A 55,280-nucleotide genomic window follows, 5' to 3' on the forward strand; every position below is an offset into this window, starting at 1 on the left:
GAAACCTCGTCTGCACATGCCCCCCAATGGACGCATACGCAGACGCCGCGGAATAACAGCAACAACCCCGCCGAGTTTCGGCGGGGTTTTTCGCCAATCGGAAACTCATGTTCTGATTTGTGCCCTCTTTGGATGTCGTTTTTACCCAGCAAAGCGTCTTTTTCGCTTGCTGCGGGTGCGAAGGGCCCATAGCTCTGTGCGTGGGACACCCCTCCCCAACGAGGGGCGTGTATCTGGAAGGGTAATACAGATGAGCACTCAAAAACCGGCGACGCGGCCGGCCAATCCGCGTTTTTCCTCGGGCCCTTGCGCCAAACCCCCCACATTTGATCTGACCAAACTGGCCGATGCCGCCTTGGGACGCTCGCACCGTGCCGCCGTTGGCAAGGACAAGCTGAAAGCGGCCATCGAAGGCACGCGCGAGGTGCTTGGCATTCCGGCAGATTACAGGATCGGCATTGTTCCCGCCTCGGACACGGGCGCGGTTGAGATGGCTCTTTGGTCGCTATTGGGCGAACGCAAGGTCGAGATGCTGGCGTGGGAAAGCTTTGGGTCCGGTTGGGTGACCGATGTGGTCAAGCAGCTTAAGATCGACGCCGAGGTGAAGACCGCCGATTACGGACAGATCGTGGATCTGGCATCGGTCGATTTCGCCAATGACGTGGTCTTTACGTGGAATGGCACCACCTCGGGCGTGCGCGTGCCGAATGGCGACTGGATCGCCGATGATCGTCAGGGTCTGACGATCTGCGACGCAACCTCGGCTGCCTTTGCGATGGACCTGCCCTGGGACAAGCTGGATGTGACCACCTTCAGCTGGCAGAAGGTTCTGGGCGGTGAGGCCGCGCATGGGATGCTGATCCTGTCGCCGCGCGCCGTTGAACGTCTGGAGAGCTACACCCCTGCATGGCCGCTGCCCAAGATTTTCCGCCTGACCAAGGGTGGCAAGCTGATCGAAGGCATCTTTACCGGGGCGACGATCAACACGCCGTCGATGCTGGCGGTTGAGGATTATCTGTTTGCACTGGATTGGGCGCGCTCGGTGGGCGGTCTGAAGGGCCTTACAGCCCGCGCGAACGCCAATGCCGATGCAGTGCATGCGTTCTGCGACCGGAACGACTGGATCGAAAACCTGGCCGCAGACGCTGCGACGCGGTCGAACACATCCGTCTGTCTGAAATTCACCGACGCCCGAATTCAGGACGGCGCAAGCTTTGCCAAGGCTGTGGCCAAGCGGCTGGAGTCCGAGAATATCGCGCTGGACATCGGTGCCTATCGCGACGCGCCTGCGGGCTTGCGGATCTGGTGCGGCGGTACGGTCGAGACCTCGGACATCGAAGCGATGCTGCCTTGGCTAGCATGGGCCTTTGAGGCCGAAATCGCGGCGCAGACAGAAGCCGCCTGATCGCATCCCATCTCCACCGGGCCGCATCGGCCCGGACCTCTCAATACATTCAAGGACCACAAACATGGCTCCCAAAGTACTCGTTTCCGACAAACTCAGCGAAACCGCCGTTCAGATTTTCCGTGATCGCGGCATCGACGTGGATTTCATGCCCGATCTGGGCAAGGACAAGGACAAGTTGGCCGAGGTGATCGGCCAGTATGATGGTCTTGCCATCCGCTCGGCCACCAAGGTCACGCCGACCATTCTCGAAAAAGCCGACAAGCTGAAGGTGATCGGCCGCGCTGGAATTGGCACTGACAATATCGACAAGGAAGCGGCGTCGAAAAAAGGTGTGATCGTGATGAACACGCCATTCGGCAACATGATCACCACTGCCGAACACGCCATTGCGATGATGTTTGCCGTGGCGCGGCAGATCCCCGAGGCCTCGACTTCGACCCATGCGGGCAAGTGGGAAAAGTCCAAGTTCATGGGGATCGAGCTGACCAACAAGACGCTCGGCGTCATTGGTGCGGGGAACATCGGTGGCATCGTGTGCGAGCGCGCGCTTGGCCTGAAGATGAAAGTCATCGCCTATGATCCCTATCTGGGCGAAGAGAAAGCCGCCAAGATGGGCGTGGAAAAGGTAGAGCTGGACGAGTTGCTGTCCCGCGCCGACTTCATCACCCTGCACGTGCCGCTGACGGATCAGACCCGCAATATTCTGAGCCGTGAGAACCTTGCCAAGACCAAGAAAGGCGTGCGCATCATCAACTGTGCTCGGGGTGGTCTGGTCGATGAGGAGGCCTTGGCCGAGGCGCTGCAATCCGGTCACGTTGCGGGCGCCGCGTTTGACGTGTTCGGTGAGGAACCCGCCAAGGACAACCCCCTGTTCAATCTGCCCAACGTGGTCTGCACGCCGCATCTTGGTGCAGCAACGACCGAAGCGCAGGAGAATGTGGCGCTGCAAGTGGCCGAGCAGATCTCGAACTATCTGCTGACAGGTGCGGTCGAGAACGCTTTGAACATGCCCAGTGTAACGGCGGAAGAAGCCAAGGTGATGGGGCCGTGGATCAAGCTGGCCGGCCATCTGGGCAGCTTCATCGGCCAGATGACGGATGAGCCGGTCAAGGCGATCAATATCCTGTATGATGGTGTGGCCGCTGAAATGAATCTGGCGGCGTTGAACTGCTCGGTGGTTGCCGGGATCATGAAAAAGTTCAACCCCGAGGTGAACATGGTGTCGGCCCCGGTTGTCGCCAAGGAACGTGGGATCAAGATCTCGACCACCAATCAGGACAAATCGGGTGCGTTTGAGGGCTATATCAAAGTCACCGTTGTGACCGACAAGCGCGAGCGTTCTATCGGCGGCACTGTGTTCAGCGACGGCAAACCGCGGTTCATCCAGATCAAGGGCATCAATATCGACGCCGAGGTCGGTGCCCATATGCTCTACACCACCAACGAAGACGTGCCGGGCATCATCGGTGCTTTGGGGCAGACCATGGGCGAGAACAACGTCAACATCGCGAACTTTACCCTAGGTCGATCCGAGGCCGGAGGAGAAGCGATTGCGTTGCTTTATGTCGACGAACCCGTTCCGGCCGAGGCACGCGCCAAGCTGGCGGAAACGGGTCTGTTCACGCAGATCAAGCCGCTGGAATTTGATGTCACCTGACGAGGCCTGTTGAGTTTGAGAAACAGTTCAGGACCCGGTTGACCGAAGGCCCGGGTCCTTTGTTTTCTCGGGCTGCAATCTGCGGCACAAGCAAGCTGAACCTTACCGTCGGAGGATCTATGACACAGCCTGTCTACGTTGTTGGTGATCTGCACGGGCAGGTGGCCGAGCTGGAACGCGCGCTGTCTCTGATCCGGGGTGATGGCGGCCCGGACGCCCAGATCGTGTTTCTGGGTGATTACGTGGATCGCGGCCCTGACAGCCGCGGGCTGATCGAGCGTCTGATTGCCGGGCGCGATGCGGGCCTGAACTGGATCACTCTGCTGGGCAACCATGATCGCATGTTCGCCTGGTTCATGGAGGATACGCCGCGTCACGATCCGCATTTGCTTGTCGGGTATCATTGGCTGCATGAAAGGCTGGGTGGGGTCGAGACCCTGCGCAGTTATGGCGTGGAATTCGAAGGCCAGATTCGCCTGGAAGATCTGCATCAGATGGCGCAGGCGGCGGTGCCGAAATCGCACCTGACTTTTCTGCGAGATCTGGTTCTGATGCATCAGACGCCAGAGCTTGCCTTTGTTCACGCAGGTATTCGCCCGGGCGTGCCGCTCAACGCGCAGGGGGACAACGACCTGGTCTGGATCAGGCAGGATTTTCATGCTCATCGGGGTCCGCATCCCAAGCTGATCGTGCATGGTCATACTCCGGTGGACCGGGCAACGCATTATGGAAATCGCGTCAATCTGGACACAGGTGCCGGATATGGGCGCCCGGTGGGTGTCGCGGTGTTCGAAGGGCAGACTTGCTGGGAATTGACCGATCAGGGCCGTTTGTCGTTGACCCCCTAGATCACCTCGCCCGGCCAAGAAATTTGGAGATTGAAGATGTATGTCGCCACTTTGCTGACCAATCCGGCAGCGCCTTCGCTGGACAGCGCATTACCCGAGTCACTGCGCAATGCGTGGGGTGGCGGGGACATCTTCTGGCTCAACCCGGATGAGGCGGCAGAATTCGAGTTGAACGCCATCCCCGACAATCGCTGGGACGTTTGGGCAGACTTGCAGGGTATGGGCGTGGACCTGATTTTGCAGCCTGCGCAGGGGCGGCGCAAACAGATGCTGCTGGCCGATATGGACAGCACCATGATCCAGCAGGAATGCATTGACGAACTGGCGGATGAGGCTGGCGTCGGCGAAAGGGTCAAGGACATCACCGCCCGCGCCATGAACGGAGAGCTGGATTTCGAAGGTGCCCTGATCGAGCGGGTTGGTTTGCTGAAGGATCTGGATGAAAGCGTCATCGGCAAAGTCCTGCGCGAACGGATCACCCTGATGCCCGGAGGCAGGGAATTGCTGGCGACGATGCGGGCCAACGGGGCCTATACAGCATTGGTATCCGGTGGCTTTACGGCCTTTACCGCGCGGGTGGCAGAGCTTTTGGGGTTCGATGAAAACCGTGCCAACACTTTGCTGGCGGAAGATGGCAAGCTGACCGGAGACGTCGCGCGTCCTATTCTGGGGCGTCAGGCCAAGGTCGAAGCGCTGGCGCAGATTTCAACGCGTCGGGGCCTGTCGGAAAGTGATGTGATTGCCGTGGGTGACGGGGCCAATGACCTTGGAATGCTTGGCCGGGCCGGGACCGGGGTTGCCCTTCATGCCAAACCGTCGGTGGCCGCACAATGTGATGTGCGGGTGAATCACGGCGACCTGACGGCACTGCTTTATCTACAAGGGTACAGTCGCGCGGATTTTGCCGAATCCTGACAGGGCTTTTCATTATTTAACATTTGTGTTAAATAGAAGTCATGAGCACGCTTCTGACCACCTTTTCCGCTTTGTCTGATGCCACCCGGTTCTCGATTGTCGAGCAACTGATGGAGCAGGGCGAACTGCCCGCTGGTGAACTGATCGAAGGGCGCGGCATGTCCGGCGCCGCGATTTCGCGCCACCTCAAGGTGCTGCGTGAGGCCGGGTTGGTGCAGCAGCGTGTGCGGGGCACCCAACGGATGTACTCCATCCGGTCCGACGGGCTGCGTATGATTGCCGACTGGACGATCTCCAAACGGCAATTCTGGGAAAGCAGCCTTGATCGCCTCAGTGATATCATCGAAAGGGAGAATTCATGGCCGACCTGAAACTGGAACGGGATTTCCCCGTCAGCCCAGAGGACCTGTTTGCATGGATCAGTGACGGCAGCCGGTTGTTGCAATGGTGGGGCCCCGAAGGGATGCACGTGCCTAAACACAATCTGGATTTCTCGCGCACCGGCCCGTGGTATTCGGTCATGGAAAACGGCGAGGGCCAGCAATACAAGGTCTCGGGCCACGTCACGCATGTCGACCCTCCAAACTCGGTGGGGTTTACCTGGGGCTGGCATGACGATCAGGATCAGCGCGGGGCCGAAAGCCACGTCACCTTCACAGTCAAAGCGACAGGCACGGGGTCGCGCCTGGTTTTGGACCACCGCGAACTGGCCGATGCCGAAGCAGCCGCGAACCACAATCAGGGCTGGACGTCTTCGCTGCGCAAACTCGAAGCGAAGTGCAAATAAGGTTTCATCAGGGAGGAGCGATATGCCCCAATATTTGTTTGTTTATCACGGGGGACACACCCCGACCGACCCCGCCGAGATCGAGGCGACCATGGCCGCCTGGGGCGCCTGGTTTCAGGATATGGGAGACGCCCTCGATATCCCCGGAAACCCGGTGGGGCAGTCTTACACCGTCAGCAACAACGGAGTGGTCGATAACGGCGGCGCAAACCCGGCCTCGGGCTTTACGGTGATCAAAGCTGACAGTATCGATGCTGCGACCGAGATGGCCAAGGGCTGTCCGATGGTCGTCAACGGCACAGGCTCGGTTGAAGTGGCCGAGGTGCACGAGATCGAGATGTAGTGGCCTTAGCCGGGGAAACCCGGCGCAGGTTTGATCACGCCGCATTCCAGCCCCCGGCGGCTGTATTGCGTGGCGTTCATGAATTTGCGGGTGGCCGGGTGATCGGCCTCCAGCACACCAAGGCTCACCAGAATAGCGGCGATGGCGCATTCGCTGGCCCGTGTGGTGCCATCGGTGATCTTCAGCGCAACGCCCATGCGTTTTTCCGGGATGATGGCCACAAACACCGCCTCGGCCCCGGTCTTGATGGCGACGCGCCCGTTCATGGCGCGCATCAGTTCGGTGCAGGCCCGGGTCTCACCGGCAACCAGTTCCGGGTGTTTCACCATCGCGGCCACCAGCTGCATCGCTGCATCGCTGGAGCGGTCGGACCGGTCTGCGGCTGAAGCAAACCAAGCCATCGAACGTGCTAAACCGAAAAGCGATGTGGCGAAATTCGGGGCGGAACAGCCATCGATGCCGTATGCCGGGCTGGTCTCGGCCGTTGTTTCTTCGACGGCAGATAGGCAGGCTTGTTGCACCGGATGATCAATTTCAAGGTATTCCGGCCCGGCGCCCATATGCTGTGCCAGAGTCAGAAAGCCGCAATGTTTGCCGGAACAATTGTTGTGGATCTGGCAAGGCGTGTCGTCCGCCAAAATCAGCCGGTCGCGCGCGGCGGTGTCGGCGGGCTCCTGTGGGCCGCACCGCAGATCGTGCTCGTTCAACCCCAGATGGTCCAGCCACGCCGTCACGCGATCCGTGTGGATCGCCGCCCCGTTATGCGAGGCGCAGGCCAACGCGAGGTGTTCGCTGGTCAGACCGTATTTCGCCGCCGCCCCTGATGTGACCAACGGAAGCGCTTGAATCATCTTGGCGGATGACCGCGGGTATATGACGGATTGCGGGTCGCCCCAACTGCGCACGATCTGGCCCGTGTCATCGCAAATAACCGCATGACCCAGATGCAGACTTTCCAGCAGAGGGCCGCGCCAAAGTTCTGTCATGGGTACGGGCTGCGTCATCTGGACCTCCGAAATTTATGCGCAAAATTCTGCCAATCGCCCTTTCGCCTGTGGCGAAACCTGCGTTAGTGTGTGTATGTCGGCAATCATCGGAAGACGCAAACGAATAGACGAACCGGCAGGGTTCGCAGACGTGTCCGATGGGTATGAGGTAAGGGTCGAGCTAGGAGGCTGGACAAATGGGATCAATGCTCGTTCGCACGATAGCGGGCCTGTGTATGGCAGGCATCGCAGCAACATCTGCAATCGCCCAACAGGCGACAAGCACCAACCGCGTTGCTGCAAAAACGGATTGGAGCGTTTTTGTCGAAGACGATCCCACCGAATGCTGGAGCGTCTCGGCACCCAAGGAAACCGTAAACACCCGCGGTGGACGTGTGGTTTCCGTACGGCGCAGCGATATCCTGCTGTTTGTGTTCTATCGCCCGAATGCCGAGGTCAAAGGCCAATTGACCTTTACTGGCGGCTACCCGTTTGCCGCGGGTTCGACGGTGAACCTGAATGTGGACGGGACCGAGTTCGAACTGTTCACAGAAGGCGAATGGGCCTGGGCCGCGTCGGATGCGGATGATGCCAAGATCATCACCGCCCTGAAGCGCGGAACCGAGGCTGTTCTGACCGCCCGGTCCGAGCGTGGGACGCAGACGAAAGACACCTTCTCGCTGCTGGGCTTTACCGCAGCGATTGAAGACGCTGAGAAGCGCTGCACCAACTGATCTTATCGCGCCGATTGTTGAAAAGGCCCCGCCTGGTCGCGGGGCTTTTGACGTATGGTCATCTGCCAGTTTTGATCCGCATCAAAGTTTCGCGTTGGGCAATGTGAACTAAGTGGTTTAGCCACTTAGAGAGGACATCGTGATGAAACAGAAAACTTGGATCACTCTGGTTCTGGTCGCATCCGCCGCTGTGCTGAGCGCTTGCGAGAAGAATGCTGAAACCTACCCGATATCGGGCGAGCAATGTGGCCCGGAAGATCCGGTTCAGACCCTGGACGCCAGTGATTGCTACACACCGCCGCCGGTAAACTGATCAAAAAGGCCCGGTATGTTCATCGTGCCGGGCCTGTTGGCTTAGGAAACCTTTTGATCTTTGCACAGGTTCCTATATAGAGGCGCATCCCAAGCCCGATTCCTTTGAGATACGCCAATGTCGCCTAAAGCGCCGATCACCCAAGACGTCATGACCATCCCGCGCAAACTGCCCGACGGGAAGATCAACCTCGTCGGCCTTACGCGCGACCGTTTGCGCGAAACCTTGATTGAACACGGCACGCCCGAGAAACAGGCCAAGATGCGCACCGGTCAGATCTGGCAATGGATCTACCAATGGGGCGTGCGCGACTTTGCCCAGATGACCAATCTGGCAAAGGCTTATCGCGCTCAACTGGCCGAGCACTTCGTGATCGAAATCCCCGAGGTGGTCACACGTCAGGTGTCCGAGGACGGCACCCGCAAATACCTGTGCCGTATCGCCGGCGGGCATGAGGTCGAGGTGGTCTACATCCCCGAGGAAGATCGCGGCACGTTGTGTATCTCGTCTCAGGTGGGCTGTACGCTGACCTGTTCGTTTTGTCATACCGGCACTCAAAAACTTGTACGAAACCTGACATCCGCCGAAATCGTTGGCCAGATCATGATGGCGCGCGACGATCTTGAAGAATGGCCAACCCCCGGCGCACCTAAGGACGAAACCCGCCTGCTGTCGAACATCGTTCTGATGGGAATGGGCGAGCCGCTTTACAATTTCGAAAACGTGCGCGACGCGATGAAGATCGCCATGGACCCCGAGGGCATTTCTCTGTCGCGCCGGCGGATTACTCTGTCGACCTCGGGCGTGGTGCCCGAGATCGCGCGCACCGCCGAAGAAATCGGCTGTTTGCTGGCGATCTCGTTCCACGCCACTACGGACGAAACTCGCGACGTTCTTGTGCCCATCAACAAACGTTGGAATATCGAGGAACTGCTGACCGCTTTGGCCAGCTATCCGAATGCTTCGAACTCTGAACGGATCACGTTTGAATATGTGATGCTGGATGGTGTGAATGACAGTGACGAAGATGCGCATCGTTTGATCAATCACATCAAGCGACACAACATTCCGGCCAAGATCAACCTGATCCCGTTCAACGAATGGCCCGGCGCACCGTACAAGCGCAGCTCGAACAACCGCATCCGCGCCTTCGCAAACATCATCTATCAGGCCGGCTATGCCTCGCCCATCCGCAAGACACGCGGTGAGGACATCATGGCGGCTTGCGGTCAGTTGAAGTCGGCGACCGAACGGGCGCGCAAATCACGCAAACAAATCGAGGCCGAAACGGGTCTGAGCCGATAGGGTTTGGTCCATCTGGGCCAGGCTTGATTGGATCGCGCCTTAAGTGTTTTCTGGCTTTGTCTGCACGTCACAATTGTTTTGTTCAAACTTAATGTTTCAGATGCTGAAACCACATGCATAATTTGCTATATTTCTCGTGCCCGTCGCTGAATTTGCCTCTTCAATTCGATGCACAAGCCGGTGAGGTGTCCGGGTCAGAGATGGCAAGTTTTTGCGATTCCGCTAGACTGTTCCAAGTGGTGCAGAAAGCGCTCAGGTGAACTGAATTTCAGGTGGGCCACGATTATGAATGCAAGTTCTTTTTCGATCATCCGTTTTGGTGCCGCTGCGCTTGCTATCGTCTCGGGTTCAAGCTTGGCCTTTGCTGACGGCCAGGACGCTCATATTGCAATCGAAAACCCTGCCGAGTTGAGCAAAAAAGAGGCTTTGGAACACTACCGATCCCTCAATCGCCGCATGGCGCGTGGCTACGCCGTGGCGCAACTGGACCTGATCCTCAACTACCAAAGCTGGCCGATTTTCAACGATGCGCCCTATATTTCGGCAACCCACGGGCAAAGGTATGTGAACAGCTATGCCAATCGCATGGCGCATAACTACGCGACGTTGCAGGAAGGTGAAGAACTTCCCATGGGGTCGGTTCTTGCCAAGGACAGCATGACCGTGACGGATGAAGGCCACGTGCATCCTGGTGCCATGTTCGTAATGGAGAAACTGGCAGAAAGTGCCAGCCCGGACACGGCGGATTGGCGTTACATCATGGTCTTGCCGGACGGCTCGGTCTTTGGGGACACTATGGGCGACCGCGCCGGTGCCGTGGCCTATTGCCATGTCTGCCACGAACAGGTGGCAGATCGGGACTATACGTTTTACGTGCCGGAAGAGTATCGAACACGCGACTGAGCCGGCTCAGGCTTGTTGTGCGCCCGGCAGCTTCAGTTCCGTCGCCTCACGGCGGCTGAGTTGTTCGCCCTGCTTGCGCTTTGACAAAACTTCACGGGCCAGCGCGTATTTGTCGTCCTGCCAGAAAATCAAGCAGCCGTTGCAACCTTTGCCACAGCAACCCTCGGTGCCGATGCGGTTGGTTTTGAAACGGCGTTCGTTGCCGTCTTCGCCGATCTTTTCAACCAAGGCGTCGCGACGGCGGGCATAGGCGCCAGGGTTGTCACGGCCCGAGGTTTCCAAACCCTGCACCAGCTTGTCAAAGCGGATGCGGCTCCAGTGTTCGTCAGTCAGGGCGCGTTCCTTGCGCAGAACGGAATAGGCGGGGAACCGGGCGCGCAGATCGTCGATATCCTCGTGGTCGAACAGGGTGAAGGGCAGGCGGATCACTGTTTTGGTGCTGCCATGCACTGCGTTCATCCGCGCACCATCGGATGCGCGTTCGAAATCATAGACCCGCAGCAGAACCGTCTCGCGCGAGATGGGCGAGACGAAATCTAGCACATCGCCCGGTTCCAGCTTGTTCTTTACCTCGACCAGAAAGGCATCCTGGGCCACTTCGGTGACGATCCCGGCATATTCCCATTGCGCGATGGACGCCGTGTGCTCGTAATCATGGGCGTAGTTGGTCAGACGCCCCTCGTGGAAGGCCAGCGTATAGCCGCGGTTTCCCACGGTCTCCAACTCGCGCATATAGGGTTTCGGGTCCCAGTTCTGGGGGTCGGCATAGTAATCGTCGATGGCCATGCGATAGGCGCGCGCGACGATGGCGGCGTAGTATTCCGACTTGCCGCGCCCCTCGACCTTGAGGCTGTCGACCCCGATCTTCAGGTATTCGTCCAGCTTGGGCATGATGCACAGATCGCGCGAATTGAGGATGTAGGAACCGCGGTCGTCTTCCTCGATCGGCATCAGATCGCCGGGGCGGCAGCCTTCTTCCAGCAGGAATTCGAACAGGTCGGCGTTTTCCTCGGTGATGCGCAACTCCTGATGGGTGCCGTCCTTCAGGCGCAGTTTCAGCGCATAGTTCCAGCGGCAGGAGTTGGCGCAGTTGCCCTGGTTGGCGCCACGTTCCGCCATGAAATTCGACAGCAGGCAGCGGCCCGAATAGGTCATGCACATGGCACCGTGGACGAAGGCCTCGAGCTTGATGTCGGGGCATTTTTCACGGATCTCCACCAGTTCGGGGTAGGAAACCTCGCGCGCCAGAACCACCAGTTCCGCGCCCTGATCCTGCCAGAACTTCACCGACAGCCATGAACAGATATTGGCCTGGGTCGAGATGTGCACTGGCAGTTCCGGCGCGCGGTCCCGCACGTACTGGAACACGCCGGGGTCGGCGATGATCAACCCGTCCGGCTGCACTTTGCGGACCGTGTCGATATATTCGTCCAGCTTCGGGATGTCCTTGTTGTGCGAGAACAGGTTCAGCGTCAGATAGGCGCGCCGGCCATGGCTGTGGCAGAACTCGACGCCCTCGATCACCTCTTCCAGCGAAAACTCGGATTTCGTGCGCAGCGACATATCGGGCGTGCCCAGATACACCGCATCCGCCCCGTAAAGGACAGCGAGTTTCAGCTTGCGCAGATTGCCCGCAGGCATCAGCAATTCGGATCTGGACTGGGTCATGGCGCCACCTGTCAAAGGATCAAGCCGGCCTTCTAATCCAAATGTTTCGAGTCCAAAACCCCGTTATCTGCGACGGAATCGCGCTGTACCGATGACCTTGACCAGTTGCTGCCGCACAGGTTCGGGTTGCGCCTCGATCGCGTTCAGAACTTCGCGCAGTTCGGCCCGCAGCCCATGCAGCTGGTCGATCAGTGAGATCATCATCGACAGCGCATCCGCCTCCATGTCGTACTGTTCGTGCAACTCACAGGCCAGTTCCAGACGGGCGACGTCGATATTTTGATAAACCAGCCCTTGATCCGACTGTTCCGGAATCACGATTTCCGCCGCCAGGTATTCGGTCAGGCGGTCCGAGGTCAGGCGGGTGACCGTTTCGATCAGTTCCTTTTCGGTCAGGATCATAGCTGCATTCCTTTCCGCGGATCATAGCGGTGCTTTTGACGCCAGATTTCCATGAACTGCTTCAGTTCATCATCGATCTTGTCGGGTGTCGCAATGGTCAGCTCAATCAGCTGATCACCACGGGCGGACGAGCCGCGCTTTTTCACGCCTTTTCCGCGCAACCGAAGCGTTTTGCCGCTGCTGGTGCCTGCCGGGACGTTGACATTCACACCGCCGTCTATGGTAGGGGCCGGGACTTTTCCGCCCAGAATGGCCTCGTCGATTGTGATCGGCAGCGTGATGTGGATGTCGTCGCCCTGACGTTCAAAAACCGGGTGCTTGGCGACCGAAACCGTCACCAGTGCGTCACCCGGAGGGCCTTCGCCATATCCCGGCGCGCCTTTGCCGCGCAACCGGATGGTCTGGCCGTCGGTGATCCCGGCCGGGATTTTGACCTCGATCCGGTCTCCATCCGGCAAGGTCAATTTCTGACTGGCGCCGAACACGGCATCCAGAAAGCTGATTTGCAGTGAATAGTTCAGATTGTGACCCGGTGCGTGAAACTGGTGGCCGCGCTGGCCACCAAAACCGCCGCGACCACGCATGAACTCGGCAAAGATGTCTGACATGTCGTCGGGATCCGCCTGACGCCCGCGATAGGGGTTTCCAGCAGCCTCGGCATAGTCCCGGTAATACTGCTGTTGCGGGCGTTCCTGACCCGAGGCGTCTATTTCCCCGTTGTCGAAACGCGCACGTGTTTCAGGATCTTTCAACAGATCATAAGCAGCGGCGGCGGCCTTGAATTTGGCCTCGGCCGTGGCATCGCCGGGTTTCAGATCCGGATGGCAATCCTTGGCGATACGCCGGTAGGCTTTTTTGATCTCGGCTGCACTGGCGTCCTTCGAGACACCAAGAACGGTGTAGGGGTCGTCGCTCATCTCACTCTCACAGGTCAGGGGCGGGTCTGATCACGATGAAGGTGTTCTACCATTTGATTTCAATGGTTGAAACGGAAGAGGCGATTGAATTGTCTCGTAAAATCCCGAAGACCTGATAGTATATGCATATTTATACTTGTCGAATGACGGAGACCGCCGCATGTCACGCAGAATAAAATCCGCCCTGGCCCTGATGGCCGGGAATGCCATTGGGTTGTTGCTTGCCGCGCTGATATTGTCGGGATTTGCGATCAAGCCGATCTCGTTCATCGTGGTGGTGATTGTCTTCACCGTCGTACAGGTCGTGGCTGAACCCCTGATCCTGAAACTGGGCGAAAAGAAAGCGCCCGCCCTGAAAGGTGGGATCGCCCTGATCGTAACCTTCGTGGGCCTTTTCGTGACCGACCTGATTGCAGCCGGGCTGACCGTTGGCGGGGTTTCGAACCTGCTGGCGGCAACATTGCTGGTCTGGCTGGGGGCGTTGATCGCCAGCGTTGTGCTGCCGATCTACGTGTTCAAAGAACTGCGTGAGCCCAAAAAGTAATCACACGACGTTCAGGCTGGCTTCGATAGCTTGCCACAATTCTTCCACGGGTTCGCATCCGACGGACAGGCGGATGAAGGCCGGATCAACGTCGTCGCCCCAGCGCGCGCGCCGCTCGGCCGAGCTGTGGACGCCTCCGAATGACGTGGCTGGGCGCAGAAGCGAGCAATTGTTGATGAAGGCTTCGGCCCGGTCTTCGCTGTTCAGCGTCAGGGACAGCAGAAATCCGAAACGTGTGGTCTGTTCTTGCGCCAGTTTATGCGACGGGTCGTTGGCCAGCCCGGGATAGCGCACCTGTTTCACTGCGGGATGTGCCGTCAGGCGTTCGGCCAATACTTCGGCCGAGCTGCACATCCGGTCGAACCGAACGTCCAGCGTTTCAAGTCCGCGATGAAGCAGCCATGCTTCATGTGGCCCCGGAATCGAGCCGGAGACTTTCCGCCATTCCTCGACCCGTTCCATGATGTCGCCGTTGCGGCTGGCCACATGGCCCATCAGCATGTCGGAATGCCCGCCCATCGCCTTGGTATCGGACGAGACGACCACATCGATGCCCAGATCGAGAGGACGCTGACCCAGCGGAGTCATCGTCGTATTGTCGGCAATGGTTATGCCCCCGGCAGCGCGCACCCGATCCGCCACCTCGGTCAGATCGATCATGTCCAACCCCGGATTCGAGGGGCTTTCGGCAAAGACCACATCGAACCCGTCAAAACCGCCGTCGGCAAAGGCGGTGGTGGGGCGTTCCTCAACGATCACGCCCAGCCGCGACAGGAAACGATCGGCCAATAGGCGCGTCACGTAATAGCCGTCGGAGGGGATCAGCAGGCGTGATCCGGCCTTTACGGTGGCAAACAGTGCTGCGGAAATCGCTGCCATGCCCGAGGGAAAGCTGAGGCAGGGCGCGTCTTCCAAATGCGACAGAACATGCTCCAGATGCACCCAGGTCGGGTTGTCCACCCGGCCGTAACTCGCCTGCCCGTCCGGGGTGCCCGGCAGGTGGTACATGCTGCTTTGGGTCAGTGGCAGCGCTACGGGTTCGCCCTTGCTCAGGGCATTTCCGCGCAGATGCAGCATCTCTCCGGTCTTGGGCGCCATGGTTCAGCGCCCCGGAATTTCGTCGCGGGGCGGGGCGGGCTCCCAGTTTTCAATGATCTCGACCGCTTCCTGCGCCGTGTCCACAAAGCGAAACAGGTCAAGATCCTCGTCCGAGATGGTTCCGGCATCGGCCAGCGCTTTCCAGTTGATGACCTTTTCCCAGAATTCGCGACCAAACAGCAGGAAGGGCACGCGGTCCATCCGGCCGGTCTGAATCAGGGTCAGGGATTCGAACAGCTCGTCCAATGTGCCGAAACCACCGGGGAAAATCGTGATGGCGCGGGCGCGCATCAGGAAATGCATCTTGCGGATGGCGAAATAGTGGAAGTTGAAGCTGAGATCCGGCGTCACATAAAGGTTCGGGGCCTGCTCGTGCGGCAGAACGATATTCAACCCGATCGAGCATCCGCCCGCGTCCTGTGCCCCACGGTTGCCTGCCTCCATCACACCGGGGCCGCCGCCCGTGACGATCACGTTTTCACGGCAGCCGGTCTCGTTCGATTTCACGGTCATCAGCCGCGCGAACTCGCGCGCCTCGTCGTAATAGGCCGACAGACCAGCCAGCGTTTCCGTTCGTGCGGTGTGTTTCTGCGATGGTTCAGGGATGCGCGCGCCGCCGAACATCACGATGGTCGAGGTGATCTCGCGCTCACTCATGATCATCTCGGGTTTCAGCAGTTCCAGTTGCAGACGTACCGGGCGCAGCTCGTCGCGGCACAGGAATTCCTCATCGGCAAAGGCAAGGCGATAGGCGGACGATCGCGTTTGCGGCGTGTCCGGCACTTCGCTCGCGGTCGAACGATCTGTCTGCGCATCGCGAAACGGATTGTGGCGGTCTTCTCTCATGGGTGATCGATCCCTGCTTGCGTGTTTTCCAAACAGCTATAGGGTTCGCGGGCAGAGTGCCAGTCACGGAAAGACAAGAATGAATTGGAAGAGCGAAATATCAGCGGCGCGGGATCGTATCGCCGGGCATACGCAGGTGACGCCGGTGATCGAGAGCCGAGTTCCGGGCCATCACATTGAGCTGAAGCTGGAGCACATGCAGCACACGGGCAGTTTCAAGGCGCGCGGTGCGTTCAATACGTTGCTGAGCCTCGACGTGCCCGATGCAGGTGTCGTGGCTGCATCCGGTGGCAATCATGGTGCAGCGGCGGCCTTTGCGGCGCAGGCGCTTGGTTATCCGGCCAAGATTTTCGTGCCCGAACTGGCGGGGCCATCCAAGATTGCATTGATCCGGCAAACCGGCGCGGATCTGAGCGTTGTGCCCGGCGAATACGCCAATGCGCTGACACAGGCGCAGGCGCATGAAGCGGAGACCGGCGCGATGCAGATTCACGCCTATGATGCGCCGGCTACCGTGGCGGGGCAGGGGACCTGCTTTGCGGAATGGGATGCGCAGGGCCTACAGGCAGATACGGTGTTGGTCGCCGTGGGCGGGGGTGGGCTGATCGCCGGGGCGTTGGCCTGGTTTGACGGAGCGCGCAAGGTCGTGGCGGTCGAACCCCAGACCTCTTGTGCATTGAATGCGGCGTTGCAGGCCGGTGAGCCGGTGGATGTTTCCGTATCCGGCATCGCGGCAAATGCGCTTGGCGCGCGCCGGATTGGGCAGATCTGTTTCGACCTGGCACAGGGGATGACGTCGGTCCTGGTGTCGGATGATGCCATCGCGGCGGCTCAGAAGACGTTGTGGCAGGCGCATCGTATTCTGGTGGAGCCGGCGGGCGCCACGGCGTTGGCAGCCTTGACCTCGGGCGTGTATCGGCCCGAACCGGGCGAGCGCGTGGCCGTTCTGGTGTGTGGTGCGAATGTCGCGCCGGACCCGCTTGCGGGGTGAATTATCTGGTTGAGGATAGCTGTCGTAGATTTTATCTATAATTTATGACCGCTACGATCTCGGACACGATTTACCAGAACCTCAGCCAGCAAATCATAACCGGAGAGCTGAGCGCCGGGGAAAAGCTGCGGCAGGATCATATTGCCCGCACCTTCGACACCAGCCATGTTCCGGTGCGGGAAGCCCTGTTGCGGCTTGAGGCGCATGGACTGGCCCGGCACGAGCCGCGCCGGGGCATGCGGGTCACGGCGCTGGACCCGGCAGAGGTGCGAGAGGTCATCGAAATGCGCGTGGCGCTGGAAACACTGGCGTTGCAGCAATCGGTGCAGAACATGTCTCCGGTCGCGTTGGACAAGATCGACCGCGCACGCATCGCCTGTGACGAGGCGCAGACGATGCCCCAATGGGAGGCGTTGAACAGAGCATTCCATCGCGCCATCCTGACACCTTGCGGGCTGCCCCGTCTGTTGCACACCATCGACGATCTGCATATCGCAAGCGCACGCCACTTGTTTGCGCACTGGCGGTCGAAATGGGTGCAGCAAACTGACAAGGATCACGCCGCACTTGTTCAGGCACTCAGGCGGAAGGACCTGAGCACGGCAAAAGGTATTCTGACCCGACATATACGCCGCGCCAGCTGATTGCGGGCCTTTCAGACGCAAAACGGCCCGTGTTCGTCGCATTGCGCCATGGGCCCGGCTTGCGTATAGGCCAAACCAACATGAACAGATTCTGTAGGGAGACGCCCCATGTCCAACGCGCAACTGGAAGCCGCCATCGAAGCCGCCTGGGAGGCGCGCGACACGATCACACCTGCCACGGCAGGTGAACAACGCGAAGCGATCGAAGACACGCTGAACGCGCTGGACAGCGGGTCGCTGCGTGTTGCCGAAAAGCTGGAAAACGGCGACTGGCACGTGAACCAGTGGGCCAAAAAGGCGGTTCTGCTGGGCTTTCGCATCAAGGACATGGAAATTCAGACAGGCGGTCCGCAGGACGGCGGCTGGTGGGACAAGGTGGACAGCAAGTTCGCTGGTTGGGGTGAAGATCAATGGCGCTCGGCCGGGTTCCGCGCGGTTCCCAACTGCGTTGTCCGCAAATCGGCCTATATCGCGCCGGGCGTGGTGCTGATGCCATCCTTTGTCAACCTTGGCGCCTATGTGGATGAAGGCACCATGGTCGACACCTGGGCGACCGTCGGCTCATGCGCGCAGATCGGCAAAAATGTCCACCTGTCGGGCGGCGTAGGTATCGGTGGCGTGCTGGAGCCGATGCAGGCCGGCCCGACCATCATCGAGGACAACTGCTTTATCGGCGCGCGCTCCGAGGTGGTCGAAGGTTGCATCGTCCGCGAAGGCTCGGTTCTGGGGATGGGCGTGTTCATCGGCAAATCCACCAAGATCGTGGATCGGGAAACCGGCGAAGTGACATATGGCGAAGTCCCGCCCTATTCCGTGGTCGTCGCGGGTTCGATGCCGTCAAAGAACAACATCAGCCTGTATTGCGCGGTGATCGTGAAGCGGGTGGATGAAAAGACCCGGTCGAAAACCGGCATCAACGAATTGCTGCGGGACTGATCGCCCCGGTTGTACAGAAAGGCCGGAGCTGACCCGCTCCGGCCTTTCCAGTTTTTGGGGTGTTACGCGTATGTGACCGCACCTTGGTCAGAGCCTGTCCTGAGATTGTGTCCTGGCTCAGACGAACGCTCTGTGTGGGTCAGCGATTTTCACCCTGCATAGCGTCAACTTCTGAGTTTCCTGCGTTGGTTTCCGTGCCTTCGCTTTCGTTATCGCCGCCGCTTTCGTTATCGCCGCCGCTTTCGTTATCGTCGCCGCTTTCGTTATCGCCGCCGCCTTCGTTGTCGCCGCCGCTTTCGTTATCGCCGCCGCTTTCGTTATCGCCGCCGCTTTCGTTATCGCCGCCGCCTTCGTTGTCGCCGCCGCTTTCGTTATCGCCGCCGCCTTCGTTGTCGCCGCCGCTTTCGTTATCGCCGCCGCTTTCGTTATCGTCGCCGCCTTCGTTGTCGCCGCCGCTTTCGTTATCGCCGCCGCCTTCGTTATCGTCGCCGCCTTCGTTATCGTCGCCGCCTTCGTTGTCGCCGCCGCTTTCGTTGTCGCCGCCGCTTTCGTTATCGCCGCCGCCTTCGTTATCGTCGCCGCCTTCGTTATCGTCGCCGCCTTCGTTGTCGCCGCCGCTTTCGTTGTCGCCGCCGCTTTCGTTATCGCCGCCGCCTTCGTTATCGTCGCCGCCTTCGTTATCGTCGCCGCCTTCGTTGTCGCCGCCGCTTTCGTTGTCGCCGCCGCCTTCGTTGTCGCCACCGCCGTCTTGGGCGTAAGCTGCACTTGGCGTCACAAAAGACAGCACGGCGACAGCAGGTACCCCGGAAAGCACAATCACACTTGCAGTTGTCATCATTAACTTGGACAGAACACTCATTTTAATTCTCCTGTAAAAAAATGACTTACGCAGTGGCACCATCCTAGGGTTGGCTTCTCTTCACCGTTGTGAAAGGCAGGAAACGCGTCGAACTCAGCAGGAAATGGCTAAAATTGAGGTCAAAATGTGGCAAAAATGTGCCCGATTCAACTTAAGGAATGGAGTTGAAGCGCGGCTCAATTTTTGGGCGAAAATGGGGAAGGGGCTTTGCTGAGTCGCATTCCTTCAAATCCTCTAGGCTTGTGGGCCGGGCAGGGGGCTGCGGAAGATTCCACGCTCAAAGCCTGGATCGATGGAAGCAGTTGACCCTCCAAAACACCGCGCGTAATGCAGGGCCCATGGAAAAGCAAAAGAAGCCCTCTCGTCAGCAAGTCTATACCCTTCTGGTCCAGATCGGCCGCAAGGACGGCGACGGGCTGCCGGACGGTGCGACGGGGGCGGCACTGATCTGCTACGCCAGCGGCGTGGACGAAGCCGAGGCCGTGCGCGAGACGGTGGCTATTCTGAAGCAGGCCGACACCGCGCCTTTGGATGTCACCGGCTACGGGACCCTGGCCGAGCGTGAGGCACAGGGACATGACATCGAACCTGACGAACGTGCCCTGATGCAGCGTGCCCTGGATGAAAACGCCGTGATCGTCGCGCAGATGACACCGTTCTTCGGGGACGAGGCGCCGGCCTAGTTCCGCATACCGAACCACTTGCGATAGATTTCGTCATAAGTACCGTCTTCACGCAACGAAAGCAGGGCCTGGTTGACATCCTCGACCAGAGGCGACCCGGTCGGGAAAGCGATGCCATAGTTCTCGCGCAGGAAGACGCCGCCTGTCATCGACGCCGTTCGCCGGCCTTCATGGGCCGCATAGTAAGACAGGATCGGCGCGTCGAATACGACAGCATCCAGTTGTTTGGACTGGAACGCATCCAGCATCTGCTCCAGCCCGGGATAGCCGGTGAATTCAATATCACGCCGGTTCAGAAAACTTGCCGCGGTCGAGTCCGAGATTGTCCCGACATTTTTGCCATACAGGTCATTCACCGAATTCACGCTGCCCGAGATCGCATCCACCGTCATGACCGAGGTGATGCGGGCCGTGAAAACGGACACGATGAACAGTGACGAAACAACCAGAATGACACCCAGAAGCCGGCCGAAAGGCGTGCGCGGCATCCTCTCTTCGAACCCGCCGTTCACGACAAGGTTCAGCGCCCACCAGAACGAGGGAAACCATGCCTCGTTCAGCTTGCGGTCGAAATAGGGTTGAGCACTGCGCTCAAAGCTCCACATCAACATGCCGCCGCCCAACAGAATGGCGAAGGCCAGGCCGATGGCGATAAAAAGCTCTTTTGAGAGCAGCGCATGCAGCAGCGAAGGCTGGCGCGCGGCTTCCGATGGCACCATGATCTGTAGGCCCGCCTCAAAGATCGGCTGGCTGAAGTCCATTTGCGTTTCCCGCAGCGCAGTGATCGAGATATTGGCGACTGCAAGATCGGCGGACCCATTCTGAACCGCCTCCAGCATATCCGAGAATGAATCCACCCGATTGATGGAATAGTCCCAGTTCAGCGCTTCTGCCAGCGCGGCGAGCAGATCCATCGAAAAGCCGGTTTCCGCACCGTCTTCGACATAGGAAAACGGGGGGCGGGTCACCGTCGTGACCGTGAGGGACTGTGCCATGCTCTGCTGCGCTAGGACGGCGAAAGTCAGGCAGATCAGTGCGTAGAATGCGCGCTTCATTTTCATTCACCTGTTTCGCGGCCCTGTAACGCGATTGCGCGGCTGGCGGCAAGATGGTCGCCGGGTAAACCGCCATGATTTGTCAGGGTATCGCTTTGATATCTGCTCAGTCGGGTGAAATGATATTTTTGCGAATTGGGGTTGGAAAACCGGCCAATTCGTTGAATCTGTGCGCGAACCCGCGAAAGACACCGTTCCAGAGGCCATTGCATGACCGACCCCGTCCAATTGACAGCCGATCTGATCCGTTGCCCATCGGTCACACCAGCCGAGGGCGGCGCGCTCGTTCTGCTGGGATCGAAGCTGGCGGATGCGGGGTTTGAATGCACGCGTGTCGACCGTGGTGGCGTCAGCAACCTGTTCGCACGATGGGGCCAGAAAGGCCATCCGCGCAGTTTCGGGTTCAACGGCCATACTGATGTTGTGCCGGTCGGCGACGAAGCCGCATGGACGATGCCGCCTTTCGGGGCCGAAATACGCGATGGTGTGATGTATGGGCGTGGGGCAACGGATATGAAATCCGGCGTTGCGGCGTTTGCGGCGGCGGCAATCGATTTCGTGCGCGACACCCCGCCTGACGGAGCCATCATCCTGACGATCACCGGCGACGAGGAAGGCGACGCGCTGGATGGCACGACCGCCTTGCTGGATTACATGGACGGCGCCGATGAACATATGTCTGTCTGTGTGGTGGGTGAGCCCACTTGCCCGAACAAGATGGGTGAAATGATGAAGATCGGCCGTCGGGGGTCGATGACCGCATGGTTTACGATCACCGGTGTTCAGGGGCATTCGGCCTATCCGCATCGTGCCAAAAACCCGTTGCCAGCCATGGCGCGGCTGATGGATCGGCTGGCGGGGCACGAACTGGATCAGGGCACGGACCACTTCGATGCTTCGACATTGGCAGTGGTGACAATCGACGCCGGGAATGCGGCCACTAACGTAATCCCGGCGCAGTGCAAGGGAACGGTGAATATTCGATTCAATGATCTGCATTCCGGGGCCAGCCTGAGCGACTGGCTGAAGTCGGAAGCAGATCAGGTGGCCGCTCGGTTCGGCGTTGAAATAGATGTCGCAATCAAGATTTCAGGCGAAAGCTTTCTGACCCCGCCGGGGCCCTTGTCGGATCTGGTGGCCAAGGCGGTAGAGGCGGAAACAGGCGCAACGCCCGAGCTTTCGACGACCGGTGGTACGTCGGATGCGCGTTTCATCAAGAACCATTGCCCGGTTGTAGAGTTCGGTCTGGTCGGTCGCACGATGCATCAGGTTGACGAGTGCGTCGAGGTGGCCCAGATCCAGCAACTCAAATCGATTTATAGCCGCATCCTGACCGATTATTTCGCCTGATCCATGCAGCGCACATTGGTGATCATGGTGAAGGAACCTCAACCGGGCCGCGTTAAAACGCGGCTTGGACGAGAAATCGGCATGGTCGCGGCGGCGTGGTGGTTTCGGCACCAGACCCGGTCCCTGATCCGGCGGCTGCGTGATCCCCGTTGGCGAATCGTTTTGGCCGTCTCACCCGATCAGCAGGGTCTGAACAGCCGGGTATGGCCCGCTGACCTGCCGCGCGCCGCGCAGGGGCGTGGGGACCTGGGGGATCGTATGGGGCGGATGCTGCGCGGGATGCCCAAGGGCCCGGTTTGCCTGATCGGTGCGGACATTCCGGGCATTTCGCGCCGCCATATTGCCCGTGCTTTCAACGCATTGGGGTGTTCTCAAATGGTGTTTGGGCCAGCCCCGGATGGTGGCTATTGGCTGGTCGGCGCGCAACGATATGCAGCCTTGCCGGCAAGTCTGTTCCAAAACGTGCGCTGGTCGACAGAACACGCATTGGCTGACACGCTGGCCTCGATTTCTGGCGGTCGGGTGTCATTGCTTGATCAACTGCGCGATGTGGATACGGTTGCCGATCTTGACCCCTGAGGCTTTTTGGTCATGACGCGGTCGCAAACGCGTGCTAGGCCGGACGTATGACTCGCATCCCTACCAAGCAGGAGGTCCTGGACTGGATCTCGGCGAACCCCACCCTGACCTCAAAACGCGATATCGCCAAAGCCTTTGGCATCAAGGGCGCGGATCGGATTGATCTGAAACGTATCCTCAAAGAGCTTGAGGCCGAAGGCCATCTTGAGAAGCGCAAGCGCAGTTACCGCGACCCGGATCGCCTGCCGCCGGTCAGCGTGTTGCAGGTAAAGGCGCCGAATGCCGATGGCGACCTGTTCGCGCGGCCGCTGGAATGGCATGGCGAGGGGGTCGAGCCCATCGTTCTGATCATTGCTCGCGCCAGCGACCCGGCGCTGGGCGAAGGTGATCGCATTCTGGCTCGTCTGACCGTGGTGCATGAGGAAGATCACAATTACGAAGCCCGCCTGATCCGCCGTATCGGAACGAACCCTCGGAAAATCGTGGGTATCTTCCGCAAAGGGGCCGAAGGCGGGCGGATCGTGCCGATCGACAAGGCCGGATCGACCGAATGGCTGGTGGCCGAAGGCGCTGCGCTGGGCGCCAGGGATGGCGAACTGGTCGAGGCCGAGCAAGCCGGGCCGAAAAACCGCATGGGGCTGCCACGCGCGCGTATCGTGGAACGGCTGGGCGACCCTACTGCGCCCAAGGCCGTTTCGTTGATCGCGATCCATCAGCACGGCATCCCGGATGATTTCTCCGACAAGGTGATTGCCGAGGCCGACAAGGCCAAACCTGTCGGCCTGAAAGGCCGCGAGGATCTGCGGGATATGCCTTTACTGACGATCGATCCCTCGGACGCGCGCGATCATGACGACGCCTGTTATGCCCATGCTGATGACGACCCGAAAAACCCGGGCGGTCATGTGATCTGGGTCGCCATTGCTGATGTCGCCGCCTATGTGCGGCCCGGCACCGCGCTGGACCGCGAGGCGCGCAAGCGCGGCAATTCCAGCTATTTCCCCGACCGCGTCGTGCCGATGCTGCCCGACCGTCTGTCGGGTGATCTGTGTTCGCTGCACGAAGGCGTGCCGCGCGCCTGTATCGCGGTGCGGATGCAGATCGACGCGGATGGCAACAAGATCGGTCACCGGTTCGTGCGCGGTCTGATGCGCTCGGCAGCCTCGTTGAACTATGCCGAGGTGCAAGAGGCCATCGACGGTCATCCGAACGACCGCACTGGGCCGTTGCTGGAGAGCGTTCTGAAACCGCTTTATGCTGCATATGCCGCGCTGAAAAAGGCCCGTGCTGATCGCCAGCCGCTGGAGCTGGACCTGCCGGAGCGCAAGATCGTTCTGAACGACAAGGGCGAGGTCGAAAGCGTGGCCTTCCGTGACCGGCTGGACGCGCACCGGCTGATCGAGGAATTCATGATCCTGGCCAACGTGGCCGCCGCCGAGACGCTGATCGCCAAGCGCAGCCCGCTGCTGTTCCGGGTGCACGAAGAACCCGCGCCCGAAAAACTGGAAAGCCTGCGCGAGACGGCGCAGGCCGCCGGGCTGAATCTGGCCAAGGGGCAGGTGCTCCAGACCCGTCACCTGAACGCGCTGCTGAATGCCGCCGCCGGCACCGAGGATGCCGAGCTGATCAATCTCAGCACCTTACGGTCGATGGCGCAGGCCTATTACAGCCCGGAAAACTTCGGCCATTTCGGGCTGGCGCTGCGTAATTACGCGCATTTCACCTCGCCCATCCGGCGCTATGCAGACCTGATCGTGCACCGGGCGCTGATCTCGGCCCATGGCTGGGGCAAGGACGGGCTGACCGAGGATGAAATTGCCCGGCTCGAAGAAACGGCCACGCATATTTCGGATACCGAACGCCGCTCGATGATGGCCGAGCGCGATACGACCGACCGCTATCTGGCGGCCTATCTCAGCGAACGTGTGGGCAACGAATTCACCGGGCGGATCAGTGGCATTGCCCGGTTCGGGGCCTTCGTGAAAATGGACGAAACGGGCGCGGATGGCCTGGTGCCGGTGCGGTCTTTGGGGCGCGAATTCTTCCATTTTGATCGAGAGGCCGGAACGCTGATGGGCTCGGATTCCGGGCTGATCATCGCCATCGGCCAGCGGGTCACGGTGAGGCTGACCGAGGCGACACCTGTGACCGGCGGGTTGGAGCTGGAACTGCTGTCCATCGACGATCAGGCCCTGCCGCGCGGGCGCGGGCCCGCCAAGCGGTCGACGCGACGCAAGGCAGCCAGCACCAAGCGCAAGAAGGACAAGATCAAGCGCAAGGTCGAACGCAAGCGCCGTCAAAGGTGATAGGTCAGCGCCCGGGCAATCAGCCAGCCATGGCGGGTTTCATCGATCTGGCTCGGGTCATCGAACAGAATGGCCCGGTTCCCGTCAATTCGGTCCTCGCCCGGAAAGGCCGTGGTGAAATCACCGATCAATCGGCTTTGGCAGTGCACGAACAGTGCGAAATCCGCGGATTTGTGAGCCCCCAGCCGGATCGTTGACCCTTTGGGGGCAAGATAGGCGGGCTGGCCCCAGCGCAGCTCTTCTCGCAATGGATTGGCGGTGGGCAGAGACTCTGCTGTATTCAGTATCAGATCGCGAAGCGCCAGGGCCCCCGCGCGTGCTTGCGGGGGCATGGCTTCAAAGGCCGAGGCGACTGTGGGGTCATCAAAAGGTTTCATGCAATCGGTATCGCCTGTTCCATCCGGTCTACGTAACTGTTCAACAGATTATCTTGTTTGATCCTTCGGGTCAGTGGGGTATCGGCAGGCGTTGCGCGCATGGCGGCGAGCATTGGGCCGACGCTCATATCTGCTGAAGTCGGTTGATCCGCCAGCAGGAAGCGGGATTGCCACAGATGGGCCGAGATCGCCTCGAGATCGCGTTCGACCCGGTCCAGGCGCTCAGGCAACGAGAACCGGCCGATCCCTTGTGACCTGATTCCTTTCAGAACGGATTTTCGGATCGCATTGGACGCCGGCTTTCGGATCAGGGTCGGAATTCCGGTGAAAAAGGTTTCGCGAAGGATTGGCCAGACCTCGTCATTGCCCCAGCGGTCCAGAACGATGTGGAAATACAGATGCTCTTCGGCCATTCGTACCAGCGCGCGGGATTGCGCTTTTTCCACATCCGAAAGCCCCTGATCGAACTCCGCCCCCTTCCGTTCCAGCCAATCGCGGATCAGATCGCTGTCCGGTATCAACCGCTCTGGCGTGCGCAGCACTGGCAGTTTTTGATGCGGCATCCTGCGCGGGTCAAGCATGTCCGAACGCTGCCAGACCTGACCGGAGTGCTGAAGCATCAAGGCTGTCTTGACGCAGAACGGACTGGCGCTGAACAGTCCGAAGGCGGAAGGATAGGTGAGAAGGGTCAGCATCGCGTGGCTCCGTATATTTGACGTGCCGGATGAGTAAACCGAGCTGATGACAGTTTTTGTCATTAGGGATAGGCTAGGGTTCATCATGTCCCGCACCGCCCGATTGTTCCAACTGATGCAAGCCCTGCGTTCTGGCCCATCGCCCAGAACGTCTGAACAACTGGCGCAGGATCTGGGTGTTTCTGCCAGAACGATACACAGGGATATTGACGCGCTGCGTGGTCTGGGGGCCGTTATCGACGGTGAGGCAGGGTTTGGATTCACCCTGATTGAAGATGCCACTTTGCCGCCATTGGGTTTCACCGATGACGAGCTTGAGGCCCTGGTTCTTGGCCTGCGCGAAGTTCAGGTGATTGGTGACCCGGCCTTGTCAGATGCAGCCAGCGCCGCCCTGCGGAAATTGCAGGGGCGATTGCCACAGCGTCAGTCTCATCGGCTGAGCCACGCGGTTCTGGCGGCAACGCGGTTCAATCGCCCGCCCGCGCCGACAATCGACGTGGCCATTTTACGGCAGGCGACGTGGGACGAACGCGCGATCGAGTTCTCGTATACGGATGCAAAGGGCGATGCCACACAAAGACGGGTCAACCCGCTGAGCATCGTCTATATGGATCGATCAAATGTGTTGCTCGGCTGGTGCCACCTGAGACAGGATTTTCGCGTCTTCCGGTTGGATCGCATGCAGGACATGTCCGTGACAGATCAAAGCTTTAGACCTTACCGGGTGCCCATGCTGCGCGAAGTTTTGGCGCAAATCCGCGCAGCGCGCGACGCGCAAGAACGCGATGAGGACGCCTGAGACTTTGTGATTCGCCGATTTTGCGCTACCCTGAGGTCGAGCAGTAATCAGGAAAAATCGGAATGCAAAAATGCGTAGGCGGCGTCATGACCGTCGCATTGTGGGCATCCATGGTGCAGGCGGACATATCAGAAAATACGACTTGGCCAGACAGTGCAGTGTCCGGCAAAACGATACAGCTGGCCTCGGCGGATGTGGCGGTTTCGATCCGTCCGGTCCCGCGCCCGACGGTTGAGGCTTTGCGGGTGTCCGCGGCCGTGACCGCACGGTTTCAGGCCTGGCTCGGCGCGTTTCACGAGCGCGCGAAGCTGCAGGGTATATCGGAAAGAACATTGAACAGGGTGTTCCCGGACATGATCTTTGACGAGGACATCCTGAAACGAGACCGCAATCAGGCCGAATTTTCGAAACCGATCTGGGCGTATCTGGATTCCGCCGTCTCGGACACGCGCGTTTCCAATGGTCGTGCCGCGATGCAACGACATCGGCAGGTGTTGCAGCAAATCGAGGCGGTATATGGCGTAGAAAAGGAAGTGGTCACGGCGATCTGGGGGTTGGAAACATCATTCGGCTCTTATCGTGGCAGCAACCGGACGCTGAGTTCCTTGGCGACGCTGGCCTTTGATGCACGGCGGGCGCAGTTCTTTGAAACGCAGTTGATCGCCGCGCTGAGGATCGTGCAGGCAGGCGATGTCAGCGCCAAAAACATGCTGGGCAGCTGGGCAGGTGCGATGGGGCACACGCAATTCATGCCAACTTCGTATCTGGATCACGCAGTTGATTTCGATGGCGATGGTCGGCGAGACATCTGGTCGGATGATCCGACGGATGCGCTGGCCTCGGCCGCGTCCTATCTGGCGCGACACGGTTGGAAAAAGGGGCAGCCCTGGGGCGTCGAGGTGCGCTTGCCCGAAGAGTTCGACTATGCCACCGCCAAACGGGACTTCACCCTGCTGCCGTCAGATTGGGCGGCGCGTGGCGTGGTGGGGCGTGACGGCAAACCGGTCCTGGATCACGGGCAAGCCGCAATCCTTTTGCCCGCCGGGAGGCATGGCGTGGCGCTGATGATTTTCGACAATTTCAGCGTGATCGAGGCCTATAACGGGGCCGATGCTTATGTGATCGGTATCGGACACCTGTCCGACCGGCTTGCGGGTGGCGCACCGTTTCAGTCCGACTGGCCCCGAGGGGAGCGGGCGCTAAGCTTCACCGAGAAGAAAGAACTGCAAACCCGCCTGACCAATGCGGGGTTCGATACAAAGGGTATCGATGGGCGTACAGGGCCGAATACCATCAATGCGGTTCGCGCCTACCAACTGGCGCAGGGCTTGGTGCCGGACGGCTATCCAACTGCGACACTTTTGGAGCGGTTGCGGTGAACGATAAGAGGCGACCCAGACGGGCCGCCCCTTAATAGAACCTTTTTCTGATCTCAGGATGCGGCTTTCATCAGTCCCTGAGCGATGATTTCCGCCTGTGCTTCGTCCAGAGATTTGTAAATCCGCACGAACATCTCGTCGATATCTGCCGGGGTCAGGATCAGCGGCGGCGAGATGATCATGCGGTCGCCCACATGACGCATGATCAGATTGTTGGCAAAGCAACGGTCACGGCAGATATAGCCGACCGTTCCGGGCTCGGACGCGAATTTGGCGCGGCTGGCTTTGTCGGGTGTCAGAGCGATGGAGGCCATCATTCCGACGATCTTCGCCTCACCCACAAGCGGGTGATCGACCAGGGCCTCCCATTTCTGTTTCAGATAGGGGGCTGCAACGTCGCGCACATGCTCGACGATCTTCTCTTCTTCCAAAATGCGTAGGTTTTCAAGCGCCACGGCGGCAGCGACGGGGTGGCCGGAATAGGTGTACCCGTGGTTAAATTCCGTCCCGCCGATCACTTCGGCGATCTCATCATTCACGATGGACCCGCCGATCGGCGCATAGCCCGAGCTGAGCCCCTTGGCGATGGTCATGATATGCGGTTTGATGCCCACGGTTTGCGATCCGAACCAGTTGCCGGTTCGGCCGAACCCACAGATCACCTCGTCTGCAATCAACAGGATATCGTATTTGTCGCAGATGCGCTGAATTTCCGGCCAGTAGGTATCGGGCGCCACAATCACGCCGCCTGCACCCTGAACCGGCTCGGCGATAAAGCCCGCGACACGGTCCTCGCCCAGCTCCTGTATGGCCTCTTCCAGCTCGCGCGCGCGGGCCAGGCCGAATTCCTCGGGCGACATGTCGCCGCCTTCCGCCCACCAGTTCGGTTGGTTGATGTGGTGAATGTTCGGGATCGGAATGCCGCCCTGCGCATGCATACCTGCCATGCCGCCCAGCGAAGCCGACCCGACAGAAGACCCGTGATACGCGTTTTTCCTGCTGATGATGATATTTTTGTCCGGCTGCCCCTTCTCGGCCCAGTATGTGCGCACGAGGCGGATGTTGGTGTCGTTTGCCTCGGACCCGCCAGCTGCGAAAAAGACATGGTTCAGATCACCTGGTGCCAGTTCGGCGATTTTGGCCGCCAGTGCGATTGCGGGCACATGGGTCGTCTTGAAGAAGGTGTTGTAGTAGGGCAGTTCGCGCATCTGACGCGCCGCGACATCGGCCAGCTCATCGCGGCCATAACCGATATTGACGCACCAAAGTCCTGCCATTGCGTCCAGGATTTCCTCACCTTCGCTGTCGGTCAGGTAAACCCCGCTGGCGCGTGTAATCACGCGGGCCCCTTCCTGCCCCAGCGCACCATTGGCCGAGAAAGGATGGATGTGATGCGCCGCATCCAGCGCCTGCAATTCGGCGGTCGGCATATGGTTGGTTATGGTGGACATCGGAGAATCTCCTACAAGAACGCGGTTGCGGATCACAATATGATCAAATTCATCGCTGTCAATCGAATCAGGCTGAGTTAAGCGGAAGTCAGGGCGTCCGACATCAATTCCATGCCTTGTTCGATGTCCTGAGCCGTTGCCTTTGCCGCTTTTTCGGCGTCGCCTTCGCGCAAAGCGGAAATGATATCCTTGTGTCGATCCGGCAGGCTTTGAGTCCCGAATCGACCACACACGACACGCAGCGAAGGGCCGAACCGCAACCAAAGCCTTTCGGCGAGATCACTGAGAATCGGTGCGTTTGCATGAGAGTACAGCGTTTCGTGGAACGCCTGGTTCAGACGCAGATATCCGCCCACATCCCCGTCGGCGATCATACGGTCCAAATGCGTATCAAGCCGCTCAAGATGATCGATATCCTCGGCCTGCAAATTCGACGTCGCGCGCCTTGAAAGCTCTGATTCTATTGAGGTTCTTGCAAAGATCATTTCCTGGATATCGCCCGGGGACAGCAGCGGCACACTTACACGCCGATTGCCTTGGAACACCAATGCCCCGTCCGAGATCAACCGGCGGATGGCTTCGCGCACCGGTGTCATGCCAACACCCAGCGAATCAGTTAGGCCCTGGATCGTGACAGGCTGGCCCGGAACCAATTCGCCGAACAGGATCTGTGATCTGAGCGTTTGATAAACCTGCTCATGCGCGGGCTGTTTCCCTTTGTCGACTATCGACGCAGATGCCTTATTTTTGATCAAATCCAATCGGTTCTTCCCATTTCGACTAACCCTGACTTGTCAGGTGACAGACCTCGTGAAACCATACGCTGGATCGAGGGAAAACGCAAAACTTGATCAAATCCAAAAAAACGGGAAAATAGCCGTACACTTGCAGGGAGAAGAATATGACAATCAAAACGCTGACCATGACAGCGGTCATCGCATTGGGGACTTCGGCGGCATTCGCCGAAGAGGTGCGTGTTTATAACTGGTCCGACTATATCGACGAAGAATTGCTAAGCAAATTCGAGGAAGAAACCGGTCTGACCCTGATTTACGATGTGTTCGACAGCAATGAGGTTTTGGAAACCAAGATGCTGGCCGGTGGTTCGGGATACGATGTGGTGGTGCCGTCGGGCACATTCCTGCAACGCCAGATTCAGGCGGGCGCGTTTCAGGAACTGGACATGGCCAAGTTGCCGAATGCGGAAAATTTGTGGGACGTGATTCAGAAGCGTACCGCAGGATATGATCCGAACAATGCCTACTCGATCAACTACATGTGGGGAACGACGGGCATCGGCGTGAACGTCGACAAGGTCAGGGAAGTCTTGGGTGACGACGTGGCCCTGAACAGCATGGATTTGGTTCTGAAGCCAGAAAATATGGAAAAGTTGGCCTCGTGTGGCGTTCACTTACTTGATGCGCCAGCCGAAATGATACCGATGACCTTGCAGTACATCGGTGAAGACCCCGACAGCCATGACCCGGAAGTGATCAAGAAGGTCGAAGACGTTCTGACAAGCGTTCGCCCCTACATCCAGAAGTTTCACAGTTCGGAATACATCAACGCGCTGGCCAATGGCGATATTTGCGTAGCCGTGGGTTGGTCCGGTGATATTTTGCAGGCGCGGGACCGCGCGGCCGAAGCCGACAACGGTGTGAACATCGAATACCACCCGTTCGCAGAAGGGTCGTTGATGTGGTTCGACCAGATGGCAATTCCTGCCGACGCGCCGAATCCGGAAGGTGCGCACAAGTTCCTGAATTTCATTCTGGATGCCAACAACATGGCTGCTGCGTCCAACTACGTATACTACGCCAACGGCAACAAGGCGTCTCAGGAGTTTCTTGAGGAAGACGTGATCGGCGATCCGGCAATTTATCCGGATGAAGCCACGATGCAGAACCTGTACATCACGACTCCGTACCCCGCGAAAACACAGCGGGTCGTGACCCGTCTTTGGACCAAGATCAAGTCAGGCACCTGATCCGGTCAAAAGCGCGGGGCGGTCTGGCGATCGCCCCGCCGCACTATTGTCCAAACTGACCATGCGGGGGCTGCTTTGAGTTCTGACGTTTTTGCGCCGTGGAATGACCCACAGGCGAAACCCTTGATCCAGTTCCAGAACGTGACCAAGCGCTTTGGCGAGTTCACGGCGATCGACAACCTGTCTCTGGATATTTTCGAACGTGAGTTTTTTGCCCTGCTAGGCCCTTCTGGGTGCGGCAAAACAACGATGATGCGGATGCTGGCCGGGTTCGAGACCCCGACCGAAGGCCATATCCTGCTGGGCGGGCAGGATATTGACCCCATCCCGCCGAACAAACGGGCCGTGAACATGATGTTCCAGTCCTATGCCCTGTTCCCGCATCTGAGTGTCTGGGAAAACATCGCTTTCGGTCTGCGCCGAGACAACATGCCCAAGCACGATCTGGAAGATCGGGTCGAAGAGATGCTGCGCCTGACCCGGCTGGAACAGTTCGCCCGTCGCAAACCGCATCAGATCTCGGGCGGTCAGAGGCAGCGCGTCGCACTGGCGCGCTCGTTGGCCAAAGCGCCCAAGCTTCTGCTGCTGGATGAACCGCTGGGCGCGTTGGACAAGAAGCTGCGTCAGGATACCCAGTTCGAATTGATGGATATCCAGGAAAAGACCGGCACCACCTTTGTCATCGTCACTCATGATCAGGAAGAGGCGATGACAGTCGCCACCCGCGTCGCGGTGATGGATCAAGGCCAGTTAAAGCAAGTGGCCACCCCGGATCGCATCTATGAAAACCCTGAATCTGTTTATGTCGCTGACTTCATCGGAGATGTGAACATAATCGAAGGCCGCGCGACTCCATCCGGAGAGGACGCCTATCAGATCGATTGGGCCGAAGGTCAGGCCCCGTTCACGGCATCTTCGCCTGCCGGTTTCTCAGACGGCCAGCCCTGCCATCTGGCGATCCGCCCCGAGAAAGTGACAATCTCTGCCGAACGGCCCGTCGATGCGGTCAACGCCGTGCAGGGCAAGGTTCACGACATTGCCTATCTGGGCAATCTGTCCACCTATCACGTTGAATTGGCAAACGGCACAATCATCAAGGCGCAGACGGCCAACACCCGCCGCATCTCGCGCCGTTCTTTCACCTGGGAAGACCCGGTCTGGCTGTCCTGGACAGCCACGGCTGCGGTTCTGTTGGCCAACTGATGCGCCGCGCCGTTCTGATCGCCATTCCTTACGTCTGGCTGTTGGCACTGTTTCTGGTGCCGTTCTTCATCGTTCTGAAGATTTCGCTGTCGGATACCGCGCTTGCCATCCCGCCTTATGCTCCGACTTTGGACCTGTCTGCCGGTTGGGCGGGGATAAAGGAGTTTTTCAGCCAGCTTGATCTGGAGAATTATGTCTGGCTGACCGAGGACGACCTGTATTGGAAAGCCTACCTGTCCAGCGTCAAGATCGCTTTGATTTCGACCTTCCTGACACTGCTGGTGGGCTATCCCATTGCCTACGGCATGGCCCGCGCGCCTCAGGAATGGCGACCGACACTGATGATGCTGGTCATCCTGCCCTTCTGGACTTCGTTCCTGATCCGGGTTTACGCTTGGATGGGCATTCTGTCGAACGAAGGGTACCTCAACCAGATCTTGCTGTGGACCGGTATCATCTCGACGCCGCTGACGATCCTGAACACGTCAACTGCCGTCTATATCGGCATCGTCTACACCTATCTGCCTTTCATGATCCTGCCGATCTATTCTGCGTTGGAGCGGTTGGACGGATCATTGATCGAAGCGGCCGAGGATCTGGGGTGTTCGCGTTTGCAGGCCTTCTGGCTGGTAACCATCCCGCTATCCAAGCCCGGCATCATTGCAGGGTGTTTCCTGGTGATGATCCCTGTGATCGGTGAATTCGTGATCCCATCCCTTCTGGGTGGTTCCGGTACGCTGATGATCGGCAAGGTTCTGTGGGAAGAGTTCTTTTCGAACCGTGACTGGCCGGTGGCAAGTGCGGTGGCCATTGTGCTGCTGCTGATCCTTGTCATTCCCATCGTGCTGTTCCAGCGCAACCAGCAGAAACAGGCGGAGGCCGAGGGATGAACAGATTGAGCTGGTTCAACACGGTTTCGCTGACGCTGGGTTTTGCGTTTCTGTACATCCCGATGATCATCCTGATCGTCTTCAGCTTCAACGAAAGCAAGCTGGTCACGGTCTGGGCCGGGTTTTCGACGAAATGGTACGGAGAGCTGCTGCGGAACGAAGCGTTCCTTGATGCCGCCTGGGTCACGATCCGGGTCGCGGTCTTTTCGTCGACGCTGGCGACAATTCTTGGAACGGCCGCCGCTTATGTGCTGGTCCGCAGCGGGCGTTTCTTTGGTCGGACACTGTTTTCCGGCATGATCTATGCACCGCTGGTCATGCCCGAAGTGATCACCGGCCTGTCGCTGCTTTTGCTGTTTATCGGCATCGGCCTGGATCGGGGTATTCTGACCATCGTTCTGGCGCATACGACCTTTTCGATGTGTTTCGTTTCCGTTGTCGTATCCTCGCGCCTCATCACCTTTGACCGGTCGCTGGAAGAGGCTGCGCTGGACCTTGGGTGTTCGCCCGCGCAAGCCTTCCGTCTTGTTACCCTGCCGATCATCGCACCTGCGGTAATCTCGGGCTGGTTGCTGGCCTTCACCTTGTCACTTGATGATCTGGTGATTGCATCCTTCACTTCGGGGCCGTCGGCGACGACATTGCCGATCAAGATATTCTCGGCTGTGCGCCTTGGTGTCAGCCCGGAAATCAACGCGTTGTCGACGATCATGATCGCTGTGGTGACGGTCGGGGTAATCACGGCCTCGCTTGTGACCAAACGCGCGATGGTACGTCAGCAGCAGGACGAAATGGCCGCAGCGCGCACCGAATGAAGCGGATTTTTCCAGACTACGCCTATGGCAGCGAACCTCGCGACGGCTGTTGGTGGGACGAAACTGTTGCCAGCCCGGATTGGCCGAACTTCCAGGGCGACATGCATGTGGATGTGGCCATTATTGGCGGTGGATTTACAGGCGTTTCGGCTGCTCTGCATTTGGCTGAAGATGCTTCGGTTGCGGTGTTCGAAGCCGGCGCACCGGGGTGGGGTGCCTCGGGCCGAAATGGCGGGTTTTGCTGTCTTGGCGGCTCAAAACTTGGCCACGCATCCATGCAGCGCCGATTTGGCCGCGATGCTGCTTTGGACTATGCGGCAGCGGAACAGGAAGCGGTCCGACTGGTCGCTGATCTGTTGGCACAGCATCAGATCGATGCGGATACCCACTCCAACGGGGAAACCCAGCTGGCGCATTCCAGGCGGGCGATGGACATGCTGCGCCGCAATGCCGACGAGGCGGGAACCCTGCACGAAGCCAGAGACCTGCCCGCGAAGGGCATGGGTGGCGCGTTTCATGGTGGATACACTTCGCCGGTTGGTTTCGGGTTGAATCCCCGCAAATACCTGTTCGGGATTGCCCGAGCTGCCGAAGCAATGGGCGCGCATCTGTTCCGGAATTCCCCAGTTCTGAGCGTTGAAAAAACGGCGTCCGGCTTTGTGTTGCAAACGCAGAGCGGGCCAGTCAAAGCGCAGGCGGTGTTGGTGTGTACCAACGGCTACTCCAGCGAGGATATCCCGGCCTGGATGTGCGGACGATACATGCCTGCCCAGTCGACCGTCATGGTAACGCGACCCCTTGGCCAAACCGAACAGATGGCACAGGGATGGACATCGGATCAGATGTGCTATGACACGCGCAATCTGTTGCACTATTTCCGCCTGATGCCGGACGGGCGCTTTCTGTTTGGTATGAGGGGCGGCCTGCGGTCATCGGCCGAGGCTGAAGCAGCCATTCGGCGAAAGGTTCAGCAGGATTTCAAACATATGTTTCCTGCTTGGTCGACGGTCGAGGTCACTCATATCTGGTCCGGTTTGGTGTGCCTGTCGCGGGCCCTGACACCTTTTGTCGGCCCCGTTCCAGATCAACCGGGGATGTTCGCCGGTTTTGCATATCACGGCAACGGCGTCGCCATGGGCACGTATTGCGGTCGAGCATTGGCGCGGTTGGTTCTGGGGCAGGACTCCGGGCTGCCGGTCGTGATGACGCAAACACCGGGTCGGTTTCCTTTGGGTCGCTGGCGCCGTGTGCTCATGCCGCCAGCCTACGCCATGCTGGCACTGGCCGACCTGCGATGAGGCGGGGTGTTACAGAATTGCGGTTTCCAAGTTCAAACCTGTCGCGTAATCGGGCGCACCATTTTCAGCGCGCCAGAGGCAATACGTCGCCATGCGCCACGCATACCATGGCCTGAGCTGTTCATAGCGCGCGACGATTTCGGGCCTGCCGTAGGCCGAAAGAAACTGGTCTTCCTCTTTCTTCGACAGCGGTGAGCCTCGGTAAAGCTGCTGCATAGCGGGCGACAAAAACAGCGCAAGGTCTTCGCAGGGATCGCCCTGGGCCGGGCATTGCCAGTCGATCAAGGTCAGACCACCGGTCGCCACCAGGATATTGCCTGCCACGGGGTCGCCATGGATCAGGCACGTCTGTTGCGTGGGTGCGACCGAATTTGAAGGTTGCAAATCAGCGAGTTCGTCGCGCCCGTTTGACGTGCAGCCTTGCAGAATTCTTTTTCCATGAGCGCGCAAGTCTGCGCTGCCATTGCATCCGGCTGGCGCCTGGACGGCAATGGGCAGGGTATGAAGCTTGCGCAGCAAGGCGCCAACCTGGGCTGAATCCTGCCGCCAGGGGGCTCCGGGGGCGTGGTCGTAAAACACCCAACGGGCTTCTTTGTATTGCCCTGTGGCCCGCAGCCTTGGCACGAAGCCCGTGGTGCCAAGCGCCTTCAGACATTGGGCCTCCAACTCTGCATCATTGCGAAACAAAGGATTGCGCAACGCTGTGCTGTAGAGTTTCAGGACTTTGTCACTGTCGCGGCCCTTGACCTTCCACACCCTGTTGGTGCGCCCGCCGTACAAGGTCTCGAACCGGGGATGCGCGTTGACCAATCCTTGCGCGTGGAGATGGTCAACCAGATCACGAGGGGGGGCAGGCAGGTCGGGCAGAGGTTCCATCACTTCTTATGGCGAGTCGATTTGCCAAGGTTTGGCCCGTCCCGCCCGACAGATCAAGCACCAGTTCGGACTGCGGTGACCTGAGTTGCGGGAACCACCTGACCGCCCTGCAAGGTCAGCAAAACAGCATCGTCGCCAACCTGTGCTTCGACGACGCGATTGTAGGCGGCGACAGGTTTTTCGGAGAGCAACTTGTCGCCCTTGTAGCTTTCCAGAGTTGCGGTGTAGTTGCCTGATGCCAATGGATTGCCTGAGGAATCCACTCCGGCCCAAACAAACTCCTCAGTTGTCGTGGGCACGGTGACATTATCGATCACCGTGCCGTCACTGTCGCGGATCACCAATTTCGTCGCGTCCGCATCAGGGTCGGCCTGGGCAAACAATGTCACGGGCTGGCCGGCAAAGTGAAAGGCTGATGTCGAACGGACGTCCATGCCCACCCAGCTTGCAAGCTCGTTCAGTTTTGTGCCGCCCAATGCGTTGGCCAGGTTGGACAAGAGGTCATTGGTCTGGACTTGTTGCTCGACCATCGAGAACTGCGCCAACTGAGACGCATATTCGGTCGAATCCATCGGCTCCAGCGGATCCTGATTCTTTGCCTGCGCCGTTAGCATCAGCAAGAAAGTCTCAAAGTCGGACGTAATCGCGGATTTCTGAGATGCCCCGGCCTTTTGTTGATCCGCAAAGGGCTGCGCGGTGTTGACAGGCGTAATCATTGGTCAAAACCTCATGTCGATGCCTTGGCCCGAGGCCAGATACTGTGTTTGGGAAGTTGTGTGATCGATCCGTTCATGCGGCGCAGCTTCAGAATGTGAAGGGGATTGTGTGTCAGCGTCGTTTGCATCCTTTTGATGTGCGCTAGAACCCCAAGAGGTTCCCAGGTCAAAGCTCAGATCCCCATAACCCAGCTTCTGAAACTCTTCTGTCAGAACGGACAAATGACGCCGCATTAATTCGAGGGTTTCCGGGCGCTCGGTCGCAATGGTGATTTGCAGGCCGTCCTCCCGACCGTTCAGAACAATCGACACACGCCCAAGCTCTTCCGGATTCAGCGCTATTTCCGTTGCTCCTGATCCGATACGAGTCTGGACAGCTGCTGACAGCTGACCAGCAATCGACCGGGCGATTTCCGTTCGGGCAGCAGTGGACGGAACCGTAATTTGAGGCGCGGACTCACGCGAGGTCAGCGGCAAAGGTTCCTCTCTGGCGGCCGGCAGGGCCTCAGCTTCGATAACGGGTGCCACGGGTTCGGCTTCAACGGCAGTTGCCATCAGCTGAAGCTGCGCCACCGAGGGCGCCCGGTCAGGCGCTGACGGTTTGGGCGTCGGAATGTTCACTTCGGGCAACGGCTTCTTTTCAGGGTCCAGCGGAAAGGGGACGGCCCCCGTTTGTTCGACCGTGCCTGTGGGCTTTGCAAGCTGATCAAACATCTGGCCGATTTCGGTCATGGCTGTCACTTGCACAGGTTGGGACGTCGGACCCAGCGCCTTCTGCGAGAGCGCCGGAACCGGGGAAGGCGTGTCGCTTTGTGTGGGCAAACCTTTTGGTACTGATACCGGTGGTTGTTTCAGTGTTTCCGAGGGTGCTTGATTTACCTCCGCCAACTGAACCGGCACCACCTTTACCTCGTCCAGGTCCGGGGTTTCCAGGAATGCAGAAGGGGGTTGCTGTTCGCCGATGTGTTCTGAAATCGGGGTGGGATGGGCCGTTTCAGATGCCTCGGCCGTTGTCTCCGGCACAGGTTCGGGCTTTGATTCGACAATTTTCAGCTCGGCATTGATGGCAGCGTTTTCGCCTTCAGGGCGGCCGGTGGCACCAACCTCTTGCCCGAGGATATCCTGAAAGCTCTCCGAGCCAGTGTTTTGGCCCGGAGCCTTACGAGATGTGACGGCTTTCTCGGTTGTGGTCGGCGTTGCGTTCGCCAGCGTTAGGGGGTTGGGCATTTTGCTCCGGCTCCGTGTGACTGGTCGGAACACTGCCTGTAGGAAGTTACGTTTATTTTAACCGCTTTCACCTTTGATCGAGAAAGTTCGAAGCAAATTCGGAGAATGCCATGAAGGTTTCCACCCTTCCTCACGTATCTCAATTACAGTCACCCCAGACCCGGCTGAAAAACGCCGCCATAGAGCTGGAGGCCGCGTTTCTGGCCGAAATGCTGAAATCTGCCGGGTTGGGAAAGACCCGTCAGTCCTTTGGCGGTGGCGCCGGTGAGGATCAGTTTTCTTCGATGCTTGTTGAACATCAGGCGCAGCAACTGGCCCGGTCCGGCGGCGTGGGCCTTTCCGAAATTCTGTTCAAGTCACTGATGGAGAAAACCGATGACTTCTAAGGCCGATAAAGCGTTGATCAAGTCTTTGGAAGAAGTCCTGGATTTGGAACGTGCAGCACTTGTGCAGGGGGATCTGGACCGTTTGTCCAGCATGGTGCCTGAAAAAGAAAAGCTGATCGGGGCAATCAATGATCTTCAGGTGCTGGAAAGTGAGGCACTGATTCGCGTCCAACAGAAAGCCGAGCGCAATCAGGCGCTGCTGAACAGCGCGGCTGAAGGCATCCGGGCGGTCGCCAGCCGAATGGCTGAATTGCGGCGCGTTCGGCAGGAATTCAGCACCTATGGTGCAGACGGACAGCGAAGTGAATTCGCGGTGCGCAGCACGGCAAAGCTGGAAAAGCGGGCATAGGCAGAATTTTGATTCAAATCCGAAATTTCTGGGCCGGGCGCTTTAGCACTCCGTTAGGGGATCGAGTTCAAAAGTGGTGTTGCACCTGAGATCAACAGGTGGCGCGAACGGCCACGCGGCGCGTCGCACAGGTCAGAAAGACACCAATGCCCGCAAATAGTGCGGGGTGAACATGGGCAAAATGGCCCGAACGAAAAGGATGAAAGCTATGTCCAGCATTCTGACAAACAATGGCGCGATGGTTGCGCTGCAAACTCTCAAGTCGGTCAACAAAAACCTGGCGATGACCCAGAACGCGATCTCGACCGGCAAGGATGTCGCAACGGCCAAGGACAACTCGGCAGTATGGGCGATTTCCAAAGTGATGGAGTCGGACGTCAAAGGTTTCAACGCCATCAAGGACAGCCTCGCGCTTGGCGAATCGACCGTCGCCGTTGCCCGGAATGCCGCAGAAACCGTCACTGATCTGCTGACCCAGATGAAAGGCAAGATCGTCGCCGCGCAGGAAGACAACGTTGATCGAGGTAAAATCAATGATGATGTGACTGCTCTGAAAGATCAGATTGCGTCCGTTGTCAGCGCAGCGCAGTTCAATGGCCTGAACCTGGTTGACGGCTCTGCTGGTTCCGCTTCGGTTCTGGCGTCGTTGGATCGTGACAATACCGGGGCCGTGACCGCATCGTCGATCACCGTTGCAGGGCAGAACCTGTCAACCGGCGGTTATGTCACCAAGCAGGTTTTTGACGGTTCGACCGGCGCATCGGCAGGCAACGATCGCGTCGGCGCAACCATCGACAACGGCGCGACTGCTGCGACCGCGCTGGTCACCGACGAATCCAGCGGTGCATTTGCCGCCGGCGACAAGGTTGTCGTCGCGATCAACGATCAGGTCGTGTCCTATACCGTGTCTGCCGAAGACGCCGCCGCGACAACAACCGGTGATCTGGTTGCCGTTGGATTGAAATCGAAGATTGAAGAGCTTGGGATTACCGGTCTGACCGTCGACTATGACTCGGGTACAGCAGGAACCCTGTCCATCACCAACGGTACGGGCTCTGACATTTCATTCTCGGCTCAATTCGTGAACGCCGGCGCAGGTGGTCTTGGCGCGCTGGCCGGCATTGATGTATCGACCGGTGCGGGTGCGACCGCTGCCCTGGCCGCCGTTGAATCGCTGATCGATACTTCGATCGATGCATCAGCTGCTTTCGGTTCCTCCCAAGGCCGGATCGAAACTCAGAAAGAGTTCATCTCGAACCTGTCCGACTCGTTCAAGTCAGGTATCGGGTCTCTGGTCGACGCGGACATGGAAGAGACTTCGGCGCGGCTACAGGCGCTTCAGGTTCAGCAACAGTTGGCAACACAGTCGCTTTCGATCGCCAATCAGGCACCGCAGTCGATTCTGTCGCTGTTCCGCTAATTCGCGAAATCGGTTGGGGCGCGTTCTTCGCGCCCCATCAATGACTGCCTGATGACGGCCCTTTGGAAGGATTTCAAGTGACACCGCAAACCCTAGCCCATCAAACTTATGCGCAAACCACCGCGCCGACTCGGACGCCTCGAGACACAGAATACGAAGCGATTTCAAGGATCACACGGCGCCTGAAGGCAGCAACAGCACAAAAGGCAACGGATTTTTCGGGTTTTGTTCAGGCCGTGCACGAAAACCGGCGGCTATGGGGGGTGCTCGCAACCGGCGTTGCCGATTCCGAGAATGCCCTGCCCAACGACCTGAGAGCCAGGATCTTCTACCTTGCCGAATTCACCGAACAACACAGCAGCCGCGTTCTGGGAGACGGCGCAACCGTTGAGCCGTTGGTGGAAATCAACACGGCCGTACTGCGCGGGTTGCGCCAGATGAGGGCAACTTGATGAGCGGTCTGGTCCTAAAGCTTGCCCCGAAAGAAAGGGTTCTGATCAACGGGGTCGTAGTTGAGAACGGCGATCGCCGCGGCCGGTTTTCGATTATGACGCCCCAGGCAAATGTACTTCGATTGCGGGACGCGATTCATCCGGATGAGGTGAATACGCCGGTGCGCCGCGTCTGTTATGCCGCGCAGCTTGTATTGTCAGGGGACATCGAACCTTGCCAAGCACGTCAGCAACTGTTGCGCCGCGTGGAAGAGCTGAGCCAGGTTTTTACGGATGCAGATAGCCGTCGGGTCTTGGCCGAAGCCACGGATGCCCTGGTTGCAGAGCATTATTACAAGTGCCTCAAATCGCTTCGCTCGCTTCTGCCGCGAGAAGAGCGGCTGATGGCTTACCAGCAATGACATTCCAACCCGTCATCCCAAGCGGCGGAATCGTGGGCTGGCGGTTCCTGCAACGTACCTATGAAAGTCAGTTCCAGAGTTTTTCGTCGTCAGCTGCAAATGAAAGAGAGACAAAGTACTTTCTGGACAACATCGGGAAAATCCAATCCGCTGAAGAGCTGGTTTCGGATCGCAGGTTGTTGCAGGTCGCTTTGGGTGCGTTCGGCTTGGAAGGAGATTTGGACAACCGGTTTTTCATACGCAAAATCCTTGAGGATGGGACACAGGCGGATGACGCGTTGTCCAATCGTTTGGCCGACAAGCGATACCGGGCATTTTCTGACGCCTTTGGGTTTGGTCCCGGAGCTGTCCGAAAAACCGCGCGGACGTCCGACATGGAGCAAATCGCCCAGGCCAATTTGACGGCCAGGTTTGAAATCGCCGTTGGCGAGTCGGATGAAACGATGCGAATTTCGCTCTATGCACATCGAGAGCTTTCGGATCTTGCCAACAGGACCTCAAGCGCAGACACAAAGTGGTTTGATCTTATGGGGTTGCCCCCTTTGCGCAGCATGATGGAAACGGCACTTGGACTGCCGTCAACCTTTGCGCAGCTGGACATTGACAAACAACTGGTCGAGTTCAAGGCTAGGTTGCTCAAACTGACCGGCTCGGATGACCTGGCACAGTTTTCGAACCCAAAGTCTGTTGAGAAACTGACCGACACCTATTTGGCCAGAAGTCAGATTGCGCAACTTCAGAGCACGATCTCGCCGGCGCAGACCGCATTGATCTTGTTGGGGGCCGTTTGAGCAGAACGCCTCCGGATCGAAGTGATCGGTGAAGCATGATCGCAAGGGCGTCACGTTGATCAAGGCAATGCGGGTTTCTTCAGAACTGCAAACGACAGGCCTCAACCGTTCAGAATCTCATCGGCTGCGGTTCGTAAAGCGTATGATCTGACGGGACGGGACACATTGTGCAGATTGACGTCTCCCAGCGGTACAGCATTGGAACAGGCCGGTTCGATGTCTTCTGAAACGACAATGCGGTGCCCTTGCGACTTGCCGAACTCGCCCAAACGTGCGGCGATGTTTGCGGCCTGACCGATAACTGTGAAATCAAGCCGTTCGCGAGATCCCACATTGCCGTAGGTGACACGCCCATACGCGACGCCGATCGAACAGTCGCAATGCCTGTCCGTACCTTCTTTGCGCAGCTCTCCCAAAGTTTCGACGATTTTGATCGCCGAGCGCTGGGCATTGGTGCGGGCCGTACTGGCATCCTCGTCCGTTGCCGGGAAGACGGCAAGCACAGCGTCGCCAATGAACTTCAGGACTTCTCCGTTGTTGTCATGAACAATGCCCGAGACCGTTTCAAAGAACTCGTTCAGCAGATTGATATACTCGCCCCGGCCCAGCTTCTCTTCCAGGCTCGTTGAATTACGGAGGTCGCAGAACATGATGGCGGCGTCGATCTCATCCCCGTCACCCCGCCTGATTTCGCCGCCCAATACGCGCGCGCCGGTGCGTTTGCCGACATAGGTTTCCAGCAGGACCTGCGCGTTTTCGCGCTGCATGAACACTTCGTAGAAACGGGCGATTACCGAGGAACATTCAAAGACAAGGCCCAGATTTTCGGTGGTAAACCCGTCCGGGTGATCGCAGGTCAGCGTCAGAACATTGGTGCGCCCGTCGGAAAACGGCAAGGGCATGGCCACGTAATCTGTTGCGCCCTTGGCCCGCAGGTCCTCCATGATCGGGAAGCTGTTATGCGGGTTTTCATCATTCAACCTTTGCCGCACGCCACCCAGGCCGTTCGAGACATGCCGCAAGGGGCTGTTGATGAAAGCTGGGTGATCATAGATTTCGTATGTCGGAGCCCGGGTCAGAATCTCTTCTTCATCTTTTTCCCAGATATAGTGCTTTCCCGCGATCAGGGGGTGAAGGGACCAGGCCAGAATGCTCAGCCTTTGTATTGCGATGCCATGCTCCAGCATCTTTTCGGCCAGCGCTTCGGTAAAGCTTTCGGGCGTTGCCGCGGTCGAAGCACCACGCATCAACCAATCAATCAGGGGCCCGCTGATGTTGCCGTCTTCAGGTTCGCGAAGGCGGTTGTCGCCCAGATCGATCTTCGTATAGGCGCCGGGCACAAAGCCGATACAGCCTTGAATGGCCGCGCTTTCGGGCAGGGCTTCCTCATAGGCCCAGACAGAATTGGCCAGGTTTTCGGACCCCAGATTGATGTCGTGATACGTGGCAGTGCCTTTGAACGGGCAGAATGTTTGCAGGTCTGTTTCTTCGCTCAAATCAACACAGACATCCGCGCGGGGAACATAGATCGTGGGCGGCAGGCGCGTTTCATACATCACCTTGGCATCTGTGCTTTCAGCCAAAAGCACCTCATTGCGATAAATGGCAATTCTGCCATTCAGCGATTCAACCGATATTCCATACCCATTGATTTTTGGTGCGGCGTGGACGTTCATATGCGACCTCCCTTGCCTGGGTTTTTCTAGAATGGGGCTTTGCATCCCACATTCCAAGAGGCGCAGAAGGGAAAAGTGCCAACGCATACGGTCATGCAGCAAGGTTCAGACCATTTGTATGACGTCTTTTTCGATGGACAGCATGTACCCTTTTTTGGCGATGTTTTTGACCAGAAGTTCACTGACCATCTGATTGCCAAGCGCATCCCGCAACCGTTTGATCCGCGTCGCGCCTGCGGCTTCGTCGCAATCGGCTTCATTACGGCCGGAAATCATCGCCTCGATCTGGGCGCCGGACAAAACCTCATCATCCAGTCGCGATTCAGCCAGAACCGATAAGGTTTCCATGGCGGCAGGCGTGAGTTTGAAATCCATGTTGTTGAGGTAGACGGCGTTTTCCTCGCGGCTGATCAGCAACGAAGTCACCTGAATGCCGGTGCGTTCGATTTGCGCCATGCGTCGGTTCAGCAGTACCAGCATAACCAGAAAGACCAATGCCGAGGCCATCATGGCACAGGCAAAAACCAGAAGCACATAGATCACCATCCGATAGCTGGACAGGGTGTCGGCGAAGGCGGTGCCGGACTGGGCCAGAATTTCAAGCAGGCGAATCTCGGTCTGTGAAGTCAGATCGGTCTCGATGAACAATCGCTCGACCCGCGCGTTGAATGCGTTCGCGTCCGGCAGGGTCCAGAACAGGAAAACGGCAGCGGTGATCAGAATGGCGATAATGGCTGCGACGCCCAGCACAACCAGACGGACCCCCGACCGGCGTGCGTCAGAAACGGAGATAGAATTGTCCGGCATTGCCTTTCCTCTGATCCAACCCTTCCGGCCCGAAAACGGACTGCACTTCAAGCAAGGTCCAGCCTGACGCGCTCAGGCGCTGGGCGATTTCTGCTTGGGCCTGGCCCTTGTCGCAGTTCGAGACCTGGATAACCCCATAATGCAAACGCAGCGGGTTGTCTTTCTTGGCCTTGTAATCCGCATAGCAATCCGCCGCAGACGCAGCAGAGCCAAGCGATATCAGGACCGCAAAGGTCAGAGAAGAGAGGATCTGTTTCATAGGCCGCATCCTGCGCACGAGTCGCCGCGATATTCAATAACCCAAGGGGTTTGCGGGTTCTGATATCCGATAACACCGGGCCGTTATTGCTTGTCTGGGCCGGTCGCCCCCAGTGTCAGGGCAATCAGGACGCGCTCCGTCACACGGTCGCCCAAACACTATGAAGGACACGCATCATGCATAAGAAATTCATCGCATTCATCGTTGCGACCGCGGTTGCAATAACCGGGGTGTCTGCGTCTCAGGCACGGGCTGCGGACGCAAAGGACATTCTTGGCGGGCTGGCCGCCATCGCGATCATCGGGGCCGGGGTTCACTATTACAACAAGGAAAAGAAAAAGGATCGGGCGACTCGCCACCAAACCTATACCCCGGCACCTTACACGCCGCAGCCGGTGCGCCCTCTGCCGCCGCGCGTGGCGCGTTATGATCTGCCCCAGCGCTGCCTGCGCACATTCAACGGGTATTCACAGGATCATCCGCTGCTTGGGCCGAAATGCCTCAAGAAGCACTACAAACATGCCAATAGCCTGCCGCAAGAGTGCAAAGTCGGTTTCTGGAATGGGCAAAAGGTCAAGCGGGCATACGAACCCGCGTGCCTGCGCCAGAAAGGATACCGTGTCGTTTACCAGTAACACCGGTTGAGCAGGAGCGGCGCCAAAGAAGCGCCGTGTGAGAGAGGGCGGTGTGGGCTGCCCTCTCTTTTTTTCTTGCGGCGCTGTGTGAAACACGGTTTTCCAAAGGCATGACAAAACCAGATTTCGAACTTGAACAGGCGCTGCTGGGCCGGGGCCATTGCCGCATCGCGGGCGTGGATGAGGTCGGGCGCGGCCCTTTGGCCGGCCCGGTCGTCGCGGCAGCGGTGATCCTGAACCCACAGGCCATCCCCGAAGGGTTGAATGATTCCAAGAAGCTGACGGCCAGACGTCGGGCCGCCCTGGATGCCGAGATCCGGCACAGCGCCGAGTTTGCCGTGGCCGAAGCTTCGGTCGCCGAGATTGACGAGATCAACATCCTCAGGGCATCGCATCTGGCGATGCTGCGCGCGGTTGAGGCACTGTCGCCGGCCCCCGATTTCCTGCTGATCGACGGGAATATGATTCCACGCGGCCTGAAAATCCCGTCGCAGGCCGTCGTGAAGGGGGATGCCCGATCGGTGTCGATTGCAGCCGCCTCGATCCTTGCGAAAAACTGGCGCGATCAGGTGATGGTGGATTTGGCGCAACAGCATCCGGGATATGGATGGGAAACCAACGCCGGCTATCCGTCAAAACAACACAAGGAAGCGCTGCAAAATCTTGGCGTGACCCCACACCATAGACGTTCGTTCAAGCCAGTGCACAATATCTTGTATCAAGAGTAAATCGTAAGTCGCTGATTCAAAAAAGAAATTGACGGCGAATCGTCTTTGACTCATCCTTGTCTCAACCAAATGAGCGCAAAAGCGCCGTGGATACTTGAGGCAGTGATATGACAACGACCACAAAAAAGGGCGCAAAAGCGCTCCCTTTAAACACGATTCTATCCGGTGACTGCATCGAAGTGATGAACAGTCTGCCCGAGGCGTCGGTTGACCTGATTTTCGCCGATCCTCCGTATAACTTACAGCTGAAAGGCCAGTTGCACCGCCCGGATAACTCTCAGGTGGATGCGGTTGATGATCACTGGGACCAGTTTTCTAGCTTTGGTGCCTATGACCAGTTCACGCGCGAATGGTTGAAGGCAGCACACCGTCTGCTGAAGCCCAACGGCGCGATCTGGGTGATCGGTTCTTACCACAATATTTTCCGTGTAGGCTCGGCTTTGCAGGACGCAGGATATTGGATCCTCAACGATGTGGTCTGGCGCAAGTCGAACCCGATGCCGAATTTCCGGGGCAAGCGCTTTACCAACGCGCATGAGACGATGATCTGGGCCAGCAAACGCGAAGGCGCGAAATACACCTTCAACTATGAGGCGCTAAAGGCTCTGAACGAAGGCGTGCAGATGCGCAGCGATTGGGTGCTGCCGATCTGCACCGGGCATGAGCGTCTAAAAGATGAAAACGGCGACAAGGCACACCCGACACAAAAGCCGGAATCGCTGCTGCACCGCGTGTTGATTGGCTCGACCAATCCGGGCGATGTGATTTTGGATCCGTTCTTTGGCACAGGTACAACCGGTGCAGTCGCCAAAATGCTGGGTCGCGAGTTCATCGGGATCGAGCGCGAGGAAAGCTACCGCAAGGTGGCCGAGAAGCGTATTGCCAAGGTCCGCAAGTTCGATCGTGAGGCTCTGGAAGTTAGTGCCAGCAAACGCGCCGAACCGCGCGTGCCCTTCGGGCAACTGGTCGAACGTGGCATGCTGCGCCCGGGCGAAGAGTTGTATTCCATGAACCAGCGCCACAAAGCCAAGGTCCGGGCCGATGGCACATTGGTCGGTGACAACGTCAAAGGCTCGATCCATCAGGTGGGCGCCCATCTGGAAAATGCGCCATCCTGCAATGGCTGGACCTATTGGTGCTTCAAGCGTGACGGCAAAACGGTTCCGATCGACGTTCTGCGCCAGCAGATCCGGGCCGAGATGAACTGATACAAAGAACACCGCCGGTGCCTGTGGCCTGACACAAGGCACTACGCCTTGCCCCGCCGATCCTACGGCGGGGTCTTTTGTTTTCGGATCAACAGTGATTGCATGTTGTTGACCCTGACACTGCAAGAAAGATCACGGCCATGACCGAGACAACCGCGCAGCCCCGCCGCAGTCTGTTTTTCACGGAACCTGACACGTTCGATCTGGACAACAAATACACCGAGGCCGCGTTGGAGCGGCACAAGCGAGAAGGGTTGGAACTGGCCGTCCGCGCGCGCTGGGTGGCGATGGCGCTGACCGGGGTTCTTCTGGTTTTCCTGAACCCGCAATGGGAGGTGCTTTGGTATCACTTCATTCTGCTGCTGATCTGCGCCAACGGTTGGCTGATCCGCCGTTCCGGTCGGGTGGGACAATCGCGGGTCGAGCTTCTTTTGATCTTCGTGGATTTGCTGATCATGACCCTTGGAATGATCGTGCCCAACCCGTTCAGTGACGATGTTCGCCCTCTGGCCATGCAATACCGGTTCGACAATTTTCAGTACTTTTTCGTCATCCTGGCGGCTGGAACCCTGGCTTATTCCTGGCGAACCGTCATTGCCATCGGTTCGTGGACGGCATTGATGTGGACGATCGGTTGGATCGTTGCCTCGTGGGTGGCAACGCCGATTCCGGGGATCAGCGAAAAGGTTGCAGAGGCCTTGCAGGGCTATCCGGATGTTGCCGAGCTGTTGGACCCCAACAGTTTCATGGTCCCTCAACGTATCCAGCAAGTGATCGTATTCATAATGGTCGCGGTAACGCTGGGCATTTCGATGCGGCGTCTCAATCAATTGTTGATGAACAACGCAGGATTGGAACGTGAACGGGCCAACCTGTCGCGGTATTTCTCGCCCAATGTGGTGGATGAGCTGAGCCAGAACGATGAACCGCTGAAACAGGTCCGCAAAGAAGATGTGGCCGTTCTGTTCATCGATATCGTCGGGTTCACCAAATACGCCGCCGGGCGGGATCCCTATGAAGTGATCGAGGTTCTGCGCGGGTTTCATGCCCGTATGGAAACCGAGGTATTCCGGCACCACGGGACCTTGGACAAGTATCTGGGCGACGGTTTGATGGCGACCTTCGGCACTCCGGTGCCGACGCCCCTGGACGCGAGCAATGCCCTGGACTGCGCGCGTGCGATGGTGGGTGTGATCGACCGTTGGAATCTGGAACGTCGCAGGGTGGGAGAGCCCGAAATCCATGTCGGCGTTGGGGTGCATTACGGCTCGGTCGTACTTGGGGATATCGGCGCCAACCGGTTGGAATTCGCGGTGATTGGCGATGCGGTCAATGTGGCGGCCAAGCTTGAGGCACTGACGCGTGATTTCAAGGCGCGTATCGTTGTCAGCGATGCCGTGCGTTTGCGGGTTGAGGAAGAAAACCCGCAGGCTCCGGAGGTCATGGCCGGTTTTGGTGCCTGCCGCGACCAAACCGTGCGAGGGGTCGAGGCGCCGATGGATGTCTGGGTGATGAAAAGCTGAGGGCCTCCCGCCCGTCAGAACAGGATCGCAGATGCAGTGCTGACAGTTGGGTCAAGCAGCGCGCCAGTGCGCGCTGCGGTCACGCTTTGGGCATGGGGTTCAAAGATTTGTTGTAGGGGTGCCAGTCGGTGATCTCGGGATAATAGTGGCGTCGCCACGCGCGAACGCGCGGGTTCATTACCCGCCGCCAAAGCGGAGGGATCATAGCGAACACGGTCATGACGGGATAGCCATAGGGCAATTGTGGGGCTGCGCCCGACGCGTGATGTTGCAGCAGCGGAAACCGGCGATTGGGTTTGTAATGGTGGTCCGAATGGCGCTGAAGATTGATCAGCAACCAGTTCGAAGCTTTCTGCGAGGCATTCCAGGAATGGTGTGGCAGGACATGCTCGTACCGTCCGTCGCCCAGGTGTTTTCGGGTCAGGCCGTAATGTTCGACGTAATTGACCAGCTCGAGCTGCCAGATCGCGACACCAGCCTGAAGCAGAAACAACGCCACGCCGGACCATCCTCCGATCAGGCCGGCCAGTGCCAGCATCCCACCTTGCAGCGCCCAGTACCGCCAGAACGGGTTTGAACGATCTGTCCACGGTCTGCCGATGCGGGCCAGCTTGTTGCGCTCGGCGTTGAAGGCCGAAACCCAGCATTGCCACAGAACGCGGGGATAGAAGCGATGGAAACCTTCGTTGTAGCGCGCCGTTACCGGATCGCGTGGGGTGCCAACATGGCGGTGATGGACCAACAGGTGCTCGGACCGAAAATGAGAATACAGCACCATGGCAAGAAGGATGTCCCCCAGCCAGCGTTCCATACGGCTTTTCTGGTGCATCAACTCGTGGCTGTAATTGATCCCAATCGTGCCCGAAATGACGCCCATGCCAAAGAAGAGGCCGATTTTCTCAAGCGTTGACAGATGGGTGCCGTGGGTTGTGTACCAGATCAGACCAAAAAGGGTGACGAACTGGATCGGGGCCCAGAGTTTTGTCAGTAATATGTACCATTGCAGCGCCGTGTCCGGCGTATCGGGGTCGGCGTTTTGCGTGTTGAGCCCGGTGATCCGGTCCAGCACTGCAAAAGCCCACCAGGTTGCGGCAGGAACCAGCAGCAGTGACCATCCACCGGTGGCAGCTGAAAACCAGACCAGCGGAATCAGCAGCAGCGACACCCAGAAAGGGGATGCAGATTGCCAGCGGGACAATGTGCCTGTTGCGATCATCTTTTCTGCTCCGACTTTACGGAGATATCCTAGCCATGGCCCGAAGATTTGCACAGCGGACTTATTGTCCTCGCCAAAGATCATAGGCCTTGCGCATCACGGTTGGCAGGTCGCCGGGCCTGAAGCTTTGTTTGTCTACAACTGTCAGATGTTCGGGTACGTCGTGATCGGCGGCATCCGTGGTCCAGATCCGCAAAATCAGGTGGAAATGCGTAAATGTATGGCGGACTTCGCCCGGCAACATCTTCCAATTCGCCGGGAACGGAGGCCGTTCGGCCGGGGCATCGTTCCACTCTGATCCGGGCCAGCCCAGCATTCCGCCCAGCAAACCTTTGTCAGGCCGGCGTTCCAGCACCATGGCCCCGTCTGCGCTTTGCGCAACATACACGTGCCCATAGCGCGTGGATTTGGGCTTTTTGGGTGTTTTTCGTGGCAGGTCGGCTTGGGTGCCTGCGACGCGGCTCTGACAGGGGTCACGCAGGGGGCAAATGCCACATGCCGGCGACTTTGGCGTGCAGATGGTTGCCCCCAAATCCATGACCGCCTGCGCGTAATCGCCAGGACGTGTGGCCGGGGTCAGGGTCGACGCCTTTTCCTTCAGCAGGGGTTTGGAGCCGGGCAGCGGATCGTGAATGTCATGGAGCCGGGCCATGACACGCTCGACGTTTCCGTCCAGCACGGTTTCAGGCCGATCAAACGCGATGGCCGAGATCGCAGCGGCGGTATAGGGGCCTATGCCGGGTAGGTTCAGCAGCGCTTCAACGCTGTCGGGAAACCGGCCATCGTAGTCTTGCGTGACGGCCCGGGCGCATTTCAAAAGATTGCGGGCGCGGGCGTAATAGCCAAGCCCGGCCCATTCCCCCATGACCTGATCGTCCGGTGCGGCGGCCAGAGCCTGAACCGTAGGCCATCGGGTGGTGAAGCGCAGGAAATAGTCGCGAACGGCGGCAACTGTTGTCTGCTGCAACATCACTTCGGACAGCCAGACCCGATAGGGGTCGGGGCGCATCCCGGCGGCGCGATCTGCCGGACCGATGCGCCATGGCATTTCGCGGGCGTGCCGGTCGTACCATTCCAGCAACGCATCACTGACGGTGAATTCAGCAGAGTCACGCAAGTTTTATTCAACTCCCGGTCGGGTTTTGCTGGCACATGGTGGCCTGCCCAGTACAATAGAGGTGTAGGAGCAGGAAACCAGATGCAACGCAGACGTTCTTCGACCCGCGGGTTCAAACGCACCGCATCCTTGCTGAACGATCAGATCCGGCGCGCCGGGGAAAGCCGGGGGTTTGCCGTGTCGCGGCTTTTGACCCACTGGGCCGAGATTGTCGGCCAGGAAACCGCTGCCATCGCGCGCCCGGTCAAAGTGGGTTATGGCAAGGGCGGATTTGGTGCCACCCTAACTGTGTTAACGACCGGGCCACAGGCTCCGATGCTGGAAATGCAGAAGGAACAGCTGCGCGGCAAGGTAAACGCGGTCTATGGCTATAACGCCATCAGCCGTGTCCGTATCACCCAGACCGCTCCGACCGGATTTGCCGAGGGGCAGGCCAGTTTCGACCACAAGCCGAAGCAAGCCAAACCCCAGATTGCGCCTGACATTGCCGCCGAGGCCGACAAAATGTCACGCGATGTACATGATGTAGATTTGCGCGCGGCTCTTGAACGTCTCGGGCGCAACGTTTTATCCAAACAGAAACGCTGAGAAAGGGCTGAAAATGAGCCGTATTGCAACCGTAATCTGTGCGGCCGTCGCCGTGGCCGCTGGCGGCTATTGGCTGACAGGGTCGAACACCAATGTCACCATTCCACTGGTCAGTGCCGCCGAAGCGCAGGAGGCAGACCTGGATACTTCGACGATCGTCGAGATGGTGCAGGGCGCCGAGGATGCACCTGTCGAAATCATCGAATATGCATCATATACCTGCCCGCACTGCGCAAACTTCCACACAGGCGCGTATAAGCAGCTCAAGAAAGACTTCATCGACACCGGCAAGGTCAAGTTTACCTATCGTGAGGTGTATTTTGACCGCTACGGCCTTTGGGCATCGATGGTTGCACGCTGCGCTGGCCCCGAAAAGTTCTTCGGTATCACAGACCTGATCTATGAAGGGCAGGCAGAATGGACACGCGCAGGTGGTCCGGCCGAGATCGTGGACGAGCTGCGCAAGATCGGTCGTTTGGCCGGCATCGATGGCGACCAGCTTGAGGCTTGCCTGCAAGACGGTACCAAGGCGCGGACATTGGCTGCGTGGTATCAGGAAAACGCCGAACGAGATGGTATTCAGTCGACCCCGTCGTTCCTTGTGAACGGCAAGAAAGTCGACAACCAGTCCTACGCTGACTTCAAAAAGCTGATCGAAGACGAACTGGGCGGCTAAAAACCCTTTTCCGGTTGGCCCTGTAGGGGCCGACCGGGCCTATTTTGGTGCCGGTGCTGCATTCAGCAGCATATCCCGGACTTTGTCAGTTTCGCCGACTCGCAGACGCACCGGCAGAGTGATCACTTTGCTCCGAAAAGCCGGGGGCAGACGTACGGCGTCTTTCTCGGTCGTTATCATCTGAATACCCAGTTGGCGCGCCTCGTTTTCCAGACGGGCCATCAGTGCCTGAGTCAGAGGCTGGTGGTCGTCCAGGGCTTCGGCGCGGACCAGGTCTACGCCCAGCTGTCGCAGGGTTTTGAAGAACTTCTCGGGGTGGCCGATACCGGCAAATGCCAAAGCGCGTGTGCCGGTCCAGTCCATGCCGGTTTGCAGGGGCTCGATTGCTCCGGTGACATGGGGAACAGACAACTTGTCGCCCCACTGACCGGTGAAAGCCATTTGCGCGGCCTCATCGCCCAGAGATAACACAAGGTCGGCCCGTTTCAACCCGATGTCGACCGGTTCCCGCAGTGGCCCGGCAGGCAGGCACAAACCGTTTCCGAACCCGCGTTGAGCATCGACAACAATGATCGAGAAATCCTTGGCCACCGAGGGGTTTTGAAAACCGTCATCCAGCACGATTGCCGTGGCGCCCGCCGCTGCGGCGGCCCGTGCGCCCGCCGCCCTGTCCTTGGCAACCCAGACTTCGGCAAACATCGCCAGAAGCAGCGGCTCGTCTCCTACTTCGGCAGCCGTGTGCCGGGCCGGATCAACCTGCACCGGCCCATCCAAAGAGCCTCCGTGCCCCCGCGTGACGACATGTGGTTCGTGCCAGGCGCCTCGAAGCTGTTCAAGGGTCCAGATCACCGTTGGTGTCTTACCGGTTCCACCAGCATTGAGGTTGCCGATACAGATCACGGGCACACCCGGCTTTTCGCCGGATTCCGAGGCGATCCTACGGGCGGTTGCCGCTGCATACAGGCGCCCCAACGGTGCCAGCATACGCGCCCTAAGATCCGGTTGGTCCGGGGTCGTGTTCCAGAAATCAGGTGCCCGCATGATCCGCACTCCGCTGATCCAGAATATCCTGCACCATTTCGATCAGGGCGTCAGCCTGCGGTGCGCCTTCGGTCAACAATTGCCATCCCGCCAACGCCATGTCGGCAGCTTGATCCGGCGCCAGAAGCTGCACAACGGCGTCGCCCAGTTCGGTTGCCGTTTTAACCTCTTTGGCGGCGTTCACCTGTTGCAGGCTGGAATAGAATTCCTGATGGCGATGCACATATGGTCCGAACATGATCGCAGACCCCAGCGCGATTGCTTCGGACGGATCCTGACCGCCCGCGCCGCGTTCCAGTGAACTGCCCATGAAGGTCACTGGTGCCATGCGATGCCACAGGCCCAGGTTTTCGGGGTCCGATGTCAGGACGACCTGCGTGGTATCTTCAATCATGTCCCCTTCATCCCAGTTGACGCAGCGCAGGTCCATCGATTCCAGCCGCCGTCTCAGCGGCGAGACTTCCGGCTCGTTTGCCACGTGCAACACCAGAACCAGCCGATGCAGCATCCGCAGTGCCTGACGGTGGGCTGTCAGAACCGAGATGAACTCCTTGTCCTGAACCCATGCCGCCAGCCAAACCGGGCGCCCGGCAAGTGTATGAGTGGTCTCGATAAGTTCGTCTTCTGGCCAGGGCCGAGGGTTGGGGCTGATCCGCAAAGGCGGTGATTCCGCAACTTTTCCGGATTGGATTCCGAGGCGGCGGATCTGTCGAGCCGTCTCGGCGGATGGCGTGAGAATCTTGCGGAAACAGTCAAAGGTCACCCGTGTGATGTCCGGCAGCCAACGGGCGTTCCGGGACAGAGTGACGCTGAATTGGGCGTCGAACAGGACCAGCGGGATCGCCTGTTCGTCAGCGCGCGTGACAATGTTGGGCATCAGATCGCCACCGACCCACAACCCCATGTTCGGACGCCAGTATTCGATAAACTCGCGGGCGGCGGCACTCTGTTCCTGTGGCAGGTTGATCAAAGGGAACCTGCTGTCCGGCCAGTTGGACAGATCCTCATCCGGGGGGGCTGTCAGCAGGAAATTCAGCTTGGCCCTGACCTGCGACAGCCGACGGCAGAAGTCGGTCACAGCCCGCAGCCGATCCGGTGTGGCAACATGGATCCATAGCAACTCACCTTTGGGGCGCGGCAGGTTGGATTGCGGCGCAACCCCGTTGCGCAACCCCCATGACAACACCCTGTAGGCGGCCAGGCTGAGTGAGCGCGGT

The 55,280-nt window shown here is 58.7% G+C and carries 60 protein-coding genes (1 of these 60 running past the window's edge); 38 read left to right on the forward strand and 22 right to left on the reverse strand.

The window, feature by feature from the left end; genetic code table 11:
- Positions 1–250: 250 nt before the first annotated feature.
- From I9184_RS18815 to I9184_RS18845, 7 genes are all read left to right on the forward strand, one after another.
- Positions 251–1,405 (forward strand): phosphoserine transaminase, encoded by a 1,155-nt coding sequence (locus I9184_RS18815; protein ID WP_171638624.1) that lies wholly within the window; start codon positions 251–253, stop codon positions 1,403–1,405.
- A 64-nt stretch (positions 1,406–1,469) separates the two neighbouring features.
- Entirely contained in the window at positions 1,470–3,065 is a 1,596-nt protein-coding gene (gene serA / locus I9184_RS18820) for a phosphoglycerate dehydrogenase (RefSeq protein ID WP_171638623.1), read from the forward strand.
- A gap of 119 nt (positions 3,066–3,184) precedes the next feature.
- Positions 3,185–3,913 (forward strand): metallophosphoesterase family protein, encoded by a 729-nt coding sequence (locus I9184_RS18825; RefSeq protein WP_171638622.1) that lies wholly within the window; start codon positions 3,185–3,187, stop codon positions 3,911–3,913.
- A gap of 36 nt (positions 3,914–3,949) precedes the next feature.
- Positions 3,950–4,828, forward strand: a complete 879-nt coding sequence (gene serB, locus I9184_RS18830) for a phosphoserine phosphatase SerB (protein WP_171638621.1) — start codon at positions 3,950–3,952, stop codon at positions 4,826–4,828.
- A 41-nt stretch (positions 4,829–4,869) separates the two neighbouring features.
- Positions 4,870–5,199: a metalloregulator ArsR/SmtB family transcription factor gene (locus I9184_RS18835; RefSeq protein ID WP_171724871.1), complete on the forward strand. Its 330-nt coding sequence runs from the start codon at positions 4,870–4,872 to the stop codon at positions 5,197–5,199.
- Entirely contained in the window at positions 5,187–5,615 is a 429-nt protein-coding gene (locus I9184_RS18840; protein ID WP_209835417.1) for an SRPBCC domain-containing protein, read from the forward strand. The genes I9184_RS18835 and I9184_RS18840 overlap by 13 nt, the downstream gene beginning before the upstream one ends.
- Before the next feature lie 22 nt (positions 5,616–5,637).
- On the forward strand, positions 5,638–5,958 hold the full coding sequence (locus I9184_RS18845) for a YciI family protein (RefSeq protein ID WP_171638618.1): 321 nt from the start codon (positions 5,638–5,640) through the stop codon (positions 5,956–5,958).
- Between the two features lie 5 nt (positions 5,959–5,963).
- On the opposite strand, the gene I9184_RS18850 is transcribed toward I9184_RS18845, so the two are convergent.
- Positions 5,964–6,962: an asparaginase gene (locus I9184_RS18850; protein ID WP_171638617.1), complete on the reverse strand. Its 999-nt coding sequence runs from the start codon at positions 6,960–6,962 to the stop codon at positions 5,964–5,966.
- 179 nt (positions 6,963–7,141) lie between these two features.
- On the opposite strand from I9184_RS18850, the gene I9184_RS18855 reads away from it, so the two are divergent.
- The 4 genes from I9184_RS18855 to I9184_RS18870 all read left to right on the forward strand — a co-directional run bounded on the left by I9184_RS18855 (position 7,142) and on the right by I9184_RS18870 (position 10,199).
- Positions 7,142–7,678 (forward strand): invasion associated locus B family protein, encoded by a 537-nt coding sequence (locus tag I9184_RS18855; RefSeq protein WP_171638616.1) that lies wholly within the window; start codon positions 7,142–7,144, stop codon positions 7,676–7,678.
- A gap of 142 nt (positions 7,679–7,820) precedes the next feature.
- Entirely contained in the window at positions 7,821–7,991 is a 171-nt protein-coding gene (locus tag I9184_RS18860; RefSeq protein WP_171638615.1) for a hypothetical protein, read from the forward strand.
- Between the two features lie 117 nt (positions 7,992–8,108).
- Positions 8,109–9,296, forward strand: a complete 1,188-nt coding sequence (gene rlmN / locus I9184_RS18865; RefSeq protein ID WP_209835418.1) for a 23S rRNA (adenine(2503)-C(2))-methyltransferase RlmN — start codon at positions 8,109–8,111, stop codon at positions 9,294–9,296.
- Positions 9,297–9,581: 285 nt separating this feature from the next.
- Positions 9,582–10,199, forward strand: coding sequence for a cytochrome P460 family protein (locus I9184_RS18870; RefSeq protein ID WP_209835419.1), 618 nt, complete (start codon positions 9,582–9,584; stop codon positions 10,197–10,199).
- Positions 10,200–10,205: 6 nt separating this feature from the next.
- Here the strand turns inward: I9184_RS18870 and I9184_RS18875 are convergent, their stop codons facing one another.
- The 3 genes from I9184_RS18875 to I9184_RS18885 form a co-directional block, all read right to left on the reverse strand.
- Positions 10,206–11,867 carry a U32 family peptidase gene (locus I9184_RS18875; protein ID WP_209835420.1) on the reverse strand — a complete coding sequence of 554 codons (1,662 nt, stop codon included), beginning with the start codon at positions 11,865–11,867 and terminating at the stop codon, positions 10,206–10,208.
- 63 nt (positions 11,868–11,930) lie between these two features.
- The gene (locus I9184_RS18880) at positions 11,931–12,269 is read right to left on the reverse strand and encodes a hypothetical protein (protein WP_171638611.1); all 339 of its coding nucleotides are present in this window, start codon (positions 12,267–12,269) and stop codon (positions 11,931–11,933) included.
- On the reverse strand, positions 12,266–13,186 hold the full coding sequence (locus I9184_RS18885; RefSeq protein ID WP_209835421.1) for a J domain-containing protein: 921 nt from the start codon (positions 13,184–13,186) through the stop codon (positions 12,266–12,268). The genes I9184_RS18880 and I9184_RS18885 overlap by 4 nt, the downstream gene beginning before the upstream one ends.
- A 160-nt stretch (positions 13,187–13,346) precedes the next feature.
- Here I9184_RS18885 and I9184_RS18890 point away from each other — a divergent pair, with 160 nt between their 5' ends.
- Positions 13,347–13,730: a hypothetical protein gene (locus I9184_RS18890; RefSeq protein ID WP_171638607.1), complete on the forward strand. Its 384-nt coding sequence runs from the start codon at positions 13,347–13,349 to the stop codon at positions 13,728–13,730.
- On the opposite strand, the gene I9184_RS18895 is transcribed toward I9184_RS18890, so the two are convergent.
- Both I9184_RS18895 and I9184_RS18900 read right to left on the reverse strand, forming a co-directional pair.
- Positions 13,731–14,828, reverse strand: coding sequence for a cystathionine gamma-lyase (locus I9184_RS18895; RefSeq protein ID WP_209835422.1), 1,098 nt, complete (start codon positions 14,826–14,828; stop codon positions 13,731–13,733).
- Between the two features lie 3 nt (positions 14,829–14,831).
- Positions 14,832–15,674 carry a TIGR00730 family Rossman fold protein gene (locus I9184_RS18900; RefSeq protein WP_209835423.1) on the reverse strand — a complete coding sequence of 281 codons (843 nt, stop codon included), beginning with the start codon at positions 15,672–15,674 and terminating at the stop codon, positions 14,832–14,834.
- A gap of 79 nt (positions 15,675–15,753) precedes the next feature.
- Here I9184_RS18900 and I9184_RS18905 point away from each other — a divergent pair, with 79 nt between their 5' ends.
- The 3 genes from I9184_RS18905 (at position 15,754) to dapD (ending at position 18,245) form a co-directional block, all read left to right on the forward strand.
- On the forward strand, positions 15,754–16,665 hold the full coding sequence (locus tag I9184_RS18905) for a threonine/serine dehydratase (RefSeq protein ID WP_209835424.1): 912 nt from the start codon (positions 15,754–15,756) through the stop codon (positions 16,663–16,665).
- 44 nt (positions 16,666–16,709) lie between these two features.
- Complete coding sequence (locus I9184_RS18910; RefSeq protein WP_171119956.1) at positions 16,710–17,309, forward strand: GntR family transcriptional regulator; 600 nt, start codon at positions 16,710–16,712, stop codon at positions 17,307–17,309.
- A 108-nt stretch (positions 17,310–17,417) separates the two neighbouring features.
- A complete protein-coding gene (dapD, locus tag I9184_RS18915) occupies positions 17,418–18,245 on the forward strand; it encodes a 2,3,4,5-tetrahydropyridine-2,6-dicarboxylate N-succinyltransferase (protein WP_171119955.1) in 828 nt (275 codons plus the stop codon).
- A 139-nt stretch (positions 18,246–18,384) separates the two neighbouring features.
- Here the strand turns inward: dapD and I9184_RS18920 are convergent, their stop codons facing one another.
- On the reverse strand, positions 18,385–19,104 hold the full coding sequence (locus I9184_RS18920) for a hypothetical protein (protein ID WP_209835425.1): 720 nt from the start codon (positions 19,102–19,104) through the stop codon (positions 18,385–18,387).
- A 338-nt stretch (positions 19,105–19,442) separates the two neighbouring features.
- Here I9184_RS18920 and I9184_RS18925 point away from each other — a divergent pair, with 338 nt between their 5' ends.
- The gene (locus I9184_RS18925; protein ID WP_171637852.1) at positions 19,443–19,787 is read left to right on the forward strand and encodes a hypothetical protein; all 345 of its coding nucleotides are present in this window, start codon (positions 19,443–19,445) and stop codon (positions 19,785–19,787) included.
- Here I9184_RS18925 and I9184_RS18930 read toward each other — a convergent pair.
- Positions 19,784–20,842, reverse strand: a complete 1,059-nt coding sequence (locus I9184_RS18930) for a transporter substrate-binding domain-containing protein (RefSeq protein ID WP_171637850.1) — start codon at positions 20,840–20,842, stop codon at positions 19,784–19,786. The two genes, I9184_RS18925 and I9184_RS18930, sit on opposite strands and share 4 nt — an antisense overlap.
- 210 nt (positions 20,843–21,052) lie before the next feature.
- On the opposite strand from I9184_RS18930, the gene dapE reads away from it, so the two are divergent.
- Genes dapE through rnr form a run of 3 tightly spaced genes read left to right on the forward strand, consistent with a single transcriptional unit; the run spans position 21,053 to position 25,077 of the window.
- Positions 21,053–22,192, forward strand: coding sequence for a succinyl-diaminopimelate desuccinylase (gene dapE, locus I9184_RS18935; protein ID WP_209835426.1), 1,140 nt, complete (start codon positions 21,053–21,055; stop codon positions 22,190–22,192).
- Between the two features lie 3 nt (positions 22,193–22,195).
- Positions 22,196–22,771: a TIGR04282 family arsenosugar biosynthesis glycosyltransferase gene (locus I9184_RS18940; protein ID WP_171637845.1), complete on the forward strand. Its 576-nt coding sequence runs from the start codon at positions 22,196–22,198 to the stop codon at positions 22,769–22,771.
- A 47-nt stretch (positions 22,772–22,818) separates the two neighbouring features.
- A complete protein-coding gene (gene rnr, locus I9184_RS18945) occupies positions 22,819–25,077 on the forward strand; it encodes a ribonuclease R (protein ID WP_209835427.1) in 2,259 nt (752 codons plus the stop codon).
- Here rnr and I9184_RS18950 read toward each other — a convergent pair.
- Together I9184_RS18950 and I9184_RS18955 are read right to left on the reverse strand one after the other, a co-directional pair.
- Complete coding sequence (locus I9184_RS18950; RefSeq protein WP_171637841.1) at positions 25,068–25,454, reverse strand: DUF1801 domain-containing protein; 387 nt, start codon at positions 25,452–25,454, stop codon at positions 25,068–25,070. The genes rnr and I9184_RS18950 overlap by 10 nt on opposite strands.
- The gene (locus tag I9184_RS18955; RefSeq protein WP_171724885.1) at positions 25,451–26,149 is read right to left on the reverse strand and encodes a glutathione S-transferase family protein; all 699 of its coding nucleotides are present in this window, start codon (positions 26,147–26,149) and stop codon (positions 25,451–25,453) included. The genes I9184_RS18950 and I9184_RS18955 overlap by 4 nt, the downstream gene beginning before the upstream one ends.
- Before the next feature lie 85 nt (positions 26,150–26,234).
- On the opposite strand from I9184_RS18955, the gene I9184_RS18960 reads away from it, so the two are divergent.
- Positions 26,235–26,948, forward strand: a complete 714-nt coding sequence (locus I9184_RS18960; protein ID WP_209835428.1) for a YafY family protein — start codon at positions 26,235–26,237, stop codon at positions 26,946–26,948.
- A 62-nt stretch (positions 26,949–27,010) separates the two neighbouring features.
- Positions 27,011–28,327 (forward strand): lytic murein transglycosylase, encoded by a 1,317-nt coding sequence (locus I9184_RS18965; RefSeq protein ID WP_209835429.1) that lies wholly within the window; start codon positions 27,011–27,013, stop codon positions 28,325–28,327.
- A 53-nt stretch (positions 28,328–28,380) separates the two neighbouring features.
- Here the strand turns inward: I9184_RS18965 and I9184_RS18970 are convergent, their stop codons facing one another.
- On the reverse strand, positions 28,381–29,778 hold the full coding sequence (locus tag I9184_RS18970; RefSeq protein ID WP_209835430.1) for an aspartate aminotransferase family protein: 1,398 nt from the start codon (positions 29,776–29,778) through the stop codon (positions 28,381–28,383).
- 77 nt (positions 29,779–29,855) lie between these two features.
- On the reverse strand, positions 29,856–30,539 hold the full coding sequence (locus I9184_RS18975) for a GntR family transcriptional regulator (protein ID WP_171637831.1): 684 nt from the start codon (positions 30,537–30,539) through the stop codon (positions 29,856–29,858).
- A gap of 140 nt (positions 30,540–30,679) precedes the next feature.
- Between I9184_RS18975 and I9184_RS18980 the strand changes: the two genes are divergently transcribed.
- From I9184_RS18980 to I9184_RS19000, 5 genes are all read left to right on the forward strand, one after another.
- On the forward strand, positions 30,680–31,765 hold the full coding sequence (locus I9184_RS18980) for a polyamine ABC transporter substrate-binding protein (protein ID WP_171724889.1): 1,086 nt from the start codon (positions 30,680–30,682) through the stop codon (positions 31,763–31,765).
- A 75-nt stretch (positions 31,766–31,840) separates the two neighbouring features.
- On the forward strand, positions 31,841–32,968 hold the full coding sequence (locus I9184_RS18985) for an ABC transporter ATP-binding protein (protein WP_171205253.1): 1,128 nt from the start codon (positions 31,841–31,843) through the stop codon (positions 32,966–32,968).
- The gene (locus tag I9184_RS18990) at positions 32,968–33,858 is read left to right on the forward strand and encodes an ABC transporter permease subunit (protein ID WP_171637827.1); all 891 of its coding nucleotides are present in this window, start codon (positions 32,968–32,970) and stop codon (positions 33,856–33,858) included. The genes I9184_RS18985 and I9184_RS18990 overlap by 1 nt, the downstream gene beginning before the upstream one ends.
- Entirely contained in the window at positions 33,855–34,673 is an 819-nt protein-coding gene (locus tag I9184_RS18995; RefSeq protein ID WP_152459300.1) for an ABC transporter permease subunit, read from the forward strand. Before I9184_RS18990 ends, I9184_RS18995 begins: the two co-directional genes overlap by 4 nt.
- Positions 34,670–35,971 (forward strand): FAD-binding oxidoreductase, encoded by a 1,302-nt coding sequence (locus I9184_RS19000; protein ID WP_209835431.1) that lies wholly within the window; start codon positions 34,670–34,672, stop codon positions 35,969–35,971. Before I9184_RS18995 ends, I9184_RS19000 begins: the two co-directional genes overlap by 4 nt.
- Before the next feature lie 9 nt (positions 35,972–35,980).
- Here the strand turns inward: I9184_RS19000 and I9184_RS19005 are convergent, their stop codons facing one another.
- From I9184_RS19005 to I9184_RS19015, 3 genes are read right to left on the reverse strand one after another with little or no spacing between them, the layout of a single operon-like run.
- Positions 35,981–36,847, reverse strand: a complete 867-nt coding sequence (locus I9184_RS19005) for an aminoglycoside phosphotransferase family protein (protein WP_209835432.1) — start codon at positions 36,845–36,847, stop codon at positions 35,981–35,983.
- A 53-nt stretch (positions 36,848–36,900) separates the two neighbouring features.
- Entirely contained in the window at positions 36,901–37,563 is a 663-nt protein-coding gene (locus I9184_RS19010) for a flagellar hook capping FlgD N-terminal domain-containing protein (protein WP_171637821.1), read from the reverse strand.
- Positions 37,564–37,566: 3 nt separating this feature from the next.
- Positions 37,567–38,790, reverse strand: coding sequence for a flagellar hook-length control protein FliK (locus I9184_RS19015; RefSeq protein WP_209835433.1), 1,224 nt, complete (start codon positions 38,788–38,790; stop codon positions 37,567–37,569).
- A gap of 110 nt (positions 38,791–38,900) precedes the next feature.
- On the opposite strand from I9184_RS19015, the gene I9184_RS19020 reads away from it, so the two are divergent.
- The 6 genes from I9184_RS19020 (at position 38,901) to I9184_RS19045 (ending at position 42,589) form a co-directional block, all read left to right on the forward strand.
- The gene (locus I9184_RS19020) at positions 38,901–39,176 is read left to right on the forward strand and encodes a rod-binding protein (protein WP_209835434.1); all 276 of its coding nucleotides are present in this window, start codon (positions 38,901–38,903) and stop codon (positions 39,174–39,176) included.
- Positions 39,166–39,525: a flagellar biosynthesis protein FlgN gene (locus I9184_RS19025; RefSeq protein WP_152459294.1), complete on the forward strand. Its 360-nt coding sequence runs from the start codon at positions 39,166–39,168 to the stop codon at positions 39,523–39,525. The genes I9184_RS19020 and I9184_RS19025 overlap by 11 nt, the downstream gene beginning before the upstream one ends.
- A 208-nt stretch (positions 39,526–39,733) precedes the next feature.
- Positions 39,734–40,945 carry a flagellin gene (locus tag I9184_RS19030; protein WP_171724893.1) on the forward strand — a complete coding sequence of 404 codons (1,212 nt, stop codon included), beginning with the start codon at positions 39,734–39,736 and terminating at the stop codon, positions 40,943–40,945.
- 77 nt (positions 40,946–41,022) lie between these two features.
- A complete protein-coding gene (gene flaF / locus I9184_RS19035) occupies positions 41,023–41,397 on the forward strand; it encodes a flagellar biosynthesis regulator FlaF (protein ID WP_171637813.1) in 375 nt (124 codons plus the stop codon).
- Positions 41,397–41,798: a flagellar biosynthesis repressor FlbT gene (flbT, locus tag I9184_RS19040; protein ID WP_209835435.1), complete on the forward strand. Its 402-nt coding sequence runs from the start codon at positions 41,397–41,399 to the stop codon at positions 41,796–41,798. The genes flaF and flbT overlap by 1 nt, the downstream gene beginning before the upstream one ends.
- Positions 41,795–42,589: a DUF1217 domain-containing protein gene (locus I9184_RS19045; RefSeq protein WP_209835436.1), complete on the forward strand. Its 795-nt coding sequence runs from the start codon at positions 41,795–41,797 to the stop codon at positions 42,587–42,589. The genes flbT and I9184_RS19045 overlap by 4 nt, the downstream gene beginning before the upstream one ends.
- A gap of 101 nt (positions 42,590–42,690) precedes the next feature.
- Here I9184_RS19045 and I9184_RS19050 read toward each other — a convergent pair whose 3' ends face one another.
- The 3 genes from I9184_RS19050 to I9184_RS19060 form a co-directional block, all read right to left on the reverse strand.
- On the reverse strand, positions 42,691–44,265 hold the full coding sequence (locus tag I9184_RS19050) for a DUF427 domain-containing protein (RefSeq protein ID WP_209835437.1): 1,575 nt from the start codon (positions 44,263–44,265) through the stop codon (positions 42,691–42,693).
- A 105-nt stretch (positions 44,266–44,370) separates the two neighbouring features.
- The gene (locus tag I9184_RS19055; RefSeq protein WP_209835438.1) at positions 44,371–45,072 is read right to left on the reverse strand and encodes a helix-turn-helix domain-containing protein; all 702 of its coding nucleotides are present in this window, start codon (positions 45,070–45,072) and stop codon (positions 44,371–44,373) included.
- Positions 45,044–45,331, reverse strand: a complete 288-nt coding sequence (locus I9184_RS19060) for a hypothetical protein (protein ID WP_171637803.1) — start codon at positions 45,329–45,331, stop codon at positions 45,044–45,046. Before I9184_RS19060 ends, I9184_RS19055 begins: the two co-directional genes overlap by 29 nt.
- Positions 45,332–45,507: 176 nt before the next feature.
- On the opposite strand from I9184_RS19060, the gene I9184_RS19065 reads away from it, so the two are divergent.
- The 4 genes from I9184_RS19065 to I9184_RS19080 all read left to right on the forward strand — a co-directional run bounded on the left by I9184_RS19065 (position 45,508) and on the right by I9184_RS19080 (position 49,425).
- Positions 45,508–45,966, forward strand: a complete 459-nt coding sequence (locus I9184_RS19065) for a hypothetical protein (RefSeq protein ID WP_171637801.1) — start codon at positions 45,508–45,510, stop codon at positions 45,964–45,966.
- Positions 45,967–46,076: 110 nt separating this feature from the next.
- A complete protein-coding gene (locus I9184_RS19070; protein ID WP_171637799.1) occupies positions 46,077–46,694 on the forward strand; it encodes a ribonuclease HII in 618 nt (205 codons plus the stop codon).
- Between the two features lie 107 nt (positions 46,695–46,801).
- Positions 46,802–47,902, forward strand: a complete 1,101-nt coding sequence (locus I9184_RS19075; RefSeq protein ID WP_170427508.1) for a site-specific DNA-methyltransferase — start codon at positions 46,802–46,804, stop codon at positions 47,900–47,902.
- 140 nt (positions 47,903–48,042) lie between these two features.
- On the forward strand, positions 48,043–49,425 hold the full coding sequence (locus tag I9184_RS19080; RefSeq protein ID WP_171637795.1) for an adenylate/guanylate cyclase domain-containing protein: 1,383 nt from the start codon (positions 48,043–48,045) through the stop codon (positions 49,423–49,425).
- 79 nt (positions 49,426–49,504) lie between these two features.
- Here the strand turns inward: I9184_RS19080 and I9184_RS19085 are convergent, their stop codons facing one another.
- Together I9184_RS19085 and mutY are read right to left on the reverse strand one after the other, a co-directional pair.
- Complete coding sequence (locus I9184_RS19085) at positions 49,505–50,641, reverse strand: alkane 1-monooxygenase (protein ID WP_209835439.1); 1,137 nt, start codon at positions 50,639–50,641, stop codon at positions 49,505–49,507.
- Between the two features lie 61 nt (positions 50,642–50,702).
- A complete protein-coding gene (mutY, locus tag I9184_RS19090) occupies positions 50,703–51,758 on the reverse strand; it encodes an A/G-specific adenine glycosylase (protein WP_209835440.1) in 1,056 nt (351 codons plus the stop codon).
- A gap of 81 nt (positions 51,759–51,839) precedes the next feature.
- On the opposite strand from mutY, the gene I9184_RS19095 reads away from it, so the two are divergent.
- Together I9184_RS19095 and I9184_RS19100 are read left to right on the forward strand one after the other, a co-directional pair.
- Positions 51,840–52,346 carry a DciA family protein gene (locus tag I9184_RS19095; protein ID WP_171637788.1) on the forward strand — a complete coding sequence of 169 codons (507 nt, stop codon included), beginning with the start codon at positions 51,840–51,842 and terminating at the stop codon, positions 52,344–52,346.
- 13 nt (positions 52,347–52,359) lie between these two features.
- Positions 52,360–53,022, forward strand: a complete 663-nt coding sequence (locus tag I9184_RS19100; RefSeq protein WP_171724901.1) for a DsbA family protein — start codon at positions 52,360–52,362, stop codon at positions 53,020–53,022.
- A 39-nt stretch (positions 53,023–53,061) separates the two neighbouring features.
- On the opposite strand, the gene lpxK is transcribed toward I9184_RS19100, so the two are convergent.
- Together lpxK and I9184_RS19110 are read right to left on the reverse strand one after the other, a co-directional pair.
- Positions 53,062–54,063, reverse strand: a complete 1,002-nt coding sequence (lpxK, locus tag I9184_RS19105) for a tetraacyldisaccharide 4'-kinase (protein ID WP_171637784.1) — start codon at positions 54,061–54,063, stop codon at positions 53,062–53,064.
- Positions 54,050–55,280, reverse strand: the 3' portion of a protein-coding gene (locus tag I9184_RS19110) for a glycosyltransferase N-terminal domain-containing protein (protein ID WP_209835441.1). It continues 8 nt past the right edge of the window; 1,231 of the gene's 1,239 nt are visible here — the last part of the coding sequence; its start codon lies beyond the right edge, outside the window; the stop codon is at positions 54,050–54,052. Before I9184_RS19110 ends, lpxK begins: the two co-directional genes overlap by 14 nt.

It is taken from the genome of Ruegeria sp. HKCCE3926 (assembly GCF_017872515.1).
Taxonomy (GTDB): domain Bacteria; phylum Pseudomonadota; class Alphaproteobacteria; order Rhodobacterales; family Rhodobacteraceae; genus Ruegeria.

Bases quoted from the DNA above. Each gene is read 5' to 3' on its own strand.
- I9184_RS18815 (WP_171638624.1), top strand. From the start codon at position 251: ATGAGCACTCAAAAACCGGCGACGCGGCCGGCCAATCCGCGTTTTTCC.
- serA (WP_171638623.1), top strand. From the start codon at position 1,470: ATGGCTCCCAAAGTACTCGTTTCCGACAAACTCAGCGAAACCGCCGTT.
- I9184_RS18825 (WP_171638622.1), top strand. From the start codon at position 3,185: ATGACACAGCCTGTCTACGTTGTTGGTGATCTGCACGGGCAGGTGGCC.
- serB (WP_171638621.1), top strand. From the start codon at position 3,950: ATGTATGTCGCCACTTTGCTGACCAATCCGGCAGCGCCTTCGCTGGAC.
- I9184_RS18835 (WP_171724871.1), top strand. From the start codon at position 4,870: ATGAGCACGCTTCTGACCACCTTTTCCGCTTTGTCTGATGCCACCCGG.
- I9184_RS18840 (WP_209835417.1), top strand. From the start codon at position 5,187: ATGGCCGACCTGAAACTGGAACGGGATTTCCCCGTCAGCCCAGAGGAC.
- I9184_RS18845 (WP_171638618.1), top strand. From the start codon at position 5,638: ATGCCCCAATATTTGTTTGTTTATCACGGGGGACACACCCCGACCGAC.
- I9184_RS18850 (WP_171638617.1), bottom strand. From the start codon at position 6,962: ATGACGCAGCCCGTACCCATGACAGAACTTTGGCGCGGCCCTCTGCTG.
- I9184_RS18855 (WP_171638616.1), top strand. From the start codon at position 7,142: ATGGGATCAATGCTCGTTCGCACGATAGCGGGCCTGTGTATGGCAGGC.
- I9184_RS18860 (WP_171638615.1), top strand. From the start codon at position 7,821: ATGAAACAGAAAACTTGGATCACTCTGGTTCTGGTCGCATCCGCCGCT.
- rlmN (WP_209835418.1), top strand. From the start codon at position 8,109: ATGTCGCCTAAAGCGCCGATCACCCAAGACGTCATGACCATCCCGCGC.
- I9184_RS18870 (WP_209835419.1), top strand. From the start codon at position 9,582: ATGAATGCAAGTTCTTTTTCGATCATCCGTTTTGGTGCCGCTGCGCTT.
- I9184_RS18875 (WP_209835420.1), bottom strand. From the start codon at position 11,867: ATGACCCAGTCCAGATCCGAATTGCTGATGCCTGCGGGCAATCTGCGC.
- I9184_RS18880 (WP_171638611.1), bottom strand. From the start codon at position 12,269: ATGATCCTGACCGAAAAGGAACTGATCGAAACGGTCACCCGCCTGACC.
- I9184_RS18885 (WP_209835421.1), bottom strand. From the start codon at position 13,186: ATGAGCGACGACCCCTACACCGTTCTTGGTGTCTCGAAGGACGCCAGT.
- I9184_RS18890 (WP_171638607.1), top strand. From the start codon at position 13,347: ATGTCACGCAGAATAAAATCCGCCCTGGCCCTGATGGCCGGGAATGCC.
- I9184_RS18895 (WP_209835422.1), bottom strand. From the start codon at position 14,828: ATGGCGCCCAAGACCGGAGAGATGCTGCATCTGCGCGGAAATGCCCTG.
- I9184_RS18900 (WP_209835423.1), bottom strand. From the start codon at position 15,674: ATGAGAGAAGACCGCCACAATCCGTTTCGCGATGCGCAGACAGATCGT.
- I9184_RS18905 (WP_209835424.1), top strand. From the start codon at position 15,754: ATGAATTGGAAGAGCGAAATATCAGCGGCGCGGGATCGTATCGCCGGG.
- I9184_RS18910 (WP_171119956.1), top strand. From the start codon at position 16,710: ATGACCGCTACGATCTCGGACACGATTTACCAGAACCTCAGCCAGCAA.
- dapD (WP_171119955.1), top strand. From the start codon at position 17,418: ATGTCCAACGCGCAACTGGAAGCCGCCATCGAAGCCGCCTGGGAGGCG.
- I9184_RS18920 (WP_209835425.1), bottom strand. From the start codon at position 19,104: ATGAGTGTTCTGTCCAAGTTAATGATGACAACTGCAAGTGTGATTGTG.
- I9184_RS18925 (WP_171637852.1), top strand. From the start codon at position 19,443: ATGGAAAAGCAAAAGAAGCCCTCTCGTCAGCAAGTCTATACCCTTCTG.
- I9184_RS18930 (WP_171637850.1), bottom strand. From the start codon at position 20,842: ATGAAGCGCGCATTCTACGCACTGATCTGCCTGACTTTCGCCGTCCTA.
- dapE (WP_209835426.1), top strand. From the start codon at position 21,053: ATGACCGACCCCGTCCAATTGACAGCCGATCTGATCCGTTGCCCATCG.
- I9184_RS18940 (WP_171637845.1), top strand. From the start codon at position 22,196: ATGCAGCGCACATTGGTGATCATGGTGAAGGAACCTCAACCGGGCCGC.
- rnr (WP_209835427.1), top strand. From the start codon at position 22,819: ATGACTCGCATCCCTACCAAGCAGGAGGTCCTGGACTGGATCTCGGCG.
- I9184_RS18950 (WP_171637841.1), bottom strand. From the start codon at position 25,454: ATGAAACCTTTTGATGACCCCACAGTCGCCTCGGCCTTTGAAGCCATG.
- I9184_RS18955 (WP_171724885.1), bottom strand. From the start codon at position 26,149: ATGCTGACCCTTCTCACCTATCCTTCCGCCTTCGGACTGTTCAGCGCC.
- I9184_RS18960 (WP_209835428.1), top strand. From the start codon at position 26,235: ATGTCCCGCACCGCCCGATTGTTCCAACTGATGCAAGCCCTGCGTTCT.
- I9184_RS18965 (WP_209835429.1), top strand. From the start codon at position 27,011: ATGCAAAAATGCGTAGGCGGCGTCATGACCGTCGCATTGTGGGCATCC.
- I9184_RS18970 (WP_209835430.1), bottom strand. From the start codon at position 29,778: ATGTCCACCATAACCAACCATATGCCGACCGCCGAATTGCAGGCGCTG.
- I9184_RS18980 (WP_171724889.1), top strand. From the start codon at position 30,680: ATGACAATCAAAACGCTGACCATGACAGCGGTCATCGCATTGGGGACT.
- I9184_RS18990 (WP_171637827.1), top strand. From the start codon at position 32,968: ATGCGCCGCGCCGTTCTGATCGCCATTCCTTACGTCTGGCTGTTGGCA.
- I9184_RS18995 (WP_152459300.1), top strand. From the start codon at position 33,855: ATGAACAGATTGAGCTGGTTCAACACGGTTTCGCTGACGCTGGGTTTT.
- I9184_RS19000 (WP_209835431.1), top strand. From the start codon at position 34,670: ATGAAGCGGATTTTTCCAGACTACGCCTATGGCAGCGAACCTCGCGAC.
- I9184_RS19005 (WP_209835432.1), bottom strand. From the start codon at position 36,847: ATGGAACCTCTGCCCGACCTGCCTGCCCCCCCTCGTGATCTGGTTGAC.
- I9184_RS19010 (WP_171637821.1), bottom strand. From the start codon at position 37,563: ATGATTACGCCTGTCAACACCGCGCAGCCCTTTGCGGATCAACAAAAG.
- I9184_RS19015 (WP_209835433.1), bottom strand. From the start codon at position 38,790: ATGCCCAACCCCCTAACGCTGGCGAACGCAACGCCGACCACAACCGAG.
- I9184_RS19020 (WP_209835434.1), top strand. From the start codon at position 38,901: ATGAAGGTTTCCACCCTTCCTCACGTATCTCAATTACAGTCACCCCAG.
- I9184_RS19025 (WP_152459294.1), top strand. From the start codon at position 39,166: ATGACTTCTAAGGCCGATAAAGCGTTGATCAAGTCTTTGGAAGAAGTC.
- I9184_RS19030 (WP_171724893.1), top strand. From the start codon at position 39,734: ATGTCCAGCATTCTGACAAACAATGGCGCGATGGTTGCGCTGCAAACT.
- flbT (WP_209835435.1), top strand. From the start codon at position 41,397: ATGAGCGGTCTGGTCCTAAAGCTTGCCCCGAAAGAAAGGGTTCTGATC.
- I9184_RS19045 (WP_209835436.1), top strand. From the start codon at position 41,795: ATGACATTCCAACCCGTCATCCCAAGCGGCGGAATCGTGGGCTGGCGG.
- I9184_RS19050 (WP_209835437.1), bottom strand. From the start codon at position 44,265: ATGAACGTCCACGCCGCACCAAAAATCAATGGGTATGGAATATCGGTT.
- I9184_RS19055 (WP_209835438.1), bottom strand. From the start codon at position 45,072: ATGCCGGACAATTCTATCTCCGTTTCTGACGCACGCCGGTCGGGGGTC.
- I9184_RS19060 (WP_171637803.1), bottom strand. From the start codon at position 45,331: ATGAAACAGATCCTCTCTTCTCTGACCTTTGCGGTCCTGATATCGCTT.
- I9184_RS19065 (WP_171637801.1), top strand. From the start codon at position 45,508: ATGCATAAGAAATTCATCGCATTCATCGTTGCGACCGCGGTTGCAATA.
- I9184_RS19070 (WP_171637799.1), top strand. From the start codon at position 46,077: ATGACAAAACCAGATTTCGAACTTGAACAGGCGCTGCTGGGCCGGGGC.
- I9184_RS19075 (WP_170427508.1), top strand. From the start codon at position 46,802: ATGACAACGACCACAAAAAAGGGCGCAAAAGCGCTCCCTTTAAACACG.
- I9184_RS19080 (WP_171637795.1), top strand. From the start codon at position 48,043: ATGACCGAGACAACCGCGCAGCCCCGCCGCAGTCTGTTTTTCACGGAA.
- I9184_RS19085 (WP_209835439.1), bottom strand. From the start codon at position 50,641: ATGATCGCAACAGGCACATTGTCCCGCTGGCAATCTGCATCCCCTTTC.
- I9184_RS19095 (WP_171637788.1), top strand. From the start codon at position 51,840: ATGCAACGCAGACGTTCTTCGACCCGCGGGTTCAAACGCACCGCATCC.
- I9184_RS19100 (WP_171724901.1), top strand. From the start codon at position 52,360: ATGAGCCGTATTGCAACCGTAATCTGTGCGGCCGTCGCCGTGGCCGCT.
- lpxK (WP_171637784.1), bottom strand. From the start codon at position 54,063: ATGCGGGCACCTGATTTCTGGAACACGACCCCGGACCAACCGGATCTT.